The following is a 43846-nucleotide window of genomic DNA, read 5'->3' as shown; positions in this document are numbered from 1 at the left end:
GCTGGTGAACAACCTGAAAACAGTCTCCAGCCGGTTGATTCGCAAAGAGTTCGTCACAGAGGTGGCACGGTTCTACAGCAAGCCTGTATTTTGGGCAGGGACCTATTTTGTTGCCTCTTGTGGTGGGGTCACCGTTGAGGAGTTGAAGAAGTATGTCGAGCAGCAGGCAACGCCCAGATTGTGAGACTCAGGGGCATTGAACCCCTTCGTCTCACCGCCTATCCTCCAGCCCGCCAAGCTGCGCTGTGGCGGGAGTACCCCGGAGGTTCTGATGGAGAATATAGCCTCGAGGAGCAGCGACTTATCGAAGATCTCATCCGCTTCGACTGGCCGGAAGACCAGGGGAAAGATCTCGCTCCCCTCTCCCCTGAGAGGAGCTGGCGGCCCAGCTGCAGCGGGAGTTGCGGGAAGATTTCCTGCGCACGGCGGTGATGACAGCCGTTGCCGACGGGGTATATTCCGAGCCGGAGGACCGTCTGTTGCACCAATTGGCCGCTGCCTTCGGACTGGAGCTTCCCCAGCTCCACCTGCTCGGGGCCACGCTGGTCAATAAGGGCGCCACCTCGCCATTGCCGGCAGAGGCTCAGGCCGAGAGCGGCTATACCGACCTTTTGGCTCCCTTGCAGAAGTGGCTGGACGGCATCCAAGTCTGCGACGCGAAGGTAGCCCGCTTCTTGTGCCGTATGATCCCCGGCCAGTGCCCCTTTGAGCGGGAGGTGGTGCTGTTTGGCCGCAAGGTGATGCACATCCCCCCATGTGCAAGCTCAACCCTCTCTACGACCAGGTGGTGGCCTTGCGCTGCCGTGCCCTCTCCTTCCTGGCAGAAGCCGGGGAAGACATCAGCCAGTACACAAAAGGATAGCTTGGTAGCCCCGCACTTTAGTGCAGGGCGGAAAAGCCCGCTAGCCACTTTAGTCGCTTACCCATGATGTGGGCCGTTGATATAGTTTTGAATTACCTCAGCCCTAGCATTCCCCGCGGTACAGAAACAATAACTTCTGCTCCAAACGCTAGGCAGTTTTCGCAGGTTAGCAAACTCCTGCCTTAAATATTTAGAAGCTCTACTTTTGAATGCTTTACGAAGCGATGGGCAAGCTATGGTGAGCTTTGCGCTGAGATGGCGAGAACCCAAAACAAGCACTTTATCGCAATGTATGTTTCCGCCGCACAACAGACCTGTAAGTCTGTAGCTGGAGTGGAGCTATGCTAAGCCTGCCCAGCCCCAATCGCTGGATCCGGGAAAAGCTCTAGCAATTGACCACGGAGTCAACAACTGGCTTACGTGCGTTAGCAACTTAGGACATAGCTTCATCATTGGTGGCCGCAAAGTCAAGTCCTTCAACCAGTGGCACAACAAGGAGCTGGCTAGGCTCAAGACTCACAAGCTGCGAGGGTTTTGGTTGCAAAAGCTTCGTCGAATTACGGAAACCGGAGAATGCGGTCCACAAAGCTGCGGGCAAGGTCATTGACTTCTGTTTACACCACTCAATTGGGAGAATCCTCTTCGGTTGGAACAAAGAACAAAAATAAGAATGCGGTTTTAACCAAAACTTTGTTTTCATTCCAACAGGTCGGTTCAAGGAGCGTATCGCGCAATTATGTTGGCATTATGGCATGGAGTTTATTGAGGTAGAGGAAGCGTACAGCTCGCAGGCAAGCTTCCTAGATGGAGATGAGCTACCTAATTATGGTGAAAAACCCGACGGGTGGAGACCCTCTGGAAAGCGTATCAAGCGGGGCCTGTACCAAACGGCAAAGGGGTGGTTGGTCAACGCTGATGCGAATGCTGCCGCCAACCTGCTTAAGAAAGTCAGCAGAACCTTGGGGCTTTGCCTTCAGGAACTGTCTAGAGGCGCTTTGACAACGCCGTTGCGGGTTCTTTTGTGGACTGCGTAAGAATCCCCCGCCTTTAGGCGGTGGGAGTCTCAATTGATAGTTCGCACTCAAGCATGGCGAAGCCGAACGCCGTCTCCACCTCTAGCTCCTCTCTCCCTTTGGGAGAAGAGCTGGGGGTGAGGGGTGCCTCTAGGAGTGCGTCTGATTGGCAGCCAGCCCCTCAAGAATAGGTGATGTCCGTCTGTCCCAAAGGGATTGCCTCCATCCCTGCCTCGGCCTCTTCCGCGCGCACCTCCTGCAAAAAGGCTTCGAGAGAAGCGTGGGCTTCCGCCTCCAGATCTGCTCCCCCTTCCGGCACCCAGCCCAAAAGCGGCAGGGGCAAGAGGGTGGACAGGTTGGTCAATAGCAGCAGCAGCCCCAGATGGCTGAAATCGCTCTCGGTTACCCCCAGCGCGTGCATGAGCAGGGATCCCAACTCTTGAGAGAGAAACCCCGCCAGGTTAAAAGCCGACATCAGCAAGGCGAAGAGGGTAGCTTCGATTCCCGGCGGGCAGAGGCGGGCAGCCAAGACCAACACCGGCATAAAGGCAATCTGCCCTGCCACCGTCAGCACCAGGCTATCCCCCAGACTAAACCAGTGATCGTCGATGCCCCAGGCCCGGTTGAGGTGATAGACCAAAATGAGGCTGGTTAGGCCCAGCCCTGCCGAGAGAACCGTCATCCAGCCAAATAGAGGCCGCAGCGGGATCCGCCGCAGATACACCTGAAAGATCGCCACCCCCACCAAGCTGGCGACGCTGGTAACCAGCCGCACCTGGCCTAAAAACCCCGGCCCAAAGCCGAGATCGCTGGTAAAAAAATAAAACAGGGCCACGTCGGCGCTGGGGGTTGCCTGCCAGATAAAGACAAACAACACCGGCAAGAGAATGCTGGGTTGCCGCAGCGCCCGCCACACCTGTCCCACCTGCTGCCGCAAGGGATCCCAGCCAAAGGAGCAGGCCACCGGCTGATCCACAATCACCCAAGCCGCCAGGGCGATCAGCAGCGGCAACAAGGCCGTCAGCCCAAACACCACCTGGGGGGGATAGTGGGCTAGGAGTGCCCCTCCGGCATAGGCCGTGAGCAGAGATCCCAGCGCCGTCGCCCCCCAGGACAAAGACTGCAGCGTGCCCGTCCCCGCCCAGTCGCTGCCGTGAACCCGCTCCACCACCAGCGAATCCACAATGACATCCCCCACCGCCACCGCCAGGGATCCCAAAACCATCCACAGCATCGCCAACTCAGCCGTTGGCGCCCACAGGGCCATCCCTAGCCAAGCCCCACACCCCAGCAGCCCGGAGAGCAAGAGGTAGGGACGGCGGCGGTAGCCTGCCAGCGGCAGCGTATCGGAGAGGAGGCCGTAAAGAGGCTTGAGGGTCCAGGGAATGACGGCAAAGCCCATCAGCGCCGCCGTCTGCGCCGGCCCCAGGCCCAGGCTATCCTTCAAGTAAAAACTGGTGGCCAGCCGCGCCAGCCCCACCGCCCCCTGCACAAAGTACACCAGCAGGATCCCGATCAGTTCCGGCGTCCAGCAGATCTCTTGCAGGGGATCCAAAGTGGATCGGCGCAGCTGTTGCAGCAGGAGGTGAAGCATGGGCAATCTTGTCCTTGTCGCTTCCTGTCTTGGCCGTTGTCCCGTAGGACTGCTCTTGCAGCATTGTCTTGCCGCAACAATAGCAACAGCAGGAAATGAGAGTTAAGAACTTCTTTACAGTGTAACCTGCTCAACTGTAACCTGCCCAACCGGCCCACGGCTGCGATCCTCCAGACCCCCGCCTGTCAAGGCGCCGGCGGCACTTCTGTAGAGATTCCAAGCCGTGAGCTGCCTCGGGCGAACATGACTGACAATGCGAGGGATCCTTTTTTGAACTGCTCATGAGCTGGCAACGCCCCGATGGTCGCACGGCTGCCCAATTGCGCCCGATTTCCTTTCAGCGCCACTTCACCCGCTACGCTCCGGGCTCAGTGCTGGTGAAGTTTGGCGATACCCATGTCCTCTGCACCGCCAGTGTGGCCGAAGAAGTCCCCCCCTTTTTGCAGAACACCGGCCAAGGCTGGCTGACAGCGGAGTACCGCATGCTGCCCACCGCCACCCAACAGCGCCAGCCGCGAGAGACGCTAAAAGTCTCAGGCCGCACCGCCGAGATCCAACGGCTCATCGGGCGTAGCCTGCGCGCCGCCTTGGATTTCCACAAGCTGGGATCCCGCACCATCACTGTCGATGCCGACGTCCTGCAGGCCGATGGCAGCACGCGCACCGCCGCCATCACCGGTGGCTATGTGGCCCTGCACGACGCCATCACTTGGCTTTACAAACAGGGGCTGCTGGATCCGGCGCAGGGATCCCCCTTGCGGCAGCAGGTGGCAGCCCTTTCGGTGGGGATCGTGCGAGGCGAGGTGCTGGTGGATTTGTGCTACGAGGAGGACAGCCAAGCGGAAGTGGACATGAACATTGTCATGAACGAGCAGGGAGCCTTGATCGAGATTCAGGGCACCGCCGAAGCCGGCTGCTTCGACCGCTCGCAACTGTTGCAAATGTTGGATATGGCCCAGGCCGGCATCCAAGAATTGCTCCGGGCCCAGCGAGAGACTCTAAACTTGTAGCCGACGGGATTGTTGCAGCCGCGAGCCCAGCCTGAGCCTTGCAGCGGTTCCGGTCGGGCGGCTGCTGGTAGGGTTCCCAGAGTTCTGCCTTTGACACTCCCACCCAGGGGATTCTTACGCAGCCCAAAATGGACTCGCGAAGGCGCTGTCAAGACACCCCTAGACAGTCCTTTGAGGCATAACCTCAAAGTTCTGCTTACTTCGGACTGAAGTTCCTCCAGGTTAGTTATTGCCGCGCCGGTTTTGCACCGCAGTAGGTTGTTTTCCTGGAGAAGCTCTATATAACAAAGAAGCAACTAAAGTGGCTCAAGGGCTTTTTCGCCCCGCACTCAAGTACCGGGCTACCAAGCTATCCTCTTGTGTTTCTTTTTGGTAAAGAGACGATAATGAGATGAAGCAGCCGTGAATCACGGCTGCCTCTGCAAGCTTGGGTGTGTGGCCGAGGTGAATCCCTGCGCATTTGGACTGCAGAGGCTGGCCGGGAGGATGTCCCATGTCCCATTTTGTGTTTGCAGCGGGGGAACTGGCGCCCCTGCTCCGGCAGCAAGGTCGGCAGTTTAGCACCGGCTATCTGCACCTCCACCTCAAAGGGGGGGATCCCGCCGAGGGCACGGAGCCTTGGGTGCTGACCTACTACTACGGCAGACTGCTCTTTTCCGCCGATCAGCCCCTCAACCCTCAGATCCTGCTAAAGCGCCTATCCCGCTTTATTCCCCGCCTCAACTTGGAATGGTCGCAGCGGGCTATCCGAGTGCTGCAGGAGCGGCTGATAAAAGACAACTCCCTGCCGGAACTGCTAGAGGCCATCGCCCAGTTGGGCCTGATCAAGCCAGGTGAGCTGGAAGACGCGCTCTGGCTCAACCTGCTCACCGATTTCGATCGCTATCTCTTTGAGCGGGCAGGCACCTGTTCCTTTGAAGTGCAGGAACGGGTTGCCCAAGAGGCCCCCATTGGCGGGTTTGAGTTGGAGCCGCTGGCTGTTCCCACCATGCTGGCGGTGCCGGTGGTCAACTGGGATCGGGTCAACCGCTATCGCCTTACCGACGAACAGCGGCAAAAGCTACACGCCCTCACCAAAGATGGCCAGTCGCTAGAGGCCATTGCCAAGAAGCTGTGTCGGGATCGGCTGGAGGTGGCCGGCCTTTTCGCTGCCTGGGCCAAAAAAGGTCTGGTGAGCCTGCAAACGCCCCCAGAACTGCTGCAGGCTAAGCGCCACGCTCCCACAACCCTCTTGGCGGTGGACGACAGTGTCGTGATGCAAGAAATCCTGCGGCAGTACCTATCCAAATATCACGTGATCACAACGGGCAACCCCGCCGAGGTGCTCCCCCTTTTGTTTCAGCACCGGCCTCACCTGTTGTTGATGGACATCGCCATGCCCGGGATCGACGGCATAGAACTCTGCCGCATTGTGCGTAGCCTGGAAGAGTTCAAGTCTCTCCCTATCCTGATGGTTACCTCGCGGGATAGTTTGCTGGATCGCATCCGCGGCAAGTGGTCGGGAGCAACCGGCTACCTGACCAAGCCTTTTAGCGAAAGCCAGCTCGTCGCCGAGGTGGAGCGGCTTTTGGCCCAGGCCCAGCAGCAAGAGCACACCCCCTACTCTCCCCGAGGAGCCAAAACCAACCCGCCCAGCCCATGGCGGGGATCCCCTGCCCCCCTTGGGGATCAGGCCAAAGCTTAGAAAGCGGGCCAAGGAGGCCGAAACTATGTTTACGGGTCTGGTGCGCAGTTTGGGTACAGCTCAGTTGATCTCCTCTTCCCAAATACGGGTTATCTGTCCAGAGCTACAGCCGCAGTTGGCTTATGGCGACAGCGTGGCAGTGGACGGCCTCTGCCTGACGGTGGTGGAGATCCTGCCCGATGGCTTTTTGGCCGATGTCTCGCCGGAAACGCTGCGGCGCTCGGTCTGGGGCCAGGGATCCGGCCCGCGCACCGTTAACCTCGAGCCGTCCCTGCGGGTGGGAGACAAGCTGGGGGGGCATTTCGTCAGCGGCCATATCGATGGGGTGGGACAACTGTGGGAGCAAGCGGCCACCGGCAACGCCTGGGAGCTGAGCTTCAAGGTGCCGGCGGAGATCGGTCGCTACATCGTGCCCAAAGGCAGCGTGGCCGTCAACGGGGTCAGCCTGACCGTTGCCGAGGTGCGCCAGGGGGGCTGCTGGTTCAAGGTGGCGGTGATCCCGCAGACCTACCGCGAGACCAACCTCTCCTTGCTGCAGGTGGGGGATCCGGTGAACGTGGAGGCGGACATGCTGGGCAAGTATGTGGAAAAATTGTTGGGCCTGGCTCCGCCGGAGAGCGGCCTTTCTCTGGAGTTTCTGGCCGAGCACGGATACGTTTAAGTCCCTAGCGGATCTTTGCCCATCTCATGATTCAGCCGGAAGAAGCCGAACGCCTGCGTGGCGTGACCGTCTATTTGATTGGCATGATGGCCAGCGGCAAGTCCACCCTGGGAGCTGAGCTGGCCGCCCAGTTGCGCCGCCCCTTCTTCGATACCGATGCCCTGGTGGAGCAGGTGGCGGGCTGCTCGATTGCCCAGATCTTTGCCGAGCAGGGGGAGGCCCACTTCCGGGAGCTGGAAACCCAGGTGCTGGCTCAGCTCAGCGGCTACACCCGCCTGGTGGTTGCTACGGGGGGCGGCATCGTGCTGCGGCCCAAAAATTGGAGCTACCTGCACCACGGCCTCACCGTTTGGCTGGATGCGGCCCCTGAGCTCATTTGGCAACGCCTAAAGCGGGATCCTGGCCAACGGCCCCTCTTGCAAACCCCCGATCCCCAAGCTGCCCTGCAGAGGCTGATGCAGGAGCGAGAACCCTTCTACGCCCAGGCCGACGTGCGGGTGCCCATCCATTCAGAAGCCAGCCCGTCCCAGTTGGCGGAACAGGTTTGGCAGGCCATTTGCGCCCGCCTGCGAGCCCAGCCGCCTTGCAACCGATAAAAAAAGGGATCCGCAAACCTCTGGGATCCCTAGACTTGCCAGGAGCGGATCCCTGGCAAGGGGCAGGCAACGATTCCTTAGAGCGCGTTGCCGCGGGGCAGGACTTCCTCGGGGAACTCAAAGCGCTCGTGCGGCTGGTCCTGCGGCGCCATCCAGGCCCGAATCCCCTCGTTGAGCAAAATGTTCTTCGTGTAGAACGTCTCAAACTCAGGGTCTTCCGCCGCCCGCGTCTCCTGACTGATAAAGTCATACGCCCGCAGGTTCAGCGCCAACCCCACCACACCAATGCTCGACATCCACAATCCCGTTACCGGCACAAACAACATGAAAAAGTGCAGCCACCGCTTGTTGGAAAACGCTATCCCAAAAATCTGGCTCCAGTAGCGGTTCGCCGTCACCATCGAGTACGTCTCTTCCGCCTGCGTCGGCTCAAATGCCCGGAACGTGCTCGCCGCTTCCCCATCCTTGTAGAGCGTGTTCTCCACCGTCGCCCCATGGATGGCACACAGCAGCGCTCCACCCAACACGCCGGCCACCCCCATCATGTGGAACGGGTTCAGCGTCCAGTTGTGGAACCCCTGGAAAAACAGCAAAAACCGAAAAATCGCCGCCACTCCAAAGCTGGGCGCAAAAAACCAACTGCTCTGCCCCAGCGGGTAAATCAAAAACACGCTCACAAACACGGCAATCGGCGCGCTGAAGGCAATGGCGTTGTAGGGCCGCACCCCCACCAGCCGGGCAATCTCAAACTGCCGCAGCATAAAGCCAATCAGGCCCAGCGCCCCATGGAAGGCCACAAAGGTCCACAGCCCGCCAATCTGGCACCAGCGGGTAAAGTCCCCCTGGGCTTCCGGGCCCCACAGCAGCAGCAGGCTGTGCCCCATGCTGTCGGCGGGGGTGGACACGGCCACCGTCAAAAAGTTGCACCCCTCCAGGTAGGAGCTGGCCAACCCGTGGGTGTACCAAGAGGTTACAAACGTGGTGCCGGTCAGCCAGCCGCCCAGGGCCAAATAGGCGCAAGGAAACAGCAGCAGCCCCGACCAGCCGATAAACACGAATCTGTCGCGCTTGAGCCAGTCGTCGACGATGTCGAACCATCCTCGCTCCTGGCGCGCGCGCCCTACTGCGATGGTCATAGGACAATTTTCTCCAGAAAAAGACAACCAACCAAAAATGCAGTGCAGCACCGCCCCCAGCATTTCTGAGCGGCACCGCCCTTCTATCTTACGAAAAATTAATAAATTGCAACACTTCTCAGGATGAGGCTCTGCCCCAGCTTGGCCGGCACAGGGATCCCTTGTGTTTTAGGATGGGAAGGGTTTTGCCGGGATCCGCTTGCCTCAGCAGGACGAGGGTCATCGCAACACGGAGGGCATTGTGGTGCAAGCCAGGATTTTGTTTGCAGCGGCGGAGGCTGCCCCCATTGCCAAGGTGGGGGGTATGGCGGATGTGGTGGGATCCCTGCCCGTCGTTTTGCGCAAGCTGGGGCAGGATGTGCGCATCATCATGCCCCTGTACGGGTTTCTCTGGGACAAGTTCGGCCCGGAACCGGGGCAATACCCCCGCTCCAAGGATCCCATCTGGTCTAAACAGGTCATGGGGCAGGTGGCCGATATTTACGAAAGCGTTTTGCCCGGCACCGATGTGCCCCTCTACTTGGTCAGCCACTATTGTTTTGCTCCCCACCGCATCTACTACGGCGAGGACGAGTTCTGGCGCTTTACTTTTTTTGCCAACGCCGTGGCTGAATTTGCCTGGACCTACTACCCTTGGAAACCCAACATCATCCACTGCCACGACTGGCACACCGGCATGATCCCGGCCTGGATGCACCAGGCTCCCGACATCGGCACCGTCTTTACCATCCACAACCTGGCCTATCAGGGGCCTTGGCGTTGGCAACTGGAACGCATGACCTGGCTGCCCTGGTATTTTTCCGCCCACAACACCATGGCTGCCGGGATCCTCTACGCCGACCAAGTGAATACGGTTTCGCCCACCTACGCCCTGGAGATCCGCACCAGCCTCCATGGAGAGGGCCTCCAGGATCTGCTGGCCTGGAAAGGGGAGCGCCTGCGGGGGATCCTGAACGGCATCGACACCGAGAAGTTCGATCCCCGCACCGATCCCGCTCTCGAGGCCAACTTCAGCATCGACGACCTCAGCGGCCGGGCGGTGAACAAGGCGGCGCTCCAGTCTCGCTTGGGTTTGACCGTTAACCCCGACGTGTTCTTGATGGGCATGGTAGCGCGTTTGGTGGAACAAAAGGGGATCGATCTGCTTATCCAAACCCTGGATCGCTTTTTGGCCTATAGCGATTCACAATTTGTCTTGCTGGGCAGCGGGGAAGCCTACTACGAGGGGCGGATCCGGGAGATGGCCGAGCGGCACCCGGGCAGAATGGCCTATCAACAGGGTTACCAGCCGCAACTGGCTCAGTTGATCTATGGAGGAGCAGACGTCTTTTTGATGCCCAGCCGCTTTGAGCCCTGTGGCATCAGCCAGATGATCGCCATGCGCTACGGCTGTGTGCCCATTGCCCGCCGCACGGGAGGGCTGGTGGATACGGTCAGCCATCACATTCCCAGCAAGGGGATCGGTACGGGCTACTGCTTTGATCGCTACGAAGCCCTGGACTTCTACACCTGCTTGGCGCGGGCTTGGGAGGCCTTTCAGCACAAAGACACTTGGCAGGCGCTGCAAAAGCGGGGCATGGCCACCGACTTCAGTTGGCAGCGCTCGGCGCTGGAATACCTGCGCCTGTACGAGCTGATTATGAACTTGCCGCTGAGGCCGGAAAAGACCTCCTCTGAGAATCAGCCCGCCCCCACTTAGCTCTACTCCGTCCAAACAGCCAGCCTCCCAGCAACTTCTGGCTGAGGGGATCCCTGAGCTGCGGCGGAGGCACCCAGAGTGAGATAAAGTAGAACGGGTTAACGAGGTTTTGAGGACTGCCTGCCAATGTTCGGACGACGTCCCGCTGTTATTGGCCAAGGTCGGCGCCAAGACGCCACTGTCCAAGGGCTCAACTTTCTGCGCCGTTCTTGGGCGCGGTTGGCTTTCGGCTTGTTGCTTGGCCTTGTCCTGGGCGTCGGCTCGACTCTCTGGGCCACGGCTCAAGAGCTGCCCCCTGGCCAGCAGCTCATTCCCAACCCGCAGCAGTTTCGGGCCCTAGAACAGCCCAACAATGCCCTCAGCGTGTTGCGGGCTGAACAACTGGCCGCCGAAGCCGATGCCGCCATCCAAGCGCAAAACTACGACCGGGCCATCGAGCTGCTGCAACAGGTGTTCAACGCCTACAACCAGCGCTCCAACTACCACCAAGATCTCTCCCGGGCTTTTGCCGGGATCCAAAACCGCATCTCCGAAGAGCAGCGGGAGCTGGCCCGCGTTGCCGCCCAGGCCCGAGATGAGGCTGCCTACGATCTGGCCGTGGTCTATCGGGCTGCCGGGCGCCCCGAGGAGGCCGTAGCCTGGCTGATTCAGGTCATCAAGAGCCAGACCCCAACCCGGGAGCTAGGCACCCAGGCCTACCAGCAGCTTCTGGAGATCGGCTTCGTCAGCACCCCCTTCCCCTAGCGCTCCTCTCCCAGATGCCGGTAGAAAGCCAGCGCTGTTTGCCCGTAGGCCCGCTGGTCAAAGCGCAGCAGGGATCCCACCTGGTCGGGCAGCTCGTGGCTGCTGCGGTGCTCGACGATCAAAGTTCCGCCTGGCTTGAGGAGGGGCGGGATCAGCGGCAGCAGGGGGGCATACAGACCCGCCTCGTAGGGGGGAGCAAAGTAGACGTAATCAAAGGGATCCAAACCCAAGCCTCGGCTGAGCAGCTTGCGGGCATCTCCCTGGATGACCTGGAAAGATTGCCCCGGCTGCGCCACCTTGGCCCAGTTGGCTCGGATGATGCGACAGGCAGGGGCGGCGATCTCGATCCCGGCCACGAAGGCCGCCCCATGGCACAGGGCCTCTGCCCCCACTGTGCCGGCTCCACAGCAGAGATCCAGCCAGCGACAGCCCTCCACCTGCCCCCGCAAGATGTTGAACAGGGCCTGCCTCACCCGCCCAGGGGTGGGTCGAGTGCCCAGGCCGGCAGGGGTCTGCAGCGCTCGTTTGCCGCTGATACGCAGGCCCATTAGTGTTAGGGGGAGGGAGTCGGTGTAGGCAACTGGCCGGTTAACCCGCTGCGCTGGGCGGCACGATCCCGTTCCATCTGGATCTGCTCCACCAAAGCTTCAGGCAACTGGGCAGCAGCCTGCAGGGCTTGGTCGAAAAGGGGAACTGCCTCCCGGTCTTGGCCCTTGGCAACCAAAATTTGCGCCTTGAGGTAGTAGAGCTCAGGGTTGTTGCAGGAAGCAGCAATGGCCCGCTCCACCGCCTCCAGCGCCTCGTCAAAGCGTTTCATATCCCGATAGGCCAGGGCTTGGCCGCGGTAGGACAAATAGTCAGGCGCTGCCAGGCGAAATTGATTCAACGCTTTCTCCCGATAGGTCAGCAGCAAATCCATATAGCCGTTGAGGAGATTCAGCTCTGGGTCGCTGCTGTCCACGGCCTGGGCGGCCCGGATGGACGCAAACAATTGATTGAGGGTGGGCAATGCCTTGGGCAGCCCGATCACCACCCCCTCCCGCACCACAGTGTTGGCCGCCTCCAGCCCATAGCCCACGCCCTCATACAGGTTGCCGCGCAAGGGATCCGTCTTTTTCAGCTCGGCAGCCACTTGTCGGGTTTGGGTGGCCAACTGGGCAAAAGCATCCAGATCCCCCTCCTGGTAGGCCAGCGCCGCCAACAGGGCATAGACCATTGGCTCGTCGGGGGAAGCTTTCTTGGCTATTTCCAGCTTCTCTCGGCTCTGGGTGTAGCGGCCTGCGCAGAAAAACTCCTCAAACGCCGCAGCCACCTCAGGGCTGATGGGGCGGGCATTGGCCCCGCTGCGAAAAGGATCCTGCGCCCAAACCGGCAAGGCGGATCCCCACACCCAACACAGGATCCCTGCGAGCTTGGCCCCTCTGCCGAACTTGTCGCTTCTCATCCCCTGGCCTCAGCACCCACTACGAACTTTTAGCGAATCGACGCGTCCTTGACCTGCTCTTCAGCGCAGCATTTGCGCAATCGCAGCAATGGCTGCGTCCTGAACCAACTCATTGGTCTCGTGGGCCAGGAGAGCGTGCAAGGGATCCAGGGCGCGCGGATCCCCGATTTGGCCGAGGGCGCGGGCTGCCGCCTCCCGCACCGCCGGTTCGCCGTCAGAAAGCTTGGTCAGCAAAGCCGGCACCGCCTCAACTGCACGCATTTGACCCAACTGATAGATGGTTTGCAGTTGGGCCTCAAGAGGGGTTGTCGCAGCTGTAGGAACAGAGCCGTACACAGAGATGCCAGGAGAGTAGCCGTAGGAGCCCCGGCCCGCCATGGCGATGGCCGAAAGGGCCTGCAACGCCTCTAGGGCATGATACCGCTCTGCCTCGTTCATATGCGGCAATTGGGCCACCAGGTTGTCAAAGGCTTGCTGTACAGGGTCAGCAGCCGCAGCCTGTTGGACAATGCGAGCAAGGTTTTGGTCGGCCCGCATCTGTTGCCAAGACTGGAGCATCGCCAAGCCGGCAACCACCAAAGCAGCATCGGCCAAAACAGCCAGCAGTGCCATCCCGCCCCAAATCTTGCTGCGACGGCTGAGCTTTCGCATCTGCTTATCCAGGTAGACGAAAGCCTGGTGCTGCCGCTCCCAAAAGTCAGGGGCCACCTGCAGAGTTTGGGCGCTCAGATCAGGAGACAGAAGGTTTTCCTCGCGGGCCACCTCCAAGCTTTGCAGCCTCTGGTTTAGGCGAGAAAAGTGTTTCGTCCAGAGCCAAGTAAACATCAGATCCCATCCTCTCTCCGAGCCTGCCAATGGAGCCAAATCTCCCTGACACAGCAATCTAGGGACTCGTGCTTGCATCCGTTAAGCGACAGGATAACAAAAGCCTCGGCCCCCCACCACCCGCTCTCGAGCGAAAAAGCGCAGCGCGGAAGCAAGCCATGGCTGCGGTGAAGCGCTCGGTGGTGACCCCCCCATAGACAGCCGCCCGCACCTTAGGCAGGCGGGAGCATAATCCGCTCCGAAAGACCTAGGAACACCGGGTACTGAGCACAGCCGAGCACCGTTCAGCGCTGCATCGAGATCGTCATCCTTCTCTAAGCGATCTTTCTGGCAACGAAGCAATTTTCGGCCCGGCGGCATTTCCCGCCGGAGCAGCATCGCGTTTGCGCCAGCAGACTGTGGGCCCTACGCAGTTGGCTGGACGGACAAAACAACCTGTCTTGTCCACTTCCAGTTCCCCAAACAGAGGATTCCCAGGGGCAACCGAATCCTGGCAGATTCCTTACAATCTACGCTCAGATCAGCTCGCTTACCGGGAAGCGATCCAGCAGTTTTTGGGCTTTGCGAGCGTTTTCCCGCAACTCGGCTGGCAGATGGGGTATGTAGGGAATCTGGGAGAGCAAATCCAGCGTGCGGCGAATCAGGCGCACAATATCCCCAGCATCCAGGTTGGTGCTGGCCTCTAGCTGTTCCCAAGGGATCCCTTGCGCCCAGTGTTCCACGATCCCGGCCAAGCCAGGCTCAAACCCAATCGGCACGTGAAACACCTGGTGTTGCCGCTGGCTGCGGAACAGTTGCCGCCGCAAGCCTCGTAAGCCATGCAGCACATCCTCGACTAGCCCGGAAGTACGCAGCCGGCTGTAGGTACCCGAACGGGGAGGCTCGGCCACCAGGGCAGCGATCACCCCAGCGAAGTGATGGGGAGCACAGCCTAGACATTCGCCAGATAGCAAAGCCAGCGCCAGCCAGAGCTCGTTATCTCCCCGCAGAGCGGCTACCACCTCTCCGCTGGCGGTAGGTTGATACTCCCGCAAACAGTCGAACTCCTGCAACACCCCCACCAAGGCCATAAATTGCTGCCAGCGCAACTCCTGTACCGAGTCGCTTTGCCGCTCCAGGTGCTGCAGACGCTTGCGCAGGCGCTGGCGCTTTTCCTGTAAACCCAGCAGCTTTTTCCCAACCCTGTGGGCAGGGTTGACGCGGATGCGGGCTTCTAGGGCGCGGATTTTCTCCTCTTGGGCTTGGATGTGGGGAAAGGCCAATAGGCGCAGGGTGGGATCCGGCTCGGCTTCTCGCTGTTTGAGCAGGTAGCGCAAGATGCGCCGCTCTTCCCGCCGTTGCGCCTGCATTTTCTCGTAGCGGGCGATATCTTCGTCGGAAATCCCCTCCAGGAGGCGGTCAATTTCCTCCAGCTCGGCGCGGGTGTGCTGGAGCTCCTGTTGTTCGGGCAGCTTTTGCAGCGAGAGCAAATACTGGCCAAAGCTGCGGTTAATGAGATCCCGCGCCGCCTCCAGAGAATGCTTTTGCAGCAGGTTCAGCACCATGCCATAGGTGGGAGTAAACTGGCTCACCAGGGGATCTGCTCCCGCAGTGGCCAGCCGCGCCGCCTCTTGCGCCCCTTCAAAGGGAGATTGCAAGGTCACCACATGCCCGATCACATCTTTGCCCCGTCGTCCGGCCCGGCCCGACATTTGCATAAACTCAGAGGCAGTCAGGAGGCGATGGCCGTCGTCGGTGCGCTTGGAGAGGGAGGAAATCACGGTCGTGCGGGCGGGCATGTTGATCCCGGCAGCCAGCGTCTCGGTGGCAAAAACTAGCTTCACCAGCCCCTGCTGAAACAGGTGCTCGACCAGGCCCTTCCAGGCGGGCAACATGCCGGCATGGTGGGCGGCAATCCCCCGGTAGAGGGCATCCAGTTGATCCCGGCGCACTGCCTCTGGCATTTCCTGGCAGAAACGGTCGATCTGCTCGGCCAACTGCCGCCGCTCTTCTTCAGAGCTAATTAAGTCCAAGTTTCCCAAACTGGCCACCGCCAGGTCACAGCCCTTGCGGCTGAAGATGAAATAGATGGCCGGCAGCATATCCCGTCGGCGCAGGTTTTCCACCACCTGGGCCATATCCGGTACTTCTCCGTAGGGAGCCTGGCCTGACTTGGAGGGCTTGCTTCTCAGGCGGCGATTGCAAACCCACTGGCCTGACTCGGTTTGCTCCAGCAGGGGGAACAGCCCTTTGCGATTGGCAAAGTGAAATTGCAGCGGCACTGGGCGATGGCTGGAATCGACCAGTCGCGTGGGGCCATGCACCTGGTTCATCCAGTCGGTAAGCTGGTCGCTGTTGGCCAGCGTGGCCGAGAGGGCAACAAGCTGGATGTGGGCAGGGCAGTAGATAATTGCCTCTTCCCAGACAGTGCCCCGCTGTTGGTCGTTCATGTAGTGGCATTCGTCCAGGATCACCGCCTGCACGTCCCGCAAGGGATCCCGGCTTAGAGCCTCCGCCTCTTCCCACGCATCCCTCTCGCTGCCGTAGGGCCCGCGCTGGACAGCCAGAGAGAGCGGCGTGCCGTAGAGCATATTGCGGAAGATCTCGGTGGTCATCACCAAGATGGGCGCCTCCCGGTTGATGGAGATGTCGCCGGTGAGGAGGCCAACCCGCTCCGGGCCGAATTGCTGGCTGAAATCGCGAAACTTTTGGTTGGAAAGAGCCTTCAGAGGAGTTGTATAAAAAACCCGCTTGCCTTGGGACAAGGCCCGGTGGATGGCATACTCTCCAATCAGGGTCTTGCCGGATCCTGTAGGCGCACAGACCACCACCGATTCCCCAGCGGCCAGAGCTTGAATCGCTTGGATCTGAAACTCATCCAGCTCAAAAGGGAAAAGCCTGCGCAACTCGTCCAGCAAGTCGGTCGCCGGAGAGAGAAGCAAGTTCATGGGATCTGAAAAATCAAAAACAACCTAAAAGCTAGCCACCTTGCTGCTGCTTGTGTGCTATACCTCCCAGGATACAAGCTTGACTTGGGTGTTGGCTCCGGGTTGCGGGCCCTGAAGCCTGGGCAATGCTAAAATGGGGTGCCGTTGCCGGGTACCATCGTGCTGGTTGTTATCGACAACTACGACAGCTTCACCTACAACCTGGTGCAATACCTGGGGGAGCTAGGCGCAGGGGTACGAGTTTTTCGCAATGACGAGATTTCAGTGGCCCAGCTGCGCCAGATGCGTCCCCAGGCGGTTGTCATTTCTCCAGGGCCAGGACGGCCCGAAGATGCCGGCATCTCGCTGGAGTTGATCCGCGAGCTGGGGCCGGAGCTGCCGATTTTGGGCGTCTGTCTGGGTCACCAGTGCATTGGACAGGTCTACGGCGGTCGGATCGTGCGCGCACCTGAGCTGATGCACGGCAAGACTTCCCTCATCTATCATCGAGGGGTGGGAGTGTTTGAGGGGCTGAGCCAGCCTTTTGTTGCAACCCGCTACCACAGCTTGGTGATTGAGGCTTCCACCTGTCCTGACGAACTAGAGGTGACGGCCCAAACTCAGGACGGCATCATTATGGGGATCCGCCACCGCCGCTATCTTCATGTACAGGGCGTGCAGTTCCACCCGGAGAGCATTTTGACCGCGGAGGGCAAACGCCTGCTGAGCAACTTCCTGCGCTTGGCCCAGATCCCTACCTCGGGATTGCTCCAGCCGGCGGCTGCCGGGGTTGTGTCAAGGATCCCCACCCGATGAAGCGTCGCCAACTTTTGCAAGCCAGCGCCAGCTTGCTGGGATCCCTTGCCGCAGGGGGTCAATGGGCAAGGGCGCAAACTGATCCTTCTCCAGGGGGATCCCTGGAGTTTACCCCCGGCTCCAGCGCCCAGGGCCTGCAGCTGACCTGGCTGCACCACAGTTGCGTTTTGTTTGAGGGGGAGGGCAAGCGCTTTCTGGTCAACCCCTTCCGCCCGGCGGGCTGTACAGCCGGCTACCCTGCTCCCAGCGTTGCTGCCGATCTGGTGCTGCTCAGCAGCCGTCTCCTGGACGAAGGGGCTTTGGACGTGGTGCCGGGCAACCCCAGGGTGCTGTTTCAGCCGGGGGACTACTTCATCGACGGGATCCGCGTGCAGGGGGTGCGCATGCCGCGGGGCCCCCGCTTTGGCCTCAACGTGGGCTGGCGCTGGCGCATGGCCGGGATCGACATTGTCCATTTGGGAGGGGCACTGCAGCCCATTGGCCGGGAACAGTCCATCCTGCTGGCTCGCCCTGACCTGTTGCTGGTGCCGGTGGGGGGTGGGCCGAAAAACTACGATCCCGCCGCAGCCAAGGCGGCCATCGAAGCGCTGCAGCCCAAGTTGGTCATCCCGACTATGTACCGCACCGCCGCCGCCGAGGAGTCCCAGTGCGAGCTGCAGCCTCTAGAAGCGTTTTTGCGCCTCTTTCCCGCCGCTGCCGCGCAACCTGCCCTCAGCAACCCCTTGCTGCTCTCGGCCCAGGCCCTGCCCAGCCAAGGGATCGCCATCCTGTTCTTTGAGGAGTAGGGCCATGAGGCGCAGGCGGTGGGCTGTAGGTGTCGGGTTGGGATCCCTGCTGCTAGGCGGTCTGGGGCTCTATGGGTACAGCTTGCCGGCAGATCCCCAGGCTCTGGCCACTGCCAACCCGCTGCGGCTGCAGTTGGCCCTCTGGCTGGGGAAAGACGCCAACGCCGTTGAGGAGCGGGGCAAGACGGCTCTGTTCTTCGTAGAAAGCGGCCTCAACACCCGCCTTTTGCTGGCTGCCGGGGCGGATCCCAATCAACTAGACCATGGGGGAGCTAGCCCACTGCACCAAGCCGCTCGCCTGGGCAACCCTGAGGTTACGAAAGCCCTGCTCCAGGGAGGGGCGGAGGTGAACGCTCGTTTTGGCGCCGGTGGCCTTCCCCTGCATTTTGCCGCTTGGTCCGGCAACCCCGAGGTCGTTCGGCTGCTGCTGGAACATGGCTCTGAGATCGACGAGCCGGACGGCTACGGCCTCACGCCCCTGCGCATCGCCCAGGATCTGCGCCGCTGGGAAGCTGCAACCCTGTTGTCCCGCTGGCCCCGCTCCGCCTCAACCGACGGGCATACAGATTGATTCCCCTTCTCTACCACCCCAGCACCCAGGCGAAGATCAAAGGCGCCACGATGGTGGCATCCGACTCGATGACAAATTTGGGGGTGTCGATCCCCAATTTGCCCCAGGTGATCTTCTCATTGGGCACTGCCCCCGAGTAGGAACCGTAGCTGGTGGTGGAGTCGCTGATCTGGCAGAAATAGCCCCACAGGGGTACGCCCTGGCGACCCAGATCTTGATGGAGCATGGGCACCACACAAATGGGGAAATCCCCAGCAATGCCGCCGCCAATTTGAAAGAAGCCAATGGAGCACTCCGCCGAGGTGTGCGTGTACCAGTCCGCCAGGTGGATCATGTACTCGATCCCTGTGCGGACGGTATGCACATTGCGGATCTCACCCGTGATGCAGTGGGCGGCATACATGTTGCCGGTGGTGGAGTCCTCCCAGCCCGGTACGTAGATGGGCAAGTCGGCCTCCATGGCCGCATAGACCCAAGAATCCCGCGGATTGATCTGGTAGTAGGGCTCCAGCCGGCCGCTGCGCAGGATGCGGTAGATGAACTCGTGCGGGAAGTAGCGCTCCCCCGCCTGATCGGCAGCCGTCCACTCTTCCAGCAGAGCTTTTTCCAGGCGCCGCATCGCCTCTTCTTCGGGAATGCAGGTATCGGTTACCCGGTTCAGGTGCCGCTCCAGCAGCTCCTGCTCCTGCTGCGGGCTGAGATCGCGGTAGTGGGGCACCCGCTCGTAGAAGTCGTGGGCGATGAGGTTAAAGATGTCTTCCTCCAGGTTGGCGCCGGTGCAGGAGATGGCGTGCACCTTGTTCTGCCGAATCATCTCGGCCAGAGAAAGGCCCAGCTCTGCCGTGCTCATGGCGCCGGCCAGGGTCACCATCATCTTGCCGCCTTTCTCCAGGTGAGCAGCGTAGCCCTTGGCGGCATCCACCAGGGCGGCGGCGTTGAAGTGGCGAAAGTGATGCTTAAGAAATTGGCTGATAGGACCTTTGGCCACTGCTTCTGCGGTTATCATGGTTGAGTTTCTAAGCAAGGCGGGTTCGCCTTCCCAAGGCACAGACTTCGTATCATAGCCAAACCTAAGAGCGCTGGCAAGCTTTTAGGGATCCCTTCAACCTTTTGTTTTGGACATTGCCGGCATGGCCATTGCTCTAGAGTACGTTCGCGAGATCTACTATCGGCCGCTGCTGCAGTTGGTGTACGAGGCGCAAACGGTGCATCGGCAGCACCATCCGCCTGGCCGGGTTCAACTCTGCGCCCTGGTCAACATCAAGTCGGGCCGCTGCCCGGAAGACTGCGCCTATTGCCCCCAAAGCGCCCGCTACTCGACAGGGATCGAGACCTACCCCTTGATCTCGCTGGAGTCGCTGCGTCAGCAGGCCATGGCCGCCCAAAGGGCCGGCGCCACCCGGCTGTGTATGGGCGCTGCCTGGCGGTCGGCCCCGGCAGGGGAGGCGTTTGAGCGGGTGTTGGAGATGGTGCGCCTGGTGCGCAAGCTGGGGATGGAAGCCTGTGTCACCCTGGGGATGGTGTCGGCTGCCCAGGCGCAGCAATTGGCGGCGGCGGGTCTGACGGCCTACAACCACAATCTGGACACCTCGCCGGCGTTCTACCCCCGCATCATCACGACGCGCACCTATCGGGATCGCCTGGAGACACTGGCCCATGTGGCGGCAGCCGGCCTGCAGATCTGCTGTGGCGGCATTGTCGGCCTTGGGGAAAGCGACGAAGACCGCATCGGCCTGCTGCACGTTCTGGCCAACCTGACGCCGCCCCCCACTTCAGTGCCCATCAACGCTTTGGTTCCCGTGGCCGGCACGCCCCTAGGCCAGCTTCCCCCGCCCGATCCGCTGCTGCTGGTGCGCACCATCGCCACGGCCCGCCTGCTGCTGCCCACCGCCCAGATCCGGCTCTCGGCAGGGCGAAAAAACCTGTCCGAGAGCGAGCAGGCGTTGTGCTTCTTGGCGGGGGCCAACTCCATCTTCACCGGGGAAAGGTTGCTGACCACGCCCAATCCGGGCCAGGCTGCCGATGCGGCTTTGCTCGAGAAGCTGGGCCTGCAACCTCTGTAGAGGCATCTCCCCTTGCCCTTTCGGGATCCCTGCTTGTAACAATCTTTGCAGAAAATCGAACCCTCTTAACCCTGTCGGCAGCCATGCCAGAATGGTGGCGACAGTGTTCTTCAGGGTTGTCACGTCGGGTTCATGTCTCCTGTCAGCACTGCCGAGCCCCTTGCCGAAGTCCAATCCCCTGAGGCGGCTGCTGCTTCTCCTCCCCAGCCCTTGCCGGGGGAGACTGGGGAGCCGTCAAGGGGGGGGTTCTTTTGGGGATCCCTGCGGCGCTGGTGGTCTCGCTGGAAACAAAAGCTGCGCCTGGAGACCCAGTTGCTCTTTGTGGCCACGCTGGTGGTCTCGCTGGTGGTGAGCAGCTTCACCTTCTGGGCCGTCAGCACCGTGCAGCAGGATGCGCGCTTTAACGAAGCCCGCTTTGGCCGGGATCTGGGGCTGCTGTTGGCGGCCAATGTCGCCCCCCTGATCGCAGAAGATCGCATTGGCGAAGTGGCCCAGCTGTCGCGGCAATATTTTGAGAGCACCAGCAGCATTCGCTATTTGCTCTATGCCGACCCGGAGGGGAACATCTACTACGGGATCCCGTTTTCCAACCAGGAGGTGAAAACCTCCCTCAGCCTTACCCGTCGCATCCAACTGCCGGACAACCGCCCGCCTGCCGAGGGTCAGCCGCTGGTGCGCACCCACCTCACCCCTGCCGGGCGGGTGACGGACATTTTTGTCGGCATCTATCATCAGGGCCGCTTTTTGGGCACCCTCGGCCTTGGCATCAACCCCAACCCCGCCCTCGTGCGCTCGACGCAACTGGCGCGGGAGGTCGCGATTGGAGTGTTCTTGGCGGTGTGGGTTCTGGCCATCCTGGGAGCCGTGGTCAACGCCCTCACCATTACTTACCCCATCAAAGCACTGGTCAAGGGCGTCCAGGAGATCACCAAGGGCAACTTCAAGCAGCGCATCGACCTGCCCTTTGGGGGAGAGCTGGCCCAGCTCATCGACAGCTTTAACGAGATGGCGGAGCGGCTGCAGAGCTACGAGGAGCAGAACATCGAAGAACTGGCCGCCGCCAAGGCCAAGCTGGAGACTTTGGTTTTCTCCATCGTCGATGCCGCCATTTTGCTGGACGCTGAGTTTCGCGTACTCTTGCTCAACCCGGCGGCTTCCCGCATGTTCGGCTGGGAGGGCGAGCCTGTTTTGGGCAAGCCCTTGCCGGAGCTGTTGCCCGAGGATCTGCGGCAGCAGTTGGCCCGCCCCCTGATGCAAATTGCCCGCGGGGATCAAGAGGCAGAGGAAATTCGCGTCAACCTCAGCGGCCCCACCAAGCGCGTCATCCGCATCCTGCTGTCGCCGGTGTCGGATCCGCGGCGGCAAAACCTCAAGGGGATCGTGATGACGGTGCAGGACATCACCCGCGAGGTGGAGCTCAACGAGGCCAAGGCCCAGTTCATCAGCAACATCAGCCACGAGCTGCGCACCCCACTCTTTAGCATCAAGTCCTTCATCGAGACCCTCTACGAGTACGGCGAGCAGATGTCGCCAGAGGAGCGGCTGGACTATCTGGAAATTGCCAACCGCGAAACCGATCGCCTCACCCGCCTGGTCAACGATGTGTTGGATTTGTCCCGTCTGGAGTCGGGGAAACAGTACCACTTCGAGGCTGTCGATATTGCAGCGGTGATCGAGCAAACCCTGCGCACCCACCACCTGCAAGCCCGCGACAAAGGGATCCAGTTGCGCAAATTCGTTGATCCCGATCTGCCTTTGGTGTGGGGCAACTACGATCTGCTCTTGCAGGTGATGACCAATCTCCTGGGCAATGCCCTCAAGTTCACCCCCTCAGGGGGCCTGGTGACAGTACATGCCCACCTGGTGGTTCAGGCGGATGGATCCCCGCAGGCAGTGCGGGTGGCGGTGGCCGATACGGGCATCGGCATTGCCCCGGAGGATCAGGAGCGGATCTTCGACCGCTTTTTCCGGGTGGAGAACCGCGTCCACACCCTGGAGGGCACCGGCCTGGGCCTGGCCATCGTGCGCAACATCCTGGAGAAACACCACACCCGCATCTGCCTGGAAAGCAAGCTGGAACAGGGATCCACCTTCTGGTTCGACCTGCACCTCTACACCGAAAACGGGCCGCTGGAGTTTGCCGCCCAGCCAGGCGAAACGGATCCCCCCAGTTGCCGCTGGCGGGAGGACTCCCGTCACACCCATCAATCTTGAGGAGCAGAAATGGACAGCCTACCGGCAATTTTTTGGGATTGGGCCTCAGCGCTGCCTGCGGCTTTCGCATTTTTGTGCCGCTGTTGGTGATGAACCTGGCAGCTCGCTCCGGGCATCTGCCGTTGGCTCCCGATCTGCAGTGGATTGGGTCGGAAGAGGTGCTGTCGGTTTTTGCGGTGGCTACCTTTTTCGAGGTTGCTGCCTACTGTGTACCCTGGGTGGATAACCTGCTGGACGTGGTGGCAACGCCGGTGGCGGTAGCGGCCGGGATCCTGGTGATGTCGGCGGCAAGGGATCCCTCTACACTGGAGAAGGTTTTGAGTTGTGAGGGGTTGCTGCCATGCCGCCTCGCTGGCCCCGGAAGCCCTCCCGTCGGGATCCTGAGTTTCGCAAGCTGGATGACCGCTACACCTACGCGGCGCATCTGGCTGTTTTTCTCTGCAGCGCGTCGGGGCTGGTGTTTTTCCAGCAGCTGTATCGGGCGGATTGGCCGTGGCTGCTGCCGCTGTTGGGCGGGTGGGGCCTAGGCCTGGGGATCCACAGCTTCTGGATCTTTTTTGTGGCCCGCTATCCTGCCGATCCGGATTTGGTGGAGCTCCCCCCCGAAGCCAACGAAGACTCTGCAGAAGCCGGCTAGCGGCCTCCTTCAAGGGGAGCCAGAAGAGAAGAGGCGCTGTCGTCGTTGCCGCTGCAGCAGCAGGGGGGAAAGGTCGCTCTCGTCGTAGATATCCCCCACCAGCTCTTCCAAAATGTCCTCCAGCGTAATGAGGCCGGTGGTGCCGCCAAACTCATCCACCACGATCCCCAGGTGTTGGCGGGAGCGCAGCATCTCTTTGAGCAGCAGGCTGACGCGCTTGGTCTCGGGCACAAAAAAAGGCGGGGACATGGCCTTGGTCACCTCGGCATTGCCCTTTTGCTCCAGGTAGCGCAGGGCCTGCTTGAGGTGGATGACGCCGACGATCTCGTCCTTGGATTCCCCCTGCACGGGGATGCGGGAGTAGCCCGTCTCCAGGCAGAGCTTCACCACATCCTGCAGCGTTTTGTCGTGGGAAATGGTCTCCATTTTTACCCTTGGCTTGGCCACATCCCCAGCCTGGAGCAAATCCAACGCCAGCGCCCCGCGAAACAGGCGCCGTTTTTGCCAATCCAGTAGCCCTCGCTGCCCCAGCACATCGATCAACAGCTCCAAATCCTTGAGGGAAGCGGTGGCTGTCAGCGGCGAGAGCTCCAACAGGTTGAACAGTCTCCTGACAACCCACTCAGAGGCAGCGGTAAAAGGGCGCAGCAGCACCGAGAGGACATGGACAGGCCGCACCACCCAGCGGAACACTGCCAGCGGATGGCTCACCGCCAAAGACTTGGGCGCCACTTCCCCCACCAGGAGCACCAGGATCGTGGTGGGCACGGTGGCGGCCAAAGCTCCAAACTGGGATCCCAGCAGCTCAATAGAGATGGTGGTGGCCAGGGCGGCAATGCCGATGTTGACAAAGTTGTTCACCAACAACAGGGTGGTGATCATCCGCGAGCGCTGTTGTTGAGCCAGTCGATAGAGGCCTTGCGGATCCCCTTGTTCTTCGATCAGGGACTCCAAGCGCAGGTTGTCCATAGCCGTGATGGCGGTTTCCGCTCCGGAGCAGGCCCCTGAGAGGAGAAGCAGAAAAGCCAGGAGGAGGAAATTACCCATAGTGCTCGCGGCTACCCAGAGCCGGATACGAGTGATTTGGGCCGAGGGGGAGCAGGGCAGGCCAGTATCTCTTCGTCAACAGGATTCCTACCTTAGCGGTTCTGGCCAAGCGCATCGCCCCCCCAAGGCTCAACACCTCAGAATTGAATTGGCCCCATCTCGCAAGCTTGAGAAAATCTTCAGGGTTCAGATAACTTCAGATAATATCGAAATGGGCTGCCCCGGATCGCTCCAAAAGCTGCCGGTACAGCCTCACAATTTTGTCTTCCACCTCAGCTTGGCTCAGGTGGTCCGTGTCGATCAGAATGGCATCGGGGGCAGGCCGCAAGGGAGAGATAAGCCGCTCGCTGTCGCGGCGATCCCGCTGCTCGATCTGAGCTTTTAACTCTTCGAGGGACACCACTTGTCCTTGGGCTTGCAGTTGGTGTTGCCGGCGCTGGGCCCGCTCCCCCACCGAGGCGGTCAAAAAGACTTTCAGCTCGGCATCAGGAAAAACATGGGTGCCGATATCTCGCCCCTCCAGGACGGCCCCCCCATCCCGTCCAATGAGGCGTTGCCGCTTCACCAGCTCCTGCCGTACCCCCGGCACTGCCGCCACCTGAGAAACCCAGCGGGTCACCTCTGGGGAACGAATGGCCTGGGTAACTTCCTCACCGTCGGCCCAGATGCGGGTGGGTTCGTCGGCCGAGGGGCCACTTTGTAGGGTTAGTTGGGTTTGGGCAGCCAGTTGGGTCAGTTGCTCGGCGTCGTCCAACGGGATCCCCCGCTGCAGCGCCAGCCAGGTGATGGCCCGGTACATCGCCCCCGTATCCAGGTACAAGAGCTGCAGTTGAGCGGCCACTGCCCGCGCTACGCTGGACTTCCCGGCCCCTGCCGGGCCGTCGATGGCAATCAGCGGGCGACGCCCCCTTTTCGGGGAAGGAGGCACTGCACTCTGCTGTTCTTGGGGCAAGGGATCCACCCCTTCCGGGGAAAGGAGCAGGTTGTCGATGAGGCGAGTTTGCCCTACATAGGCGGCGATGGCCAGTAGCCCCTTATCTTTCACCTCCGATAGGGGCTGGAGGGTTTGCGGATCCACCAATTCCAGATATTGCACGCGCAGCTCGGGGGTGCGCTCCAGCTCAGCACGGGCGGCGGCCAGGATCCCTTCGGCGGAGGGATCCCCGGCTTGCCAGTGGTCGTAACCTCGGCGCAGGGCGCGGTACAGGCTGGCGGCCACCTGCCGCTCCACTGCCGAAAGGTAGCGGTTGCGGGAGCTGTAGGCAAGGCCGTCGGCTTCTCGCACGGTGGGGCAAGGGACAATGGTGGTGGGAATTTGCAGATCTTGAACCAGCCGCTGGATAATTGCCAGTTGCTGGGCATCCTTTTGGCCAAAATAGGCCCGCTGCGGCTGCACCAGGTTTAGCAGTTGCAGCACAATGGTGGCCACGCCGCGAAAATGCCCCGGTCGGTGGGGGGCGCAGAGGGTCTGCAAAAGGGACTCAGGAGGCATGACCCAGGTGCGATCGCCGGCAGTGGCCGGGTCGGCCCCCATCTCCTGCGGGTCGGGGGCAAACACCACATCCACGCCCGCGGCTTCACACAGAGCCCGATCCCCTTCCTCGTCGCGGGGGTAGCGATCCCAGTCTTCGTTGGGGCCAAATTGGAGGGGGTTGACAAAGATGCTGACCACCGTGTGGTCACACTCTTGGCGGCAGCGGCGAATTAGGCTGAGATGTCCTTCGTGCAGGGATCCCATCGTTGGCACCAGGCCTATGGTAGATCCCCGCCAGCTCGCTACCTGCTCCCGCAAAGCCGCCACCGTGCGCAGCCACTGCATTGCCATGCCACCTCACCTGCTGAGCCACTCTCTTGCCGACGGTTTGGTGCCAGCTTTTTCCTCCCTGGCTTTCACAGACCCATCTTATTGCCGCGCTGATACTGTCTGTAGGCGGCCACAAACAGGCCTGCCAAGGTAACCAGCACCATCCCCAAAACGATCCCCAGCAAAATTGGCTCGATCACAACCTAGGCCTCCTACTTCAAACCTAGATCATGATAAGCCAAGCCCAAACTCTTCCTCACCTTGCCCGGGGGGATCCCTGCCAAAAGTCAAAACAACGAAGGTACAGGGGACGCCCCCAATTGCCTCGGTGGAGGGTCAAGTCTCCACGGCTATGGCTTGCTCTTTGATCGCTTTGATCGCTTCGTTGAACCTGCAACTGTCCCGCCCGAACTTGCCGAAAGATGTTTCCCAACCACAACTGCTCTCCCGCTTTGAAGGAGTGTCTGGCTGGGCTGGAAGAGCAACTGCGCCCTCTGGCAGACAAGGCCGTTCCCCTGTTGGTGGCAGACTCGGATCCGCTGCAAGTGTGGGCTGCCGTTTTGGCCTGCCAACACCTGGGGATCCCCCTCTTCTTGGCCAATCCCCACTGGGGAGGACGAGAGTGGGGGCAGGCTCTGGCCAGCCTGGGATCCGCTTGGCGCTGGCGGCGAGGGCAGTTGCAGGAGGGTTCTGCCTCCTCCCACCCCCCTCTGCAGCATTGGCAACAGATCCTACCCAGCGCCGATTGGCCAGTAATCGGGAGCCCTACCGGTGGCTCCGGCGGCCAGGTGAAATGGGCAGTGCACTCCTGGCGTACCCTCAGCGCCTCTGCCAGAGCCCACCAGCAGCACTTCAGCGTGGATTGCGTCCATAGCTATTGTGTCCTGCCCCTGTACCACGTCAGCGGCCTGATGCAAGCTGTTCGTTCCTGGCTGAGCGGCGGCCAGTGGATTGTCTGGGATTGGAAACGACAGCAGCAGGCCGAGGCCTGGGATCCGCCTTTGCCGGGCAGCTTTCTGTCGCTGGTGCCCACCCAGTTGCAGCGGCTGTTGCTCAACGCCCAGCCGGGAGTCTTGGAGAGCCTGCGCCAGTTTCGAGCCATTCTGGTTGGCGGCGGCCCCACCTGGCCCAGTTTGCGGCAACAGGCCCGGCAACTGCACCTGCCCTTGGCCCTCACCTATGGCATGACCGAAAGCGCCTCCCAGGTGTGTACGCTCCTGCCGGAAGCCTTTTTGCAGGGGAGCGATAGCCTGGGGCGGCCCCTGCCCCACGCCACCCTGGAGATCCGCGGCGAAGCAGGGGATCCCTTGCCCGCCCAGACGGCGGGCCACATCCACGTGTGGGCGGAATCCCTGGCGCTGGGCTACTACCCTTTGGCGAGGGAGGCTGATGGCCTGGGCAAGTGGCAACAGCGGGGCTTCACCCCTGGAGATTGGGGCTATCTGGACTCAGACGGCTATCTCTACTGGCTGGGCCGCGCCGACGACCTGATCCTGACCGGCGGGGAAAAGGTGATGGCGGCCGAGGTAGAAGGGGAGATCCGGGCCAGCGGCTGGGTGGAGGATGTGTGCGTGCTCGGCCTGCCCGACGGCGAGTGGGGCCAGCAGGTGGTGGCGGTGGCCGTGCCCAAGGCTGGGATCCCTGCCCTCCCCGTAGAGCTGGAGAGGCACCTAAAGCAACACCTGAGCCAACAACTGAGCCCCTTCAAGCACCCTAAGCAATGGCTATGGTGTGCCGGGATCCCGCGCAACGCCCAGGGCAAAGTCAGCCGCCAACAGCTGCGGCAGTGGGCGGCCCAGCAGTTGAGACTGGCAACGCCAGGCAGCTAGCCGGATCCCTCCCGGATGCCCAGACGGGCCAAGTCTCGCCAGATTTCAAAGGCCAACTCGCGGTTGTGTGGCTCTGTGGCCAAAGCTTTTCTCAAGTAAGCCTCTGCCTGCTGGTAGCGACCCTCGCAGATTAAATGATTGCCGAAGCGCTGATAGGCCAAAGCCAAGATGTGGATGGCTTCCTTGGAGTTGGGAAACCGCTTCAGCAGCGCCTCCGCCAGAGCCACTGCCGTGGGCAACTTACGCTCGCGCCAAGCCGCCTTGACGCGGGCAATCCCTGCCTCAAGGGATTCCCGAGCCGGTGGTTCTGCTGAGATGGAGCCTGACCCAGTGGTGCGTACAACCACGCGCCTTTCCCCCCTCACAGAACTGGGTGGAGAGTGTCGTTGGGCGTCGTAGCGCCGCCGCTCTTCAGGGTTGCTCAGCACTTGGTAGGCCTGGTAGATCTGCTCAAATCGTTCTCGGGATCCCTCTCCTGCCACATCGGGGTGAAACTGCCGCGCCAACCGGCGAAAGGCTCGCTTGATATCTTCGCTGTTCGCTTGGGGAGAGAGGTTCAGGATTGCATAGTAGTCCATGAGCGGCAGCAGAAGAGAGGGTGAGGGGCTGCTGAACCTGGGCGAAGAGTCAGCTCTGGCTCGGAGCTACGCCGATCATGCCATGCCAACCTGGGCTGAACCAAGGGATCCCCTCGGCGCTCATGCAATTTAGATCCAATCTAGTAGAGAATCATTCTCATGTTGAGGCATGGTGCTGCATTGACCATTCTGACTGAGCGCTAAGAGGCATCTCTTCGCACAGCTACCTCAGAGGCAGGGATCCAGTGCTAGACTTTGCCCAAGTTGTAAATTCCAGACTTTGCCTAACTCTACTCCTAACTGTTCTCAAAGTACTTTTAGCTGTCTCTAAGTCCTAATTTCTGAGTGACTATGAGCGAAGCACTGCACCGCGCCCTTGCCAATGAAGACCCGCAAGGATTGCTGGCTTACTTGCAGCAAGGGGGACATGTGAATGCTCCCGATTCGCAGGGGTTCACCCCGCTTCACAAAGCAGTACTCATCGGCAATCTGGAGCTGTTGGACTTGCTTTTGGCTTATGGCGCTTCCGTCGACTCGATGGATTCCACAGGGGCTACGCCGCTCCATTTGGCTGCTGCCAGCGGCCAGGTGGAAGTGGTGGAGCGGCTTCTCAAGGCAGGCAGCGATATCGATCTGCTAGATCGCTATGGATACACTCCTCTCCATCGGGCTGCCCTAACCGATCAGGCAGAAGTTATTGGTCTGCTGATCCAAAAAGGGGCAAAAACCTGTGGCGTTCTCCACTGGGCTACAGCTACGGGTAGGAAAAGCGTTCTCGCCCGCTTGCTCTCCAAGGGGGCACCGGTGGATGCCGTTGATGAGACGGGGCGAACTCCTCTGCACGAGGCGGCCACACAAGGACACTTGGGCATCGCTCGCTTTCTCATTTTGTACGGGGCCGATGTCAACGCGCGCAACCGCTTCGGGGCGACACCCATGCACTGGGCTGCCTGGGAAGGGCATATCCAGATCCTAGAGCTGCTGTTGGAAAATGGGGCCGAATTAAACCCCCGCAATCACGATGGACACACTCCCCTCGCCTATGCCCAGAAACGTCAGCACAGGCTAGCTGCCCAATGGCTGCAAGACCGAGGCGCAACCCTTTAGTTTGGCTTAAGGGATCCCTACTTCTTGGGAGACGGGAGATAGAGTTGGAAGGAATTCCACAGAAAAAGGAGAGAGGATGTTAGATTTCCCCTCTCCGATCTCTTCGTCGCGGTTAGCGTTAACGCCATCTAGATTCTAATCGATAACTTGCATCTGGTTCAATTCCTTTCTCCAGATTTTAATCTTCTTCCAACATCATTTTTTAGAGAACAAAACAAAGACGGAACAGCTAGCTTGTTCCGAAAACATCCGTTTATCTCCTTACTTTCTAGAGGATTGGTAGCCATTCCAAATAGCTCAAGATACTTCCCCAGCGCTTCACGCCGCTTTCGCTTGCTGGCCCGCCGACGCAAGCGCGATCACCCTCGACTGCTACCTCCTACTTCAACACGATGTTGGCGGAAAACCTCCCCCTCTCCCATTAATTGATATTTAGTCTCATTAACTTTGTGGAGAAAAAGGGATCCCTGCCAAGCGCAGGATGGCCAGTTCCGCCGGCGCGGGATCCCTGCTGCGTCCAAGACAAGAGAGGAAGACTGATGGATATGACTCCACCACTCAACCGGGTGACAGTATAGCACTATTGAGATTAAGTTGCAATATATCCCCATGGCACATCGGTTCCTCTTTGATAAAGACTTGCATCAAACCGAGTGAGTCTGGTAGAGTACCTAGCTAAAGTAGTTGGAAAAATTTGCAGCTAGGTCTTCGCAGGTTGCGGAGTGGTGAGCATGACATGGCAACAGGTTCAGGCGGGCGTGTGGTGTCGGCAGTTGGGGCAATTGGCGCCCCAGTGGTGGCTGGGGTGGAGTCCTGAGCAGGGCTTCCGGCTCTATCGCCAAGAGTCCCTACCTTCTCTCTCTGCTTTGCGGATTCGCTGCCAAGAGCGAGATGGCTGGCTGGATGTGTTTTTGGGAGAAGCGGAGCAACATCTCCAGCGGCGGCGCAGTCTCTTAGACGCAACGGCGCGGGTGGCTTTGCACTACTTGCCGGAAGAGCTGGTTCAGATTCGGTCTCTTCCACGTCCTCATGAGCGCATTCCTCTGGAGCTTTGGCAGCGGCTAACCCAGCAACGGAGTTGAGGTCTACCCAAGAATTCTTAAAAAACCATTAAAACCCTTACTGAGCTGCATTCAAAGTCACTTCACCCCGCGGGGATCCGAGGCGACCGGGAAGGCGGAAGTTCTCTTCCCTTCCAGCCTTTCTTGCTCTGGGGAGCGATAGCCCCTCTGCTCTTTTTCTCTCCGCCTGGCCAGGCTTAAGCTGGGAAGGGAAGTGCAGCGGCTGAAGCCATGACCGTTTCTGAGCACCAACCCAAGCCACGCTTTGAGCAGCAAGCCGGTGGGCTGACTGCTCGCCGCCTTTTGAAGGGATCCATCATCGGCGCCGGGCAGGTGGGCATGGCCTGCGCCTACGCGATGCTTATCCAGAACACCCTCGATGAGCTGGTGATCCACGACATCGACCGCGCCAAGCTGGAAGGGGAAGTGATGGATCTGGTGCATGGGATCCCTTTTGTGGAGCCGACGCGGATCTGGGCAGGGGAGCTGGCCGATTGTGCCGGGTCAGACGTGGTGATTGTGACGGCGGGGGCCAAGCAGCGGCCTGGAGAAACCCGTTTGGATTTGGTTCACCGCAACGTCGAGATCTTCAAAAGCTTGATCCCGGCCCTGATGGAGCATTGCCCCAGCGCCATTTTCCTGGTGGTGAGCAACCCCGTTGACGTCATGACCTATGTTTCCCTGAAGTTAGCGGGGCTGCCGGCGGGGCAGGTGCTGGGGTCGGGAACGGTTTTGGATACGGCTCGCTTTCGCTATCTGTTGGCCCAGAGGCTGGGGGTGGATCCGCGCAGCCTGCACGCCTACATCATCGGCGAACATGGGGATAGCGAGGTGGCCGTCTGGAGCAAGGTGAACATCGCCGGCACGCCGATTGGCCAGCTCTCGCCGGAATGGGATCCCGCCCATTTGGGCGATATCTTCGAGCAGGTGCGCAATGCCGCCTATGAGATCATCCGCCGCAAAGGGGCCACCAGCTATGCCATTGGTCTGGGGGTGGCACAAATTGTCCAGGCCCTGGTACGGGATCAGCGGCGCGTTTTAACCGTGAGCAGCCTCACCCAGGGAGAATATGACCTGCCGGAGGTCTGCCTTAGTTTGCCGAGAGTGGTCGGTCGGCAAGGGGTGGAGCGCACGCTGGCCATGTCCCTCACCGAGAGCGAGCGGCAGCAACTGCACCGCTCTGCCCACATCTTGCGGCAAGTCATCGACAGCATCCGGTGGTAGAGCTGGGCTGCCGGATCCCGTTTGTTTTGGATCCACCGTTGGGTTCGCTACGGCTGTGGCTGACGGCAGGAGGTGGTCTGTGGAAGCGGACGTGCAGCGAGCACAGCAGGCCCAACTTGAGAAAGGCTCCTCTGTTCCCCCCTGGACAGGGATCCCGCTGCAGAAGGGTCTCGGCCAGCGACTGCGGCAACACGTCAACCCCCTGCAGGCTCAGTACCAACAACCCACCCCCCCACCCCACTGGGAACGGGTGTATCGGCGACTGGGGCAGCCCTTGCATTTGGATATCGGCTCAGGGAGCGGACGCTTTTTGCTGCGCATGGCCCAGGAGCAGCCCGACTGGAACTTTTTGGGGGTAGAGATTCGACAGCCGCTGGTGGAGCGGGCCAATGCTTGGCGGGACGAGCTGGGGCTGGATAACGTCCATTTTCTGTTTGCCAACATCAACGTCTCCCTGCGGCATCTGTTTGCGCCGGGAGATCTCAGCCGGGTCACCATCCAATTTCCGGATCCCTGGTTTAAAAAGCGCCATCACAAGCGGCGGATCGTCCAACCGCGACTGGTGGCGGATCTGGCCCTGCTGCTGCAACCGGGCAGCCCCGTCTTCCTGCAGTCGGACGTGCGGGAAGTGGCCGAGGAGATGGTCGATCGTTTCCTAGAGCATCCGCAGTTTTGGAATCCCTACCAGGGGCCCATCGATGACAACCCCTTCGGCATTCCCACCGAGCGGGAGTGGCAGTGCCTGCAGTTGGGTCTGCCCATCTACCGTTATTGGCTAGAGCGACGCTGACCCCTTTATCCGGCTGAAGCCAATAGAAGCTAGGATATAACCCGCTGGAGTTGCCTCGGTTGCTGCCATGTCTCCCTCTGAAGCCACGGCCTCTGTCGATCCCTTTTCCGCTTGGCTTTCTGTTCGCCGAGGGATCCTCAACCTGCTGAGCCTATTGGCCCTTTTGATTGTCGGGCTTTCGCTTTCCAGCAGTTGGTTTCAGCCGCCGCCGCAAACGCAGTTGGATCTGTTGCAAACCAATCTCGCCCTGCAGGCTGCCCGCACCCTCGACGATCCCCGCTATCAGGACCTGGCGCGGGCTCTCCTGGGGCAGAACGTTTTCGAGCTGGCCCACAATCGCTACCAGCAGGTGGCCGACAACTACGCCGAACGCCTGCAGCGCCTCAAACGGATGGCACGGCTGGAAAGGGCGACTTCCTCGGCAGGGGGCAAACCCGAATTGGCCAGGGTATCAGATGCGGTGGGGCCGGCCTCAACCCCAGAAGAAGTGGATCCCGTCCTCCTGGCTTCTGTCCAGGATCTGCAGGCGGAGCTGGACGCCCTGCGGCTGCGCCTGGGTCTGCTCTACGTCTACCAGGAGGATCTGGAGGCAGCCCAGCAGCAGTGGCAAGAGGTAGTCGATCCAGAACGTCCCTTGGAGCTGGAATCCGGCCAGAAGAGGGTGGCACAGGTTTTACAAGGGCTGTGGGGAACGCCACGGCGCATCTTGCCAGAGGCCGAGGTGCAAATCCGCAACCACCTGGACGGTTGGTTTGAGGCGGTGGCCCTGCAGCAGCTCTACCGGCTGCAACAGCGCAGCGACAGCCTCAATGCCCTCAACCAGCAGCAGGAAAAATTGGCCTTGGCAGCCCTGTTCCGGCTGGCGGTGGTGGGCGGGATCCCGCTGCTGGGGGCGCTGCTGGGGCTGGTGCTCTTGTTGGGCTGGCTGGGCTGGAGCTTCTGGCGCCAACGTCCTCTTGTGGGCCCGCCGTGGGAGGTGCCTTGGCCGGGGATCGGGGCGCAGGCGGTCCTGACCGGTTGGTTTTTGGGTTTCATTCTCCTCAATGCGCTGGTGCCTCGCCTTTACACGGTCGGGCTCGGCCTGGGGACGCAGCAGCTCAGCCCTTGGCATCAGGCGGTGGCCCTGTTTCTCACCTACAATGCGGGCGCTCTGCTGGGGGCGGCGCTGTTGTACCGGCTTCTTCGGCTCTATCCCGGTTGGCAGAAGGTGCTGCAGGTGCGGCTGTGGGGCCCTTGGATCCTCTGGGGCCTGGGCGGCTACTGGGCGGCCCTGCCTTTGGTGGTGCTGGCAGCGGCGCTGTCGCAGTTGCTGCTGCCCCAGGCAGGGGGCGGGAACCCCATCTTGCCTCTGCTGCTGGAGAGCCATGGCTGGGGGGCGCGCTTGGTGTTTTTGGCCGTGGTGTCTGTCTGTGCCCCTGTTTTTGAGGAGGTGCTGTTCCGGGGCTTTTGGCTGCCGACGCTGAGCCGCTACTTGCCGATGGGGGCTGCCATCTTGCTCAGCGCCTTCACCTTTGCCCTTGCCCACCTCAACCTTTCCGATCTGTTGCCTTTGACCATGCTGGGGGTGGTGCTGGGGGTGGTGTACAGCCACAGCCGCAACCTGCTGGCCCCCATCCTGTTGCACAGCCTCTGGAATACGGGATCCCTGGTCACGCTGCTGGTGTTGGGGGGCGCTTCCTGAGGGGAGTTTGGCCTACTTTTTCTTGCCGAAGAGGCGGCTCCAGAAGCCGCCGCTATCCTCTTTGCGCGGCGGTGGCACGATTTTCTGGGCCTGGGAGGTCTGACGGCTGGCCGAGGGAACGGGAACCGGCTGTTGGGTGGTGACCTGCTGCAGCCAGCGGCGCACCTCGGCCATCAACTCGGCGTTGGCCGGCTCGAGGCGGCTCGCCTGCAGGAAGTCGGCCTTGGCCATGCCAGCGTTGCCCTGCTTGAGGTGGGCGATACCTCGGTGCAGATAGTAACGGGCCACGTTGGGCTGGGCGCTGATGGCGAAGTTTAAATACTGGATGGCAACCCGGTACTGCTTGCGCTCGATCATGTCCAGCGCCTGCAGGAAGCGGGTCTCAGCGGGGCTAAGTTGCGGGGTTGGGGGCGAAGGAGGGGCGGGCTGGACAGGGGGAGCGGTGGGTGGAGCAGCCGGGATCCCGCCCAAGGTGGTGCGGCTGGGGGAAGGGGTTGGGATCCCCGTCGGGGTGGTGGTTTTGGCAGCAGGGGCGGGGATCCCTTTGTAGCCGGCCTTGAGCAGCAGGTAGGCTAGGTTGAGCTCGCTCAACTGCTCGGTTTTCTCCAGCAGGGTGGCCATAGAGCTGTATTGCTCTTTGGCCAGCTTCTCCACCCGCCGGACATATTCTTCCTGCCAATCGGCGCGCTCGGCCAGGTCTTTGACAGCTTCTCCAGTGGGCCACAGATCGGGGGGTGGCGACTCCAGCAGGCGTTGAACGCGCAGCTTGAGCACAGTCTCATATTCTGACCGCTCTCGCTCCTTGGCCAGCACCTCGTTGGCCGGGCTGACCAGCTTGGCGAAGAGGACGTTGGCCCGCTCTGCCCCTTCCGGATCCCCGACAAAGCGATCCGGGTGCAGAGCCTTGGCCGCCTGCAGGTAGCCGCGTCGGATCCCTTTGGCATCGGCGGTGAGGGGCACGCCCAAGATGGCGAAATGGTCGGTCTCGTAGCGGGCTAGCCCTCGGGTGAGGCGGGGGACATCAGAGTTGGATCCCATAGTTGCCACTTCTCCAAGATGCGTTGCAAAGTTCCGTTTTCGGTCAGGACTGCGATCGCCCCATCCACGGCTTCCTTCAGGGAAGGATGCTGTGAGGATACCACGCCCACCAAAGGAATCGGGAACAGAGGCGGCCCCGCCAGGCGCAGCCGGGATCCCGCCTGGCGCAGGCTCAGGGCGGCAACGGGCTGATCGACGAGCACCGCATCCAACTGGCCAGCCTGGAGCTGGGCAAACAAGCGATCCGGGTTGCTGGTGGCAAAAAGACGAATGGCGTTGCCCCGCCTCTCGTTGTACGCCTCCAACAGAGCGGCTCCCGTACTGTTAACTACAATGCCCACTTTGCGGCCAAAGAGTTGCGACAGCGCCTCAATGGGAGCTTCCTCTGGCCCGGGATCCCGTACCACCAAGCGCTGCGGGCTGAGGTAGTAGGGTCGGGTGGCGAGAAACTGCTGCGGATCCAAGCCCAAAGCTTCCCGCGCCCCCCAGATGAGATCCACCTCATCCGCTTGCAAAGCCGCCAACTGCTCGCTCCAAGCCACATAGACGGGCTCCACTCGCACCTGCAGCGTCTGGGCAAGCGCCTCCAGGATATCCCACTCGAAGCCGGCGTAGGTTTGCCGCTCCAGGTCGGTGTAGAGGTAAGCCGGGCCCAGGCTGGGATCCAGGCCAACCCGGATGCGCCCCCGCGCCTGAATCTCGGCCCAACGGGAATCGGGAACCTGTGCTCGCTCGCTGGCAGGAGCGGGCAGGGTCGGCTTTGGGGCAGGCTGAGGGTAGGCCGGGATCCCCAAGAGCAGCGCCAGGCCAAACCCTGCCGCCCAACAACGACGCCGGAGCTTTTTCCCGGCCAAGTTATCTCCCTTGCCTTGCGAAAGAGCCATGAGGGCCTTTGCGTAAACCTTACCCAATTTTCGCCTGATCTTTACCTGATCTTTAAACTTTGGCCGTTTTGCTCCCCAGACCGGCGATCCCGCCGCATGGGGAAGGAGACCGGCAGAGGGCTGACCTGGGCCAGTTCTTCCTGAAGAGCAGCGTGTAGCCAGCCGTTGCTGGCCAGCAGGCGGCCACTGTACACATCCACCGGGCTGCCATCGTAGGCGGTGACCTTGCCGCCCGCCTCTCGCACCAAGACAATCCCGGCGGCAATGTCCCAGGGGGAGAGGCCCCGCTCCCAATAGCCGTCCAACTGGCCGGTGGCCACGTAGGCCAAGTCCAGGGCAGCCGATCCACCTCGCCGCACTCCCTGGGTGAGGTGGGTGAAGTGGCAGAACTCGGCGTAGTTGTTGTCGGGGGTTTCGCGGCGGTCGTAGGCAAAGCCGGTAACCAGGAGACTGCGGGAGAGTTCGGTAGTAGAGGAGACGCGGATGGGTTTGCGGTTGCGGGTGGCGCCCATCCCTTGTACGGCGCGAAAGAGATCCCCGCGAAAGATGTCGTAGATCACCCCCAGCACCGGCTCCCGCCCCTCCAGCAGACCAATAGAGACGGCAGCAAAGGGATAGCCATGGGCAAAGTTGGTGGTGCCATCGAGGGGATCGATCATCCAGGCGTAGGTGCCCTGCGGGGATCCCTGCTGGCCGGATTCTTCCGTCAAGATCACATCTTCGGGGAAGTGCCGCCTTAAGATTTTCAAGATAAGCTCCTCGGAAGCGCGATCCGCTGCTGTTACCAAGTCGCCCGGACGTTTCTCCTCAATGGCAAGGGTGCCCCCCACGTAACTGCGCAGCAAAGCCCCTGCCTCCAGGGCCGCCTCTGTGGCCACATCTAACCGACGCAACAGGGCCTCCGTCACACCCACACCTCAAGGCTACAAACCTGCTACCCAGAATAGCCCGCCCGCGGCCAAGGCTGTGGCTCCCAAGGGATCCCTTAAAACGGGAATAGCTCCGACCTGAACCCAAACCCAATTTTTCCAATTTTTTTTAGGAAAAGGGAGTATCTCCAAGGCTGCCTGTGGTGTATAGTAGTGTACATTAAGGCCTATGAGTTTTCCACTAGCCCGCCAACGCCGGGGGGATGTTGGGTGTCTCCTAGTTTCTGGGAACTCTAGGGTTCAGGGAGTTGGACTGGAAGAGCCAGGCTGCCGGGCAGGTAGTTGAGCGTCGAGGAGGAAACGCTGTTGCCCCAGAGCTACGACGATTTTTTTACCTCTACTACGGCAGTGGGCAGAGGCCATCTGTCCGGCAGTCAGGACTTCGATCTGCCGTTGGATCTGTTCGACCAAGTCCCGCAGCAGCCGGTGTCTCACCCGGAGTTCACCCTGTCCGTCTGCCATCCTGTGCGGCCCTGCAGCTACATCCTGCGGGAGAGCATTTACACGATCGGACGGGATCCCTCCAATGCCATCCAGATTGTCAACCGCTTCGTCTCCCGCCGCCACGCCTATTTGGTGCGAGTGCCCACCAAGTCCAATCGCACAGGATTTACGTATTGTCTAGTCGACGGCAACCGCAAGGGGCAGTCCAGCACCAATGGGGTGTTCGTCAACGGCACGCGGGTAGCTACCCACTACTTGAGGAGTGGCGATGTTATCTACTTTGGGCCGGAGATCCGCGCCTACTTCTTCGAGGTGGCCCGCATTCCCCCTCTGCCCAACCCTTTTGAGGTCAACCCTGACCTCGGCAAAGGATCCAACTTGGTTCCTGAGGAGATGAGAGGTGGCCGCAGCCCGTTGACAGATCCAAGGTTGCATCGCTAAAGTAGTCAAGCAGTGTAAATTGGGGCATCGCCAAGCGGTAAGGCAGCGGGTTTTGGTCCCGCCATTCGGTGGTTCGAATCCATCTGCCCCAGTCTTAAGCTGGGCTAGGTCTGCTTGAGACAGCAGAAGGCTTTTTTGGGCAGTTCCCCTTCGCTGATTCGGGAACTTCCCGCTAGGCGCAAGGGTACGCTTTTTGCATTGCTGGCGCGAAGACTTTGGCCAGCAGAGGGCCAATCCGTCAACCTAGCGCAGTCGGCTTAGGGGAGAGGGTGGACAATCGGCCTGGGAGGGAAAGGGAGCCGAATGAGCAGTGCTTGCCGATCCTTGATGGTCGTGGGGACTTCTTCCCACGTGGGCAAAACCCTTTTGGTAGCTGCCCTCTGTCGCCTTCTCAAAAAGGCGGGGAAGAAGGTTGCCCCTTTCAAGGCCCAGAACATGTCGCTGAATGCCTACGTCACCCCGGAGGGCCATGAGATTGCCTATGCGCAGGCTCTGCAGGCTTGGGCCGCCGGGATCCCGCCCGCGGTGGAGATGAACCCGATTTTGCTCAAGCCGCAGGGCAACCTGACTTCCCAGGTCGTCCTCAACGGCGTGGCAGTAGATACCTGTCGCGCCGGCGAGTACTACGAGCGCTGGTTTGCGCCGGCCTGGGAGGCGGTGAAAACGGCCCTGGCCCGCTTGCAACAGCAGTACGAGTGGATTATCTGCGAGGGGGCAGGCAGCCCGGCGGAGGTAAACCTCAAACACCGGGATCTGGCCAACACGCGGGTGGCTTTGCATCTGGGATCTCCCACCTGGCTGGTGGCGGACATCGACCGGGGTGGGGCGCTGGCCCATGTGGTGGGCACCCTGCAGTTGCTGGAGCCGGCCGAGCGGGCCCTGATTCGCGGCATTGTTATCAACAAGTTTCGCGGCGCACGGGAGCTGCTGCAGCCCGGCCTGGATTGGCTGGAGAACTACACCGGGATCCCCGTGGTTGGAGTTCTGCCCTGGCTGGATTGGGTGCTGCCGCAAGAGGATTCGATGGGCCTTGAGGCGGGCCCTCAACTCTGGGAAAATCGCCGCGAACGTGCCGGGCGGGGGAGCTGCCTGGAGATTGCCGTGATCCGCCTGCCCCAGGTGGCCAATTTTTCCGATTTCGACCCCTTGCTGGCCGAGCCCAGCGTCCATCTGCGCTGGGTTCACCCCGGCCAGAGCCTGGGATCCCCCGATGTGGTCATCCTGCCCGGCAGCAAAACCACCCTCAAGGATCTGTTGGCATTGCAAAAGACCGGCCTGGCCGACCAACTGCGCCTCTATTCCGGCCACATCGTCGGCATCTGCGGCGGGCTGCAGATGTTGGGGCAAACCATCGCCGATCCCGCCGGCCTAGAGGGAGTTGCCGGCACCTACCCCGGGCTGGGCTTCCTGCCGCTGACTACTGTCTTGCAACCCACCAAGGTTACCCAGCAGGTGCAGACGCAAAGCCGCTGGCCCGCCCCCGCTCCCGTCCAGGGGTACGAAATCCATCAGGGATCCACCCAGGCCGATCCCGCTGGCTGCCTGCCGATCTTCGAGCAAGAAGGCCTGGGCTGGCGGGATCCCACAGGCCGGGTCTGGGGCAGCTATCTGCACGGCCTCTTCGACAACCACCGCTGGCGGCGCCACTGGCTAAACGAGCTGCGCCGCCAAAAAGGCTGGGATCCCTTGCCGGAGTTGGACGGCCACTATGCCCAGCAACGCGAAGAACTGCTGGATCGTCTGGCAGAGGCCTGGCGGCCTCATCTGGATTGGCATCAGCTCCTGGAATAGGCCGGGGCCATTGCCAAGGTCTGCAAGAGTAGCTGTATTCTAGACAGGAATTTCCTTCCCCCTGACCTATGCGGCTTCTGGTTACCGGCGGCGCGGGCTATATCGGCAGCCACACCTGTAAGGCCCTGGCAGCCCACGGCCACCTGCCAATTGCCTACGACAACCTGGTTTACGGCCACCCTTGGGCCGTTCGCTGGGGGCCTTTGGAAATCGGCGACATTGCCGACCGCCAGCGGCTGGATCAGGTCATTCGGCAGTATCGGCCCGAAGGGGTGATTCACTTTGCCGCCTATGCCTACGTGGGCGAGTCGGTCAAGGATCCGGGCAAATACTACCGCAACAACGTGGCCGGATCCCTGACCTTGCTGGAGGCCATGCGGGATCACGGGATCCCCTACCTTGTCTTCTCCAGCACCTGTGCCACCTACGGCGTGCCGGAGCAGATCCCGATCCCGGAAACCCACCCCCAGCGCCCCATCAACCCCTACGGCCAGAGCAAGCTGGTGGTGGAGCAGATGCTGCGGGACTTCCAGACCGCCCACGGGATCCGGTTTATCAGCCTGCGCTACTTCAACGCCGCCGGCGCCGATCCCGACGGAGAAATCGGCGAAGCCCACGACCCCGAAACCCACCTCATCCCCCTGGTGCTGGAAGTCGCCGCCGGCCAACGCCCCCACATCACTGTTTTTGGCGACGACTACGACACCCTCGATGGCACCTGTATCCGCGACTACATCCATGTCGCCGACCTGGCGCAGGCCCATGTGTTGGCCTTAGAAGCGCTGGCGTCTGGCCAGCCTGTGCAGGCAGCCTACAACCTGGGCAATGGCCAGGGCTTCTCTGTTCAGGAGGTGATCGCCACGGCAGCAGCGGTAACTGGAAGACAGATCCCGGTGCAAGTTGGAGCCCGTCGACCGGGGGATCCCCCCTGCTTGGTGGGCGATGCCACGGCCATCCAGCGGGATCTCAACTGGCAGCCCCGCTATGCCGACTTGGCCGAGATCCTGCAGACAGCTTGGCGCTGGCACCAAAGGCGGCCCTATTTTGCCAAGGCCACACCGCCGCTCCGGGGGGCTTGACCCAACTGGGATGGCGATCCGAGGATCCAGCGGTACGATCAGGGGAGGTCGACGCCTAGAGCTTGCTTCCGATGGAGGAAAAGACCGCCCCCGATACCCTGGCGGTTGTCATGACCACCGTGGGATCCGAAGCCGACGCCCATCGTTTGGCACACACTCTGGTGGCCGAGCGCTATGTGGCCTGTGCCCAGGTGCTGCCGCCGATCACCTCCTACTACCGCTGGCAGGGATCCCTGCAGAGGGAGGCCGAGTTTTTGCTGTTGCTCAAATTGCCCTCCACTGCTTATCCCCGCCTGGAACAGCGGCTGCGGGAGCTCCACCCCTACCAGGAGCCGGAGATCCTGGCTCTGCCGGCTGCTCAGGTAAGCGCTACCTATCTGGCGTGGGCCCGAGAGCAGGTAGGCTAAGAAGAGCGGTACCCTCTCTAGCATGATTGCCCTCTACCCCGGCAGCTTCGACCCCATCACCTTTGGGCACCTCGACATCATCGAGCGGGCCAGCCGTCTGTTTTCCAAAGTCATCGTTGCAGTCCTGAAAAACCCCAACAAGACCCCTCTGTTCAGCCCGGAGCAGCGGCAGGCTCAGATTAGCCTTTCTGTTGCCCACCTAAAAAACGTTGAGGTCGATACTTTTTCCGGCTTGACAGTGGCTTATGCCCGCCAACGGGGGGCAAAAGTTATCGTGCGCGGCTTGCGCGTCTTGTCCGACTTTGACGTGGAGCTGCAGATGGCCCACACCAACAAGCTCCTGGCTCCTGAGTTGGAAACCCTTTTCCTTGCTACTGCTAGCGAGCACAGCTTTGTCAGTAGCAGCTTAGTTAAGGAAGTGGCCAAGCTAGGCGGCCCCATTGACCACCTGGTACCCCCGCCGGTGGCTCAAGATCTGCGGGAGCGTTTCCCCTTAACTTGATCCGCTCTGTCCCCAACTACGAAAACAGGGCCTTGAGCTCTTGCAACGTCTTTCTCACCTTGGCCTGGGCAGCTTCCACCTCTGGTTGGTCGTAGGCTTTGGCGGCAAAGTCCAGTTCTTCCAAGCTGCGGCCCATTTCCTTGGCCAAGCGCAGCATCTCCCGCTTTTGCTGCTGGGGCAAGGTGTTTGCCAGGCTGGTTAGGGTCTTGCGGGTCAGGCCCATCGGCCCATGGATGTAGGAGCGGATCTCGAGCCAGTCCTCGGCATCCACCAGGCTCTGCAGCTGCTCCACCTGTTGCTCCAGCTGCTGCAGCTCTCGGGGCAAGGCGGCAGCCGCCTGGACAGGAAGGGATCCCAGCCACAGACCCAATGTGAGGATGGCAATCAGCAGCAGATTGGGCCAACGACGCATCATCTTACACCTCCCATCCGCCTTCACAGGCTTGCTTTCTGGCCGTTACTTCCTTGGCCAGCCATAGGCAATCAATAGTGTACCTGGTAACTGCCCTCCAGGCCGCTGTGGGCAGAGGGGCAAATCGGTTAGCCTAGAGCTGTAAAAGAACGTAAAGAGCGCTCCCATGCAACGCATCATCCTCATGACCGGCAAAGGTGGGGTCGGCAAGACCTCGATGGCGGCAGCAACCGGCTGGCGTTGTGCCGAGCTCGGCCTGAAGACCCTGGTGTTGAGCACGGATCCGGCCCACTCCTTGGCCGACAGTTTCGACCGGCCCCTGGGCCACGAGCCGGTGGAGGTCAAACCCAACCTCTGGGGAGCGGAGCTGGATGCCCTGCAGGAGCTGGAACTGAACTGGGGATCCGTCAAGGCCTACATCACGCAGGTGTTGCAGGCCCGCGGGCTGGACGGCGTGCAGGCGCAGGAGCTGGCGGTGCTGCCGGGGATGGACGAGATCTTCGCCCTGGTGCGGGTCAACCGCCACTACGACGAGGGCAAGTTTGATGTGCTGATTATCGACTCGGCTCCCACCGGTACGGCCTTGCGCCTTTTGAGCCTGCCCGATGTTTCCGGCTGGTACATGCGCAAGTTCTACAAACCTTTGCAGGGGTTGGCGCGGGTGCTGCGCCCCATTGCCGAGCCGATTGTTAAAGGGCTAACCGGGATCCCCCTGCCGGATGACCAGGTGCTGGATGCCCCCTACGAGTTCTACCAGAAGATCGAGCGGCTGGAGCGCATCCTCACCGACAACCGCATCACCTCGGTGCGCCTAGTCACCAACCCCGAAAAGATGGTGATCAAGGAGTCGCTGCGGGCCCATGCCTACCTCAGCCTCTACGGCGTCGCCACCGATTTGGTGATTGCCAACCGCATTTTGCCGGAAGGGGTGGTGGATCCCTACTTTGCCGCCTGGAAGGCCGCCCAGCAGAAATATCGCCAGGAGATCCACGAGAACTTTGCCCCCCTGCCGGTGGTGGAGATCCCGCTTTACCCAGAGGAGCTGGTGGGGTGGGACGCCCTGGCCCGCCTGAAAAAGGATCTCTGGGGGGATCGCAACCCGGCGGAGGTGTTCTACGCCGAGCAGACGATGAACGTGGCTAGCGACAACGGCCAGTACCGCCTGGATCTGTACTTGCCCGGGATCCCAAAAGAGCAGGTGGAGCTGAGCAAAACTGGCGACGAGCTCAACATCCGCATTGGCAACCACCGCCGCAACCTGGTGTTGCCCCAGACCCTGGCCGCCATGAAGCCGGCCCGTGCCAAGATGGAGGAAGATTACCTGCGCATCCATTTTGCCGCCTGAAGCCGCAGGGCAGTGTCCTGCTTGCCGTTTGCCAAAAAGTAGGCTTGTTGGAGTTGTTCCTGGTCGAGAGTGGGCATATTTGCAGGACGGGAGGAACTCTGGCTGGAAGAGAGCCCACGGAGGGGTGGGGAAGCGCCTTCATCTAGCTGTAGCCCTCTTCGGGCAAGGAGTTGGGCAGCAGCCTGGTTGGCCT

The 43846-nt window shown here is 61.0% G+C and carries 43 protein-coding genes, 1 tRNA gene and 2 pseudogenes; 30 read left to right on the top strand and 16 right to left on the bottom strand.

From position 1 onward, the window contains the following. The 3 genes and pseudogenes from SYN63AY4M2_RS08400 to SYN63AY4M2_RS14180 form a co-directional block, all read left to right on the top strand. Window positions 1–184 (top strand): transposase (locus SYN63AY4M2_RS08400; protein ID WP_206337007.1); only part of this gene is annotated, 184 nt, incomplete at its 5' end. 247 nt (window positions 185–431) lie between these two features. After that, window positions 432–698: pseudogene (locus SYN63AY4M2_RS14185) on the top strand (nitrogenase); the annotation flags it as partial. A 56-nt stretch (window positions 699–754) separates the two neighbouring features. Next, window positions 755–862 carry a Mo-dependent nitrogenase C-terminal domain-containing protein gene (locus tag SYN63AY4M2_RS14180; RefSeq protein ID WP_240527316.1) on the top strand — a complete coding sequence of 36 codons (108 nt, stop codon included), beginning with the start codon at window positions 755–757 and terminating at the stop codon, window positions 860–862. 57 nt (window positions 863–919) lie between these two features. On the opposite strand, the pseudogene SYN63AY4M2_RS08390 reads toward SYN63AY4M2_RS14180, so the two are convergent. Beyond that, a pseudogene (locus SYN63AY4M2_RS08390) lies at window positions 920–1078 on the bottom strand (transposase); the annotation flags it as partial. Window positions 1079–1190: 112 nt separating this feature from the next. On the opposite strand from SYN63AY4M2_RS08390, the gene SYN63AY4M2_RS14460 reads away from it, so the two are divergent. After that, window positions 1191–1469, top strand: coding sequence for a transposase (locus SYN63AY4M2_RS14460; RefSeq protein WP_143597029.1), 279 nt, complete (start codon window positions 1191–1193; stop codon window positions 1467–1469). 587 nt (window positions 1470–2056) lie between these two features. On the opposite strand, the gene SYN63AY4M2_RS08375 is transcribed toward SYN63AY4M2_RS14460, so the two are convergent. After that, complete coding sequence (locus SYN63AY4M2_RS08375) at window positions 2057–3469, bottom strand: folate/biopterin family MFS transporter (protein ID WP_011431426.1); 1413 nt, start codon at window positions 3467–3469, stop codon at window positions 2057–2059. Between the two features lie 281 nt (window positions 3470–3750). Between SYN63AY4M2_RS08375 and rph the strand changes: the two genes are divergently transcribed. The 4 genes from rph (at window position 3751) to SYN63AY4M2_RS08355 (ending at window position 7420) form a co-directional block, all read left to right on the top strand. Continuing rightward, a complete protein-coding gene (gene rph / locus SYN63AY4M2_RS08370; RefSeq protein WP_011431427.1) occupies window positions 3751–4479 on the top strand; it encodes a ribonuclease PH in 729 nt (242 codons plus the stop codon). Between the two features lie 493 nt (window positions 4480–4972). Then, the gene (locus SYN63AY4M2_RS08365) at window positions 4973–6163 is read left to right on the top strand and encodes a response regulator (protein WP_099887315.1); all 1191 of its coding nucleotides are present in this window, start codon (window positions 4973–4975) and stop codon (window positions 6161–6163) included. Between the two features lie 25 nt (window positions 6164–6188). Beyond that, complete coding sequence (locus SYN63AY4M2_RS08360) at window positions 6189–6824, top strand: riboflavin synthase (RefSeq protein WP_011431429.1); 636 nt, start codon at window positions 6189–6191, stop codon at window positions 6822–6824. Between the two features lie 26 nt (window positions 6825–6850). Further along, entirely contained in the window at window positions 6851–7420 is a 570-nt protein-coding gene (locus tag SYN63AY4M2_RS08355; protein ID WP_011431430.1) for a shikimate kinase, read from the top strand. A 77-nt stretch (window positions 7421–7497) separates the two neighbouring features. Here SYN63AY4M2_RS08355 and psbD read toward each other — a convergent pair whose 3' ends face one another. Next, the gene (psbD, locus tag SYN63AY4M2_RS08350; protein ID WP_011431157.1) at window positions 7498–8556 is read right to left on the bottom strand and encodes a photosystem II D2 protein (photosystem q(a) protein); all 1059 of its coding nucleotides are present in this window, start codon (window positions 8554–8556) and stop codon (window positions 7498–7500) included. Between the two features lie 304 nt (window positions 8557–8860). Between psbD and glgA the strand changes: the two genes are divergently transcribed. Together glgA and SYN63AY4M2_RS08340 are read left to right on the top strand one after the other, a co-directional pair. Then, window positions 8861–10255, top strand: a complete 1395-nt coding sequence (gene glgA, locus SYN63AY4M2_RS08345; RefSeq protein WP_240527885.1) for a glycogen synthase GlgA — start codon at window positions 8861–8863, stop codon at window positions 10253–10255. 126 nt (window positions 10256–10381) lie between these two features. Continuing rightward, window positions 10382–10999 carry a hypothetical protein gene (locus SYN63AY4M2_RS08340; protein ID WP_011431432.1) on the top strand — a complete coding sequence of 206 codons (618 nt, stop codon included), beginning with the start codon at window positions 10382–10384 and terminating at the stop codon, window positions 10997–10999. On the opposite strand, the gene rsmD is transcribed toward SYN63AY4M2_RS08340, so the two are convergent. The 4 genes from rsmD to SYN63AY4M2_RS08320 form a co-directional block, all read right to left on the bottom strand. Then, window positions 10996–11547 carry a 16S rRNA (guanine(966)-N(2))-methyltransferase RsmD gene (gene rsmD, locus SYN63AY4M2_RS08335; protein WP_011431433.1) on the bottom strand — a complete coding sequence of 184 codons (552 nt, stop codon included), beginning with the start codon at window positions 11545–11547 and terminating at the stop codon, window positions 10996–10998. The genes SYN63AY4M2_RS08340 and rsmD overlap by 4 nt on opposite strands. A gap of 5 nt (window positions 11548–11552) precedes the next feature. Further along, window positions 11553–12443 (bottom strand): Sll0314/Alr1548 family TPR repeat-containing protein, encoded by an 891-nt coding sequence (locus tag SYN63AY4M2_RS08330; RefSeq protein WP_011431434.1) that lies wholly within the window; start codon window positions 12441–12443, stop codon window positions 11553–11555. A 60-nt stretch (window positions 12444–12503) separates the two neighbouring features. After that, window positions 12504–13268, bottom strand: a complete 765-nt coding sequence (locus SYN63AY4M2_RS08325) for a HEAT repeat domain-containing protein (RefSeq protein ID WP_228375357.1) — start codon at window positions 13266–13268, stop codon at window positions 12504–12506. Window positions 13269–13783: 515 nt separating this feature from the next. Further along, window positions 13784–16195, bottom strand: coding sequence for a DEAD/DEAH box helicase (locus SYN63AY4M2_RS08320; protein WP_099887314.1), 2412 nt, complete (start codon window positions 16193–16195; stop codon window positions 13784–13786). Window positions 16196–16354: 159 nt separating this feature from the next. Between SYN63AY4M2_RS08320 and SYN63AY4M2_RS08315 the strand changes: the two genes are divergently transcribed. From SYN63AY4M2_RS08315 to SYN63AY4M2_RS08305, 3 genes are read left to right on the top strand one after another with little or no spacing between them, the layout of a single operon-like run. Further along, complete coding sequence (locus SYN63AY4M2_RS08315; protein ID WP_099813308.1) at window positions 16355–16990, top strand: aminodeoxychorismate/anthranilate synthase component II; 636 nt, start codon at window positions 16355–16357, stop codon at window positions 16988–16990. Next, window positions 16987–17775, top strand: a complete 789-nt coding sequence (locus SYN63AY4M2_RS08310; protein WP_099812738.1) for an MBL fold metallo-hydrolase — start codon at window positions 16987–16989, stop codon at window positions 17773–17775. The genes SYN63AY4M2_RS08315 and SYN63AY4M2_RS08310 overlap by 4 nt, the downstream gene beginning before the upstream one ends. 4 nt (window positions 17776–17779) lie before the next feature. Next, window positions 17780–18346, top strand: coding sequence for an ankyrin repeat domain-containing protein (locus SYN63AY4M2_RS08305; RefSeq protein ID WP_099812737.1), 567 nt, complete (start codon window positions 17780–17782; stop codon window positions 18344–18346). 10 nt (window positions 18347–18356) lie between these two features. Here SYN63AY4M2_RS08305 and SYN63AY4M2_RS08300 read toward each other — a convergent pair whose 3' ends face one another. Then, the gene (locus SYN63AY4M2_RS08300; protein WP_099813307.1) at window positions 18357–19334 is read right to left on the bottom strand and encodes a deoxyhypusine synthase family protein; all 978 of its coding nucleotides are present in this window, start codon (window positions 19332–19334) and stop codon (window positions 18357–18359) included. A 142-nt stretch (window positions 19335–19476) separates the two neighbouring features. Between SYN63AY4M2_RS08300 and bioB the strand changes: the two genes are divergently transcribed. The 4 genes from bioB (at window position 19477) to SYN63AY4M2_RS08280 (ending at window position 23260) form a co-directional block, all read left to right on the top strand. Continuing rightward, on the top strand, window positions 19477–20409 hold the full coding sequence (bioB, locus tag SYN63AY4M2_RS08295) for a biotin synthase BioB (RefSeq protein ID WP_011431441.1): 933 nt from the start codon (window positions 19477–19479) through the stop codon (window positions 20407–20409). 132 nt (window positions 20410–20541) lie between these two features. Next, on the top strand, window positions 20542–22623 hold the full coding sequence (locus SYN63AY4M2_RS08290; protein ID WP_240530358.1) for an ATP-binding protein: 2082 nt from the start codon (window positions 20542–20544) through the stop codon (window positions 22621–22623). Window positions 22624–22655: 32 nt separating this feature from the next. Next, the gene (locus SYN63AY4M2_RS14175) at window positions 22656–23150 is read left to right on the top strand and encodes a DUF4126 domain-containing protein (protein ID WP_011431443.1); all 495 of its coding nucleotides are present in this window, start codon (window positions 22656–22658) and stop codon (window positions 23148–23150) included. Further along, a complete protein-coding gene (locus tag SYN63AY4M2_RS08280) occupies window positions 23048–23260 on the top strand; it encodes a hypothetical protein (protein WP_228375530.1) in 213 nt (70 codons plus the stop codon). Before SYN63AY4M2_RS14175 ends, SYN63AY4M2_RS08280 begins: the two co-directional genes overlap by 103 nt. Window positions 23261–23269: 9 nt before the next feature. On the opposite strand, the gene SYN63AY4M2_RS08275 is transcribed toward SYN63AY4M2_RS08280, so the two are convergent. The 3 genes from SYN63AY4M2_RS08275 to petG form a co-directional block, all read right to left on the bottom strand. Then, window positions 23270–24307 carry a hemolysin family protein gene (locus SYN63AY4M2_RS08275; protein WP_099887313.1) on the bottom strand — a complete coding sequence of 346 codons (1038 nt, stop codon included), beginning with the start codon at window positions 24305–24307 and terminating at the stop codon, window positions 23270–23272. Window positions 24308–24503: 196 nt separating this feature from the next. After that, window positions 24504–26126, bottom strand: a complete 1623-nt coding sequence (locus SYN63AY4M2_RS08270; RefSeq protein ID WP_011431446.1) for a bifunctional pantoate--beta-alanine ligase/(d)CMP kinase — start codon at window positions 26124–26126, stop codon at window positions 24504–24506. 71 nt (window positions 26127–26197) lie between these two features. After that, window positions 26198–26311 carry a cytochrome b6-f complex subunit V gene (gene petG, locus SYN63AY4M2_RS08265; protein WP_011431447.1) on the bottom strand — a complete coding sequence of 38 codons (114 nt, stop codon included), beginning with the start codon at window positions 26309–26311 and terminating at the stop codon, window positions 26198–26200. Between the two features lie 222 nt (window positions 26312–26533). Here petG and SYN63AY4M2_RS08260 point away from each other — a divergent pair, with 222 nt between their 5' ends. Beyond that, window positions 26534–27940, top strand: a complete 1407-nt coding sequence (locus SYN63AY4M2_RS08260; protein ID WP_099887312.1) for a 2-succinylbenzoate--CoA ligase — start codon at window positions 26534–26536, stop codon at window positions 27938–27940. Here SYN63AY4M2_RS08260 and SYN63AY4M2_RS08255 read toward each other — a convergent pair. Then, window positions 27937–28518: a DnaJ domain-containing protein gene (locus tag SYN63AY4M2_RS08255; protein ID WP_011431449.1), complete on the bottom strand. Its 582-nt coding sequence runs from the start codon at window positions 28516–28518 to the stop codon at window positions 27937–27939. The two genes, SYN63AY4M2_RS08260 and SYN63AY4M2_RS08255, sit on opposite strands and share 4 nt — an antisense overlap. A gap of 351 nt (window positions 28519–28869) precedes the next feature. On the opposite strand from SYN63AY4M2_RS08255, the gene SYN63AY4M2_RS08250 reads away from it, so the two are divergent. From SYN63AY4M2_RS08250 to SYN63AY4M2_RS08230, 5 genes are all read left to right on the top strand, one after another. After that, window positions 28870–29625, top strand: a complete 756-nt coding sequence (locus SYN63AY4M2_RS08250) for an ankyrin repeat domain-containing protein (RefSeq protein ID WP_011431450.1) — start codon at window positions 28870–28872, stop codon at window positions 29623–29625. A 731-nt stretch (window positions 29626–30356) separates the two neighbouring features. Continuing rightward, a complete protein-coding gene (locus SYN63AY4M2_RS08245) occupies window positions 30357–30707 on the top strand; it encodes a hypothetical protein (RefSeq protein ID WP_011431451.1) in 351 nt (116 codons plus the stop codon). 282 nt (window positions 30708–30989) lie between these two features. Next, window positions 30990–31910, top strand: a complete 921-nt coding sequence (locus SYN63AY4M2_RS08240; RefSeq protein WP_011431453.1) for an L-lactate dehydrogenase — start codon at window positions 30990–30992, stop codon at window positions 31908–31910. 157 nt (window positions 31911–32067) lie between these two features. Beyond that, on the top strand, window positions 32068–32700 hold the full coding sequence (gene trmB / locus SYN63AY4M2_RS08235; protein WP_041439245.1) for a tRNA (guanosine(46)-N7)-methyltransferase TrmB: 633 nt from the start codon (window positions 32068–32070) through the stop codon (window positions 32698–32700). A gap of 67 nt (window positions 32701–32767) precedes the next feature. After that, window positions 32768–34381, top strand: coding sequence for a CPBP family intramembrane glutamic endopeptidase (locus SYN63AY4M2_RS08230; RefSeq protein ID WP_011431455.1), 1614 nt, complete (start codon window positions 32768–32770; stop codon window positions 34379–34381). Between the two features lie 12 nt (window positions 34382–34393). Here the strand turns inward: SYN63AY4M2_RS08230 and SYN63AY4M2_RS08225 are convergent, their stop codons facing one another. The 3 genes from SYN63AY4M2_RS08225 to SYN63AY4M2_RS08215 are packed head-to-tail and all read right to left on the bottom strand — an operon-like array spanning window position 34394 to window position 37211. After that, window positions 34394–35419 carry a J domain-containing protein gene (locus SYN63AY4M2_RS08225; RefSeq protein WP_011431456.1) on the bottom strand — a complete coding sequence of 342 codons (1026 nt, stop codon included), beginning with the start codon at window positions 35417–35419 and terminating at the stop codon, window positions 34394–34396. Further along, window positions 35377–36303 carry an ABC transporter substrate-binding protein gene (locus tag SYN63AY4M2_RS08220; protein ID WP_228375358.1) on the bottom strand — a complete coding sequence of 309 codons (927 nt, stop codon included), beginning with the start codon at window positions 36301–36303 and terminating at the stop codon, window positions 35377–35379. The genes SYN63AY4M2_RS08225 and SYN63AY4M2_RS08220 overlap by 43 nt, the downstream gene beginning before the upstream one ends. Before the next feature lie 41 nt (window positions 36304–36344). Further along, window positions 36345–37211 carry an inositol monophosphatase family protein gene (locus SYN63AY4M2_RS08215; protein WP_206336823.1) on the bottom strand — a complete coding sequence of 289 codons (867 nt, stop codon included), beginning with the start codon at window positions 37209–37211 and terminating at the stop codon, window positions 36345–36347. A 303-nt stretch (window positions 37212–37514) separates the two neighbouring features. Between SYN63AY4M2_RS08215 and SYN63AY4M2_RS08210 the strand changes: the two genes are divergently transcribed. The 6 genes from SYN63AY4M2_RS08210 to coaD all read left to right on the top strand — a co-directional run bounded on the left by SYN63AY4M2_RS08210 (window position 37515) and on the right by coaD (window position 41896). Continuing rightward, on the top strand, window positions 37515–38117 hold the full coding sequence (locus SYN63AY4M2_RS08210; RefSeq protein WP_228375359.1) for an FHA domain-containing protein: 603 nt from the start codon (window positions 37515–37517) through the stop codon (window positions 38115–38117). Between the two features lie 20 nt (window positions 38118–38137). Further along, a tRNA-Gln gene (locus SYN63AY4M2_RS08205) sits at window positions 38138–38209 on the top strand. A 211-nt stretch (window positions 38210–38420) separates the two neighbouring features. Further along, window positions 38421–39908 (top strand): cobyric acid synthase, encoded by a 1488-nt coding sequence (locus SYN63AY4M2_RS08200; RefSeq protein WP_099835744.1) that lies wholly within the window; start codon window positions 38421–38423, stop codon window positions 39906–39908. 68 nt (window positions 39909–39976) lie between these two features. Continuing rightward, entirely contained in the window at window positions 39977–40987 is a 1011-nt protein-coding gene (gene galE / locus SYN63AY4M2_RS08195; RefSeq protein ID WP_011431461.1) for a UDP-glucose 4-epimerase GalE, read from the top strand. A 71-nt stretch (window positions 40988–41058) separates the two neighbouring features. After that, complete coding sequence (cutA, locus tag SYN63AY4M2_RS08190; protein WP_099812731.1) at window positions 41059–41394, top strand: divalent-cation tolerance protein CutA; 336 nt, start codon at window positions 41059–41061, stop codon at window positions 41392–41394. A 22-nt stretch (window positions 41395–41416) separates the two neighbouring features. Next, window positions 41417–41896: a pantetheine-phosphate adenylyltransferase gene (gene coaD / locus SYN63AY4M2_RS08185; protein WP_099812730.1), complete on the top strand. Its 480-nt coding sequence runs from the start codon at window positions 41417–41419 to the stop codon at window positions 41894–41896. A gap of 16 nt (window positions 41897–41912) precedes the next feature. On the opposite strand, the gene psbQ is transcribed toward coaD, so the two are convergent. Beyond that, a complete protein-coding gene (psbQ, locus tag SYN63AY4M2_RS08180) occupies window positions 41913–42311 on the bottom strand; it encodes a photosystem II protein PsbQ (protein ID WP_099812729.1) in 399 nt (132 codons plus the stop codon). Between the two features lie 163 nt (window positions 42312–42474). Here psbQ and SYN63AY4M2_RS08175 point away from each other — a divergent pair, with 163 nt between their 5' ends. Further along, window positions 42475–43653 (top strand): TRC40/GET3/ArsA family transport-energizing ATPase, encoded by a 1179-nt coding sequence (locus tag SYN63AY4M2_RS08175; RefSeq protein ID WP_011431465.1) that lies wholly within the window; start codon window positions 42475–42477, stop codon window positions 43651–43653. Window positions 43654–43846 lie beyond the last annotated feature (193 nt).

It is taken from the genome of Synechococcus sp. 63AY4M2 (genome assembly GCF_002760475.1).
Lineage (GTDB): Bacteria > Cyanobacteriota > Cyanobacteriia > Thermostichales > Thermostichaceae > Thermostichus.
Note: the sequence above shows the minus strand (reverse complement) of the source record. Positions and strands in the feature narration are given on the sequence as shown.

Coding starts and splice junctions, on each gene's coding strand:
- SYN63AY4M2_RS08360 (WP_011431429.1), top strand. CDS start 6,189: ATGTTTACGGGTCTGGTGCGCAGTTTGGGTACAGCTCAGTTGATCTCC.
- galE (WP_011431461.1), top strand. CDS start 39,977: ATGCGGCTTCTGGTTACCGGCGGCGCGGGCTATATCGGCAGCCACACC.
- SYN63AY4M2_RS08320 (WP_099887314.1), bottom strand. CDS start 16,195: ATGAACTTGCTTCTCTCTCCGGCGACCGACTTGCTGGACGAGTTGCGC.
- SYN63AY4M2_RS08255 (WP_011431449.1), bottom strand. CDS start 28,518: ATGGACTACTATGCAATCCTGAACCTCTCTCCCCAAGCGAACAGCGAA.
- bioB (WP_011431441.1), top strand. CDS start 19,477: ATGGCCATTGCTCTAGAGTACGTTCGCGAGATCTACTATCGGCCGCTG.
- cutA (WP_099812731.1), top strand. CDS start 41,059: ATGGAGGAAAAGACCGCCCCCGATACCCTGGCGGTTGTCATGACCACC.
- SYN63AY4M2_RS08375 (WP_011431426.1), bottom strand. CDS start 3,469: ATGCTTCACCTCCTGCTGCAACAGCTGCGCCGATCCACTTTGGATCCC.
- SYN63AY4M2_RS08290 (WP_240530358.1), top strand. CDS start 20,542: ATGTCTCCTGTCAGCACTGCCGAGCCCCTTGCCGAAGTCCAATCCCCT.
- SYN63AY4M2_RS08275 (WP_099887313.1), bottom strand. CDS start 24,307: ATGGGTAATTTCCTCCTCCTGGCTTTTCTGCTTCTCCTCTCAGGGGCC.
- SYN63AY4M2_RS08340 (WP_011431432.1), top strand. CDS start 10,382: ATGTTCGGACGACGTCCCGCTGTTATTGGCCAAGGTCGGCGCCAAGAC.
- SYN63AY4M2_RS08200 (WP_099835744.1), top strand. CDS start 38,421: ATGAGCAGTGCTTGCCGATCCTTGATGGTCGTGGGGACTTCTTCCCAC.
- SYN63AY4M2_RS08325 (WP_228375357.1), bottom strand. CDS start 13,268: ATGTTTACTTGGCTCTGGACGAAACACTTTTCTCGCCTAAACCAGAGG.
- SYN63AY4M2_RS08230 (WP_011431455.1), top strand. CDS start 32,768: ATGTCTCCCTCTGAAGCCACGGCCTCTGTCGATCCCTTTTCCGCTTGG.
- SYN63AY4M2_RS08260 (WP_099887312.1), top strand. CDS start 26,534: ATGTTTCCCAACCACAACTGCTCTCCCGCTTTGAAGGAGTGTCTGGCT.
- psbD (WP_011431157.1), bottom strand. CDS start 8,556: ATGACCATCGCAGTAGGGCGCGCGCGCCAGGAGCGAGGATGGTTCGAC.
- SYN63AY4M2_RS08245 (WP_011431451.1), top strand. CDS start 30,357: ATGACATGGCAACAGGTTCAGGCGGGCGTGTGGTGTCGGCAGTTGGGG.
- SYN63AY4M2_RS08270 (WP_011431446.1), bottom strand. CDS start 26,126: ATGCAGTGGCTGCGCACGGTGGCGGCTTTGCGGGAGCAGGTAGCGAGC.
- SYN63AY4M2_RS08355 (WP_011431430.1), top strand. CDS start 6,851: ATGATTCAGCCGGAAGAAGCCGAACGCCTGCGTGGCGTGACCGTCTAT.
- SYN63AY4M2_RS08330 (WP_011431434.1), bottom strand. CDS start 12,443: ATGAGAAGCGACAAGTTCGGCAGAGGGGCCAAGCTCGCAGGGATCCTG.
- glgA (WP_240527885.1), top strand. CDS start 8,861: ATGGCGGATGTGGTGGGATCCCTGCCCGTCGTTTTGCGCAAGCTGGGG.
- rsmD (WP_011431433.1), bottom strand. CDS start 11,547: ATGGGCCTGCGTATCAGCGGCAAACGAGCGCTGCAGACCCCTGCCGGC.
- SYN63AY4M2_RS14180 (WP_240527316.1), top strand. CDS start 755: ATGTGCAAGCTCAACCCTCTCTACGACCAGGTGGTGGCCTTGCGCTGC.
- SYN63AY4M2_RS08305 (WP_099812737.1), top strand. CDS start 17,780: ATGAGGCGCAGGCGGTGGGCTGTAGGTGTCGGGTTGGGATCCCTGCTG.
- SYN63AY4M2_RS08365 (WP_099887315.1), top strand. CDS start 4,973: ATGTCCCATTTTGTGTTTGCAGCGGGGGAACTGGCGCCCCTGCTCCGG.
- psbQ (WP_099812729.1), bottom strand. CDS start 42,311: ATGATGCGTCGTTGGCCCAATCTGCTGCTGATTGCCATCCTCACATTG.
- rph (WP_011431427.1), top strand. CDS start 3,751: ATGAGCTGGCAACGCCCCGATGGTCGCACGGCTGCCCAATTGCGCCCG.
- SYN63AY4M2_RS08310 (WP_099812738.1), top strand. CDS start 16,987: ATGAAGCGTCGCCAACTTTTGCAAGCCAGCGCCAGCTTGCTGGGATCC.
- SYN63AY4M2_RS08250 (WP_011431450.1), top strand. CDS start 28,870: ATGAGCGAAGCACTGCACCGCGCCCTTGCCAATGAAGACCCGCAAGGA.
- SYN63AY4M2_RS08225 (WP_011431456.1), bottom strand. CDS start 35,419: ATGGGATCCAACTCTGATGTCCCCCGCCTCACCCGAGGGCTAGCCCGC.
- coaD (WP_099812730.1), top strand. CDS start 41,417: ATGATTGCCCTCTACCCCGGCAGCTTCGACCCCATCACCTTTGGGCAC.
- SYN63AY4M2_RS08220 (WP_228375358.1), bottom strand. CDS start 36,303: ATGGCTCTTTCGCAAGGCAAGGGAGATAACTTGGCCGGGAAAAAGCTC.
- SYN63AY4M2_RS08175 (WP_011431465.1), top strand. CDS start 42,475: ATGCAACGCATCATCCTCATGACCGGCAAAGGTGGGGTCGGCAAGACC.